Source organism: Acinetobacter sp. ABJ_C4_1 (genome assembly GCF_044538495.1).
In the GTDB taxonomy this organism is placed as follows: Bacteria; Pseudomonadota; Gammaproteobacteria; order Pseudomonadales; family Moraxellaceae; genus Acinetobacter; species Acinetobacter nosocomialis_A.
The window spans coordinates 57672-115342 of record NZ_JBIUCQ010000011.1 but is presented as its reverse complement, the minus strand read 5'-3'; the positions used below and the strand labels follow the sequence as shown (position 1 = coordinate 115342).

Here is a 57671-nt window from a genome sequence, read left to right as displayed (position 1 = left end):
AATAAAAGAATAAGGATGCACGGCGTCCTTATTTTTAAACCAATTAATGAGTGAGTAAATACTCATTTAATTAAATCAAAATAAGTACTTAGCCCAAGTTCTTATTTGCACATATAGGTTTGTTCCAATAAGGAAAAACAAGATGACTATTTCAAACACAACAGACTTGCCTTCTCCCTTAATGCCATCTCAGCAGCACAATGGCAAATTTAGAAATACGCGTCCGAACCAACACAAGCCTTCTTTTGGTAAAACACTTCAACTTATGTGGAAGTTTCTATTTAACAAACCAAAAGACACAGTACCTAACAAAGAAATTCCTGTTTTAAGTTTGTCAAAAGAACAGCTTTTAAGTGCGCCTGACCGCTCTCTATTTCGTTTGGGCCACTCAACCATTTTGTTAAAACTGCGTAATGAGTTTTGGTTAACCGACCCTGTTTTTTCTGAGCGCGCTTCACCTTTTCAGTGGATTGGCCCAAAACGTTTCCACCAGCCACCGATTAGCATTGCCGACTTACCACCGATTAAAGGCGTGATTTTGTCGCATAACCACTACGACCACCTCGACTACCATGCGGTCATGCAACTTAACGATAAAGTTGAGCACTTCTTAACACCGCTTGGTGTGGGCGATACACTCATTAAATGGGGAATTCCAGCAGAAAAAGTACAACAACTTGATTGGTGGGATACTACCCATGTGGATGGACTAAAATTGGTGGCTACCCCTGCTCATCATTTTTCAGGCCGTGGTATGGGCGATAGCAATGCGACGCTTTGGGCTTCGTGGGTGATTATTGATAACGACTTACGTGTGTTTTTTAGCGGTGACACAGGCTATTTTGATGGGTTTAAAGAGATTGGACACCGTTATGGTCCGTTTGATTTGACCATGTTAGAAACGGGTGCTTACGACCCTGAGTGGCCCGATGTTCACATGCAACCAGAGCAAACTTTGCAAGCACATATCGATTTAAAAGGTCGCCATTTGTTACCTGTGCACAATGGTACTTTTGACTTGGCACTTCATGCTTGGGATGATCCGTTTGAACGTATTGTTGGTTTGGCACATGAAAATAATTTAGCCATTAGCACACCGCAAATGGGTCAAATACTCAATTTAAATGAACCAAATGCCGAAAATTATTGGTGGCGTTCGTAGTCTAATATGAGTAAGGCGAACACTCATTTTAAGTGTTCGCCTTATCTTGTTTATAACTTTGAGTGATTTTTACGAAGCACTCTTTTCAAGCTCTTCTATAATCGCTAAAGCTGTTCTTCTAGCAGAAAATGGGTTTTGACCAGTAATCAAGTTGCCGTCTTGAACTACATACGGCACAAAAGGAATAAAAGCCTTTTCATAACGAGCACCATATTCTTTCGCTAACTCTTCAGCATTGTACGGCACTTTTTTCGCTACCCCTGCCCACACTTCTTCACTCCATGCAAAGCCAGTTAACTTTTTGCCTTCTATGAGTCGTTTACCATTTGAAAGTCTGACATTGAGCAAGCCGCAATATCCGTGACAAACACTCGAAACAATGCCGCCTTTTTCATAAATATTTTTGGTGATTTCTTGCAGTTCAGGGTTATCTAAAAAATCCCACATCACACCGTGACCACCCGTATAGTAAATCACGTCATAATCTTCCCAATGAATATCGGAAGGCTTAAATGTATTTGCCAGTAGCGTAATAAAAGCCTGATCTTTTTCTCTGTCTTTAACAGATTTATCTGCAATTAAAGGCACAAGTGACTTAGGTTCAATTGGAGTTTTTCCGCCATTTGGACTGACGATATCTTGCACATAGCCTTGCTTTTCAAACTCGTCATAGGCATGGGTGAGCTCACCTAACCACAGTCCTGTTTGTTGATCTACATCCTTATAGCGTGAAACATTGGTCACGATGTGTAATATGCGTTTAGACATTTTCTCACCTCATTCTTCATATTTATAATTCTATTCTTTCGTCTATCAAAGCATAGAAAGTTGTTACTGAAAATGCGTGCTTGGTAAAGTTATGAACCTTGCTTTTATGCTACTATAAGTTTAAAGTTAGCTTGAATGTCAAGAGAGTATGTGGCTATGAATATTAGCGAGTTATCGAAACTAAGTGGTTTAAGCACCCCTACAATTCGTTATTACGAACAGATCAAACTCTTGCCTAAAGCAAAAAGAAAATCGAATGGTTATCGTGAATATACCGATAACGATTTGAAGCAACTTTCTTTAATCCAGCAAGCCCAGCAAGTCGGGTTTTCTTTAGCAGAAATTAAAGCATTTTTGCCATCGAAAGTTGTCGCTTGGGATCATGATGCACTTATTCAAACGATTGAAACCAAAATTCAGGAAATAGAACTTTTAGAACAGAAGCTAAAAGTCAGTAAGCAAAACTTACGTACCATGATTGATGCGATCAACAACAAACCCGATGAAATTACATGCGAGCAAAATGCAGAACGTCTTATGAATCTCTATTTTGATAAAGTAAAAGCACCGTAATGTTTAACTTTAAATAGAGTTAACTGCTCTCGCGTTGAATAGATGGGTACTGGTATCGACTAAGTAATCAAAGCGTTTAAGTAGCACTCTATAAATCTAAAAAAAACGAATTACAGACCAATGCTGTAATTCGTTTTTTTCATACAGATATTATAGAAAAAATCAGTCAATCTTTTGATAGTGAAGACCAATGGCGCCAGAAGCAAAAGTTTTATTTTCAATAAGTTTAAGATTGGTCTTTTCTTTAATACCGTGGAATAGTGGCAAGCCACTACCAATTAAGACGGGCGAAACTGTAATCTTATATTCATCAATTAAATCAAGTTGCATCAGATAGTGTGCGAACCGTGGACTCCCCAAAATCACCATATCCTTACCCGCTTGCTGTTTAAGCTTATTAATTTCTTCTTCAACATGGTCTTTTACAAGATGGGAATTATTCCATTCAACTGTATCTAAGGTGGTTGAAAAAACGATTTTTTCAGTCTTTTCAATCCACTCCGCGTGATTTCGTTCGTGCTCCGAAGCTTCTGGATTTGAAAGCATGGTTGGCCAGTAATTATGCATCATCTGGTAGGTCGCACGTCCCCAAATCACCGTATCGGCAGTGCTCAAAATTTCTTTGGCATGGTTTGCTAAATCGGCATCGTAAGCAATCCAACCTATGTCCATTGCCCCATTTGGTCCTTCGACAAAACTGTCTAGCGATGCATGTAGAAATAGTATGAGTTTTCTCATTATTTTCATTCCTTTGTTATAAAAAAAATTTTATCGCTTCTTAGTATATTCAATTTAAATTATTTCTTATGGAGTGTTTTGTTTTTGTTTTTCTTTTTATCTATATAAGGCCGTATTTACTTGAAATATTTAAAAATAACCCGAACAAGAATGACTCCTTGTTCGGGACTATCTATAAACATGCTGTTTTAATAAAAGCTTTTAATTAATGACCAGCGGACCAGAACCCGGCAGCTCGGTCACTAATTTATAGCCCATCAGTTTTGCTGGTGTATATGTACCACCTTTAACAGTATTTTTGAGTAAATAATTCACCACAGTCAGTGAACCATTTACGGTAAGGCTATAAGCATTTTCCGTTTGAATGCGAGCAGTTTTGATTTCCCCACGCGTATTTCTTGCCTCCCCCCAAACATAGGTAGGCACTTTCGCACGAAGCTCTTCATTTGGACCCACAACCGTTTTTTCAATACGTGACTTAATAAACTTCTGCACAGCATTGATTTTTAATATTGGGCGTAAATAGTTCATCATTTTCGCGCCAAAAATCATTTTGGGAAATGCTGGAACAAATACTTCAATGTTTGGAATACCTGTTGTATAGAACGCTGTAGATACGTCTCCCCACGGAACACTCATGGCACTTTTTTTACCGTCACCAAAATCAATGGTCCGAACATAATGTGCTAATGGAACGGTAGTAATTTTTCCGTTTTTACGAATTTTTCCGCCTTCGGCCATGCCTTCTGTACTTGTTTTAGCTGTACCCGGCGAAAACCCTGTTCTAGAGTCAAAACCAAGCGCTAAATGGGTCGCATCTGGCAATGCTTCTTTCAGTGCAGCGGCAACACAATCTGTCGGAATCACATCGAAACCAACACCCGGACAAAGCACAATATCGGCTTTTTCAGCTTGGCTGTTAAGTGACTGTGCCAACTCAAATACAGCGATTTCACCCGTAATATCTAGATAGTGAGCACCTGCATTTATACACGCTTCCATCATGGGTTTTGATGTTGCTGAAAATGGCCCCGCACAGTGCATGACCAATTTAAAGCCTTGCAGTTGCTCACTGACCGCATTTACGTTATCAAGCCCAAAAGCTTTATAATCGAGTCCCAACTCTTGAGCTAATGTTTCAACCTTAGCTTTGTTACGACCAGCCAAAGTTGGTTTTAGACCTTGGCGTACAGCTTCACGAGCGATTAACTCGCCCGTATAGCCATTTGCTCCATAAATTATCCAGTTTGAATCATTCGGATTTGTCATAACACAACTCACTTATGAAGACGCAAATGTATAGTCACGCATGCCTTTCTTGTATTGGCGGGTACGGCATGACATCGCTGATTGTTGCAAAATTAAAGCCCAAGCTGGTGAAACATTTGGTTTTGTTTTTTTACCAGCGCTTAAATTACGTAACTGGAATTTCACTACAGCCATATTGGCAAGTGAAGCAAGTGTTTTGTTTTTCCAAGTAATTGGTTTTAACTCTGGTGTAACATTGTGCCCTTGTTTCCAAGCATTTGGCAAATTAGGTTCAATTGCTAAAGCTGTGGCAATACCAACCATATCTACACCGCTTTCAATTACTTTTTCTGCCACTTGTCTACGGCGTATACCACCTGTCACCATAACAGGCATTTTGGCTACTTTACGAATTTCTTGTGCAAATTCTAAAAAGTAAGCTTCGCGAGCAAGTGTGCGACCATCACGTGCTTGACCTTGCATGGCTGGCGCTTCATAGCTACCGCCTGAAAGTTCAACCAAATCGACTGCATGCTCATTTAACATTTTAACCACTTGTTGAGCATCTTCAGCGCTAAACCCACCACGTTGGAAGTCGGCTGAATTTAGTTTTACTGCCACAGTAAACTGAGGTGAAACCACTTTACGAACTGCTTCCACAATCTCAATTAAAATACGAGCACGGTTTTCTAAAGAACCACCCCATTGATCTTGGCGTTTATTGCTCAGTGGAGAAAGAAACTGACTTAATAAATAACCATGCGCTGCATGAATTTCTACACCGGTAAACCCTGCTTTTTCACCTAAACGTGCTGTGTTTGCAAAACGCTGAATCACTTCTGCAATCATAGATTCAGTCATTTCAATTGGCGTATTAAAACGATTTGACATTTTTCCTAAATCTAAAGCAACAGCAGAAGGCGCCCATGTTTGTTGCCCTAAATTTGACTGCATTTGACGCCCCGGATGGTTAATTTGAAGCCAAATCTGAGCACCTTTTGAGCGACCAATTTGTGCCCATTTTTTAAAAGTATCCAGATGCTTTTCATCTTCAAGCACTACGCCGCCCGGTCCGGTCATCGCTCGGCGATCTACCATCACATTTCCGGTAATGATTAGACCTACGCCACCATTTGCCCAAGCTTGATATAAACGCATTAATTCTTCTGATGGTGCATGGTTTAAATCAGCCATGTTTTCTTCCATTGCTGCTTTAGCAATACGGTTCGGAACATATGAGCCATTTGGGAATACTAATTTTTCGAACACTTTCATTGGAATGACCTCATTCAGTATGGTTTTACTTTAAGGTTAAAGCCAACTTTAATGTCAATACCTTTTATTACTTCTATATTTAATCAATTGAATTTATTGTTTTTTATATAGAAAAGAGGCCTTAAAATGCCTCTTTTTTTTAAAGTTTAAAGCTTCAAATTATTTGCAGATAAAAATTATTTTCAGTTAAAGAAAACTTTATAAATCTTCCAATAATTTCAAAGAAAGCTTTCTCAGCATAGTCAGCTCCTCATCATTCATATGCATTGAACATCGCAACTGATTGGGTAGATCAATCACTTTTTCTTTTATCTCTAAAGCTTTGTCCGTCAATATTACTTTTTTTACCCGCTCATCTTCTTTGATTGATACCCTCTTCAAAAACTCTTTTGCTTCAAGTTTTTGAACCAACGGCGTTAAGGTGCCTGAGTCAAATAAAGTCTTTTCACCGAGTTCTTTTAGAGAAATGTCATCTTCTTCGTACAAAGCTAAAAGAACGATGAACTGAGGGTAAGTTAAATCGAAATCTTTAAGTAATGGACGATACTGACGCGTAAGTGCATTCGCCACTGAATAAAGCGAAAAACAGAGTTGATCACCTAATATCTTGTTTTCTTTCATATTTAAACCAAAAATTAAAATTATCTAAAAATTATTATAAATAATTCTTGATCATAAGTATCTTGTGTGCAAGTATTATATATGCAAGATAAATATTGAACTGAGCTTTCAATAGAACCAACTTCATATTGGACACAAAGCCTTGGTTCAAAGTTGTATTTAAAATTTCTAACTTAAAGTGAGTTTTCACCATGAAAATCGCAACAGCTTTATTAACATCTGCTCTTTTCACTACAGCTGTTTCAGCTGAAGCTATTAATACTCCTGCTCCGACTGCGGGTGTACAAGCATTCCTAGACGTACTCAATTCGGGTAACGGTAAACCAATGGAATTGATGACTCCAAACGAAGCTCGTCAAGTTTTAATCGGCGCACAAAAAGGAGCAAAACTTCCGCCAGCACAAGTTTCAGAGAAAACAATTCAAATAAATGGTCAAAGCATTCAACTAAAAATTGTTAAACCAGAAAATGCTAAAGGCGTTCTTCCTGTATTTATGTTCTTCCATGGTGGCGGTTGGGTGTTAGGCGACTTTGCTACTCATGAACGCTTAATTCGTGATTTAGTTCGCGAGTCTGGTGCAGCGGCTGTATACGTTAACTATACGCCTTCTCCAGAAGCTCACTTCCCTGTAGCAATTAATCAGTCATATGAAGCAACCAAATGGGTCGCTAAACATGGTAAAGAAATTGGTGTTGATGGTAGCCGTTTAGCTTTAGTAGGTAATAGCGTTGGTGGTAACATGGTTGCTGCTGTTGCCCTTCAGATTAAACAATCTGGTGGTCCAAAAGTACGTTACAACGTAATGTTGTGGCCTGTTACCAATGCTGGTTTTGACGATGCGTCTTACAATCAGTATGAAAAAGGATACTTCCTAACTAAGAACATGATGAAATGGTTCTGGGACAACTACACAACCAATGCCAATGATCGCAACAATATTTTGGCATCACCACTTCGTGCTACAAGCGAACAGTTAAAAGACTTCCCACCAACATTAATTCAAACAGCTGAATTAGATGTATTGCGTGATGAAGGTGAAGCTTTTGGCCGTAACTTAGATAAAGCGGGTGTACCAGTGACTGTAACTCGTTATAACGGTTTGATTCATGACTATGGCCTGTTAAATCCGTTAAGCAACGAACCATCTGTCAAAACTGCATTATCACAAGCTGGATCTGAACTTCAAAAGCATTTGAAATAATGCTTTAAGGCAGTACTAATAATGTAAGTTTAATAAAGAAAGCATGATTTTTTAATCATGCTTTCTTACTTTTGGGTTCTTGAACAAACTTAATGCAAAGGCATTTTTTCAAACGAACCTTGTTGAGCACCAAGCTCGGAACGTACCACCTGTAATTCAAAGCCTTGTCTGTCTAACTCGGCTCTTTTACTTTTATCAGTCAAAGAAACAACGATACTCACCAAAAATGCGAGTGGCATAGAAAACAAAGCTGGATTATCAAATGGGAATATTGCTTTTTCATGGCCTAATACGCCAACCCAAACAGTTGGTGATAAAACCACAAAGGTAATTGCCGAAATGATTCCGACAAACCCACCAAATATGGCACCGCGGGTGGTTAAATCTTTCCAGTACATAGAAAGAATAAGTACAGGAAAGTTAGCGGAAGCAGCAATACCAAATGTAAGCCCCATCAAAAAAGCAATGTTCATTTTTTCAAATAAGATTCCACATGCTATGGCAATCACACCTAGAATCACCACAGAAAGTCGAGATACAACCATTTCCTGCTTTTCTGTTGCCTTACCTTTCTTAATGACTTTTTGAAATAAATCATGGGAAATTGCTGAAGCTCCAGCAAGTGCCAAGCCAGCCACTACGGCTAAAATCGTTGCAAATGCTACAGCAGATAAGAAACCGAGCAACAAATTTCCACCAAGAGCTTTTGCTAGGTGCATAGCAACCATGTTACTGCCGCCAATTAAATCTCCACCGAGTTGCCCATCTACAAAATATTGAGGATTAGTACCTACTATGGCGATGGAAGCTAAACCTAAAATACAAACCACAAGAAAGAAGTAACCAATATAACCAGAAGCATAAAAGACTGAACGGCGTGCTTCAGCAGCATTTGGAACTGTAAAAAAGCGCATCAGAATATGTGGCAAACCTGCTAAACCAAAGATCAATCCAATAGACATAGAGAGTGTATTAATCGGGTTGGATAGCATTGGACCCGGTTCTAACACCTTTTGTCCTAATTTATGTGCATTTACGGCGGCCTCAGCCATATTATTTAAACTAAAACCAAATGCTTTAAATGCCAGAAATACTAGAACTGTTCCACCAAAGAGCAAAAGAATAGCTTTAACTATTTGTATCCATGTGGTTGCAAGCATTCCTCCAAAAATGACATATACCAGCATTAGACAACCGACTAGCATAACGGCAATTTTATAATCTAGACCAAACAACAATTTAATGAGCTGACCAGCACCCACCATTTGCAAAATTAAGTAGCAACATACAACAATAAGTGAACCACACGTTGCCAAAATACGGGTGCGCTGCGGATCTAATCGGTACGAAACAATATCTGCAAAAGTATATTTACCAAGGTTTCTCAGTCTTTCAGCCATTAAGAAAGTTAAAATCGGCCAGCAAACAAAGAAGCCCGTCACATAGATAAAACCATCATAACCTTTGAAGAAAACCATACTGGAAATACCGAGTAAGGTTGAGGCAGACATATAGTCTCCCGCAATCGCCAAACCATTTTGCTTAGCTGAAATAGCATTACCCGCTGTATAAAAATCTTCTTTCGATACTGTTTTCTTTGCAGCTTTAAAAGTAATAAGTAGTGAAATACCAACTACACATGCAAACATGATAATAGCGGTCCAATTCCTTGGCTCGCTTTGTGAAGCCCAAGCACCGGAGCTAAATAAGGTCAAAATAGTAAAAGCAAAATATTTATTCATAACGATATTCCTTTCTTAGTTTTTCTTTTTGTCTGTCAAAATATTGATTTGTAATAAATATATATAAGCCCGTTATGACCCAGCTCGATACAATGACTATTGCAGCAATCGGTAAACCAATTGTGATTTTGCTTGCCTCTAGTGGCATTGCAAGCAATTCAGGGCGAAAGGTGGCGGTTCCTATAAAAATAAAGTAAATGCTGAGTACAATTAAACTTAGAAAAACGGCGAATCGATTTCTCTGCTTTACCATCTTTTTAAATTTCGCATCTAAAACGATATTTGCTTCCTGAGGGTTGTTCATATAAAAAATCCTTTTTTATGTTGATCATTATTTACATTCAGCAAAAGCACTATTGGTGAAATAGTCGTGATAACGTTCTCTCAATATTTTTTTACTGATTTTTCCAGTGGGCGTATGCGGTATTTCTTCAACCAATATGGTTGCTGACGGAATGGCCCATTTATGTAATTTGGATGATAGAAAAATGACAATTTCTGAATGTTCAATTTTTTCTTGTGGAGACTTTGGCACCAATATTAAAAGTGGGCGTTCTCCCCATTTAGGATGATTGGCAGCAATAACAGCAGCTTCTGCAACTTTTTCATATCCCATCGCTGCATTTTCAACTTCAACACTGCTGACCCACTCTCCTCCCGACTTAATCATATCTTTGGCACGGTCCGTAATATGCATATATCCATATTCATCTATGCAGGCGATATCTCCCGTATCGAACCATTTGCCCTCTTCTTCTCCTGCTTTTGGTTGATTGATATATTGTTTAGCAATTGTATGACCACGTACTTCTAAAATGCCTTCATGCACACCATCATGAGGAAGTAATTGATGATTCTCATCACGCAATCTCATTTGAATACCGAAGATAGGTTTACCGCATTTAATCGATTGGGTTTCGACATTATTTTTGATTTGATCTACTCGATTACAGACTGCCATTGAACTGGTTTCAGTCATTCCCCAAGCATTTTCAACAGAAACCCCATAATGGCTCAAAGACTCAATCAGCGAATATGGTGCAGCTGAACCACCAGATATTGCCCGTTTTAAACTGACTGACGAAATATGGTGGTCTTCAAGATAATTTTTAAAAGCATTCCAGATGGTCGGAACAGCCATAGAAATATCGACGTGTTCTGATTGGATCAAATTAAAAATTTTCTCGGTTTGACCCGCAAATGAATGAGGCCAAACGATTTTTGCCCCCGATAAAACCGCATTAAATGGCATTCCCCATGCACTAATATGATAAAGCGGAACCAAAGGCATAATGCAGCTATCATGCGTTAAGCCAATCGCATTTGGCATAGCGAGTATTAATGCATGCAATACGGTACTACGATGTGAGTAAAGAACACCTTTAGGATCACCTGTTGTCCCCGATGTATAGCAAAGACCACTTGCACTCTCTTCAGGGATATCTGGCCAATCATAATAAGACTGCTCTGGAGCAATGAGTTCTTCATAAAAGACAAAATCGAATTGTGCTTTTAAATTTTTATTGGGGTCACCGAGCACAATAAAATGCTTTATGACTGGCTTTATATTGTCATAAATAGAATCAACTAATGCCAAACAATCTGGCTCAATAATGAGCACTTCATCTTGAGCAGAATTGATAATTTGAATGAGCTGTTCAGCTGCCAATTTAGGGTTAATTGTATGGTAAATTCTTCCCGTACATGGAATGGCATAGTGCAATTCAAAATGCTGATACGAGTTCCATGCCATCGTTCCGACTTTAGCATCAGAACTTATATTTAATCGGTCTAATACATTGGCAAACTGAGAAACACGTTCGAAAGCATCTTTATATGTATATCGGTGTTTAGTTATCCCATCTGCTTTCAAAGTCACAATTTCTTGATCTGCGTAAACTGTCAAAGCATGCTGCATTATTGAAGTAATGTTTAAATTACAATGCATCATTAATCCATTCGTCATTCTTATTTCCTCACACAATTTAGCAACTGATTCAGATGCTTATATGAGTCAATGCAACTATGATGCCAGATTATTTTATTATTATTTTCAATAACTTACTTGATTTTATTATTTTTCTTTTTTGAAAAAATTTCAATTTTGAAATTAGTGATTTATGAGTTTCATTCTACGCCATAAAGTGGTTCGACTAATCCCGAGTTTTTGCGCAGCAAGGTCTAAATCACCATCTACTTCTGCAAGTGTCTGTTCAATCAAACTCAACTCTTGATTAACTTTTACTTCTTTTAATAAAGGTTGCGCCGTGTGGTGATTTTGAGATTGAAATAGCTCGGGTAACTGTTGCTTTAAAAACTCTGGAGTTAAAATTTCATGATCAAGCTGTAACAGCACATTGATTCTTTCCACAATATTTTCAAGTTCGCGGATATTGCCCGGCCAAGAATAGTGTAAAAAAGCCTTCTGTAAAATATTTGGCAAATCATCCAATGATTTTCTATATTTCTCTAGAAAGGAATTTGCTAAATACAAGATATCTTCTTTTCGTTCTTTTAAAGACGGCGTATACACTCTTAAAATATTTAAACGATAGTAGAGATCTGCCCGAAAGCTTCCATTTCGTACTAATTCTTCTAAGTCCGCATGAGTTGCAGCAATCACACGTATATCTAAATGATGACTTACCACTGAGCCCAAGCGGTTAATTTGTCTTTCTTGTAAGACCCGTAAAAATCTAGTTTGTAGATGTAATGGCATATCTCCAATTTCATCTAAAAAAAGCGTACCCGTATGTGCCGCTTCAATGAGACCAATACGCCCATTTTTTTTCGCTCCAGTAAAGGCACCTTCTTCATAACCAAATAATTCGCTTTCTAACAAGCTTTCTGGAAAAGATGCACAGTTGATTGCAACAAATGGTGCTTTATAACGACTGCTATGATTATGAATACTTTGTGCTAAAACTTCTTTACCTGTACCACTTTCACCAGTAATGAGAATGGTACTATCGGTTTTTGCATATGCTTTGGATAACTTGATGATTTGTTGAAAATTAGCGCTTTGTGTCAAGATCTGATCAAAGGTATATCTTGTATTAAAGTTCTTTGATGAAACCTTTCTAAACTGACTATTAGACTGCTCTAATGCATTTAGTTCCTGCACTCTTAAGATATAGCCATCTATATAGTCATTTTTTAGTTTGGAAATATATACAGCCAGTTTTAAATTTTTAAATTGGACGAGTTGATGACTGTTTTCTTGGTCTATATCAAAGTTTAAACCTTCAAAAATTTCTAATGCTGATTTGTTTAAAACGTCTGAAGAGTCTTTTTCAAGTAACGAACTCATTGAGTTATTTATTAAAGAAATCTTTTTTTGCTTAGTGATAAAACAAATACCTTCATTTAAGTGATTAAAAATCTCAGTCAAACGTAAGGTTGAATATTGTTCTCTGCGAATCTTTTCAAGGGTACGTAAGGCATTTTGCAGCAGGTCTTTTAAAGACGGCACACTAATCGCCAAATGCCCGACTAGGTTTTCATTCAGAGCTAACTCTACTGCAACAGGTGAACCAATAATGGCATCAAAACCTTGATTTTTAATTAAATGAATTGTTTTTTTAGCATCTAAATATGAGTCATAGTTAAACTGTTGTATATCTAAAGCAAAAATATCTGAGTAGTTCTCAAGATCGACTGTGGATGTATTACCCACCAAAGCAATTCGCTTATATTGTTTTAAGTTTGATATGGCTTGAATAACGTCAAAAGTACCAGTTCGAATGACCTGAATATCAATATTTAATTTTTTTTGTAGAAAACTCGCGGTCGCTCCCGTACATAGGAGAATCTGACAACCATTTTCTACCAAGCTTTGAGCAACATCTTGCACATCAGAAATATGGCATTCCACCAAATCGATTTCGTTCGACTCTACTTCACTAATCGCCTGCTCAACCAAAGATCGAAAACCATTAATATTAGGTTTTTTAATATAGGTGACCAAAATATTAATTGGTTTTCGATTAAGCATTTTTTACTCCATTAAAAAACGTTTTATATAGGCGCAGCGCTATGACCGCCATCGACTTTAATTTCGATACCTGTTATGCCTTGACCTGCTTGCGAAGCAAGTAAAAGTAAAGGTCCATTTAAGTCATCAAATTCTACAAACTTCCTTGTTGGAATTTTCTTTAAAAGCTGTTGTCCAGATTCGCCAGTTAAATATTCTTCATTAATTTCAGTAATCATATAGCCTGGCGCGATGGCATTTACATTTATACCAAATCTAGCCAACTCTACTGCCATAACTTCTGTTAAATGACGTAAGCCAGCCTTCGATGCACAGTATGGGCTAACGCCTAGGTTGGTAGACTGAGACAGAATTGATGTAATGTTGATAATAGACCCTTTACGTTCAGCTTTAATCATATGCTGCACAACTTCTTGTGCACATTGCCAAGGGGCTTTAAGGTTAGTATCTACAATCTTATCCCAATCTTCATCGTTATAGTCTAAGAAACGCTTGGTATCACTCACCCCAGCATTATTAATTAGCACATCTACTGTGACTCCTTCTGCTTCTAAAGAACTAAGCATATCTTTCACAGCGGAACGATCATTTACATCTAACGCAAAGGTATAAACTTTCACTCCAAATTCATTTTTTATATGCGATTCTAATTCTTTCAATCGCTCTAACCGTCTGGCACAAATAACAATATTCGCACCTTCTTTTGCAAATAATTCAGCTATGTGATGCCCCAAACCACTTGAAGCACCCGTAATTAAAATATATTTATCTTTTACATCAAAAATATTCATTCTCTTATCCCTACTATTACAACTGCTTCCCTAATAGTTTTTTGGCTATGCTCATGCGGTGAACTTCATTCGCGCCATCATAAATTCTAAAACCACGTGCATCTTTAAAAATCTTGCAAACCACTGATTCATCCGTCATGACCTGTCCACCTAAAATCTGAACTGATCGGTCCACCACACGCCAGATACCTTCAGAGCTGATCACTTTAACTAGGCTCGACTCATAATTTCCTTTCTCACCTAAATCTAAAACCTGTGCACAATAGTGAACGGCTAATCGAGTTGTTAAAATATCCATTTCATTGTCGGCAAGCATAAAACCAACGCCTTGATGGTCTCCTAATCTCTTGCCAAAAGATTGGCGTTCTCGCGCATATTGAGTAGCAATATCATGTGCTCTCCTTGCTTGCCCCAACCATCTCATACAATGTGTTAAACGTGCTGGTGCAAGGCGAACTTGAGCATATTTAAAGCCTTTACCAATTTCACCCAACACATTTTCTTTAGGTATACGTAAATTCTCAAAGCGTAAAATGCCGTGGCCACCTGAAAAGCATGAGTCCATAGCATTCATATTTTTTTCTAATATAAAGCCTTCAACATTGGTGTCTGTTAGAAACATTGAAGCGGAACCATCTTCCATTTTTGCCATAATAATCGCAACGCTAGCTCCATCGGCTCCTGTAATTAACCATTTACGGCCATTAATAATATAGTCATCGCCATCTTCAATTGCTGTTGTTTGAAGCATGGATGGATCTGAGCCAGCACCCGGTGCCGGTTCCGTCATGGCAAAGCACGATCTAATTTCTCCAGCTACCAATTTTTTTAGCCATCTTTCTTTTTGTGCATCGTTTGCGACAGCATCTAAAAGATGAATATTTCCTTCATCTGGTGCATGAATATTTAAAGCGATTGGACCTAAAGCAGAATATCCTGCTTCTTCGAAAGCCACAGCCTTTTGAAGATGCGACCATCCAAGCCCTCCCATTTCTTGACTTGCATGGGGAGTTAGCAACCCCCAACGACGCGCGCGACTCACTAACTCTTGGCGTAAAGCTTCGCTAGGCCCGTGGCTATCTTGACGAGGATCACTTTCTAATGGAATCACCTCTTGTTGAATAAATTCTCTAACTTTCTGTTGTAGTTCTAATAATTCATTAGATAGTGTAATCATAAGCTGAGTTCCTTTAATTTAAAGCCTTGAGTCGCGATATAAGTTTCATACACATCATCCATAGCGCTATTAAATAGCTCATTTTTAATCAGATTGTACGGCGTGAAATTTTGAAGCTTGATTCGTTTGCTTATTACCTTTTGATTTTCAATCGTTAGATCAAGAATATTTAAGCAGCCATAATCTTGTTCCTGCGAATAGACATCTTTGAAGTCATGTCCATATACCCAATTAATGAGTATTCGATTTACAATATCGTGTGAAGAAATCAGGATATTTTGGTCTTTGTCTACTGTTAAAATCATGTTTTCGAACCATGTCAGTACACGAGTAATAAAGAGCGACCAACTTTCGCCTTGTACAAATAATTCAAGATTATTTTTATGGAACTGATAGGCCTTTTTAATTTCCAGTTCAGCACGATCCAATGAAATTTCTCTTAAACGTCCTGCTCTTATTTCTCGAATATCATCGAATGAGTGAATTTCTTTATGCTCATTTTGATAGCGCTTCAAAATTTCGGCTGTCTGAATCGAACGTGGCATGGTAGATGAGTAAATTTTTTCAAAATTAACATCTTGTAATTGATGAGCCAGTTGTTGTATTTGCTCTATTCCTCGTTCGGATAACTGTGCAAACTTAGGGTTAATCGGGTTCTTATCTGCATCAAAATATGAAACGTGCCCATGCCGAACTAAATAAATTCGTAGTCGATATTTATCCATGTTGAGCTGCCTTTGGTTCAGTAATTTTTAAGTCTTCCGAATTAAGAGCTTTTAATATCTCAAATGTTTGATCCGATTGTTTACCTTCACGAATATCGCTAATAAGCAATTGAATTGCCTCATCAACATCTTTGATTGGGAAAGAAAAATAATCTTGCACAATGCCTGAACGATGCAATGTAGAAATATCCTTTTGCAAAATATAAGCCTGCAAAATTTCCAAGCTTCTCATGAGCATTAACAAGTTATATTTCTGACTGTCCGATTGCGGTAAAAGCTCATTCTTAATGACGGCTTGGCTGGCTTTAATCAGGTCAATTATCTTTTGCTCACTCATTCTTTTTCTCCCAATATTTCCAAGATATTTTTTTCAAGTCGGGGAACTAAAAATTCCGTTAGGGCTAATTCGAGTGATGGAGTATCCATTTCGTTATTTCGGTCAGACTGCTGCATCGCAATAATTGCCCATCGAACATGAGACAGCACATGCCAAAACTTCATTTCAAATTCAGGGATATAAATATCGGAAATCTCAGCGTAAGCTTTCGCAAAGTCCTTATATGAACCGATTCCCCCCGCTATATTTTCATCTTGACCAAAACGCCAACATTTAGAGGTAAACCATCCTAAGTCTTCTCTTCGATCGCCCCATTGAGTAAATTCCCAATCTAAAATTCCTGAAATTTGATCGCCATTAATCATGATGTTACCAATGCGGTAATCACCATGGACTAAGACCAAATCATCGACTTTTGGAAGATTGTTAAACATCCATTGAATAGCGTACTCAAGGATTGGACGTTGTCTTTTTAAGTGATCCAGTTGTTCTAGAAAAACTGTAAGCTTTTTTTCTAAATATTGATCTTTATCTGGCTTAGGAAGTAGTTTCTCTAATACTTCATCTGATTGAATGGCATGAATTAAAGCAAGTTGCCTACCAATGTCTTGAGTAATCTTTTTACGTTTTTCTTCTTCTGTAATTCGAACTAATTTATGGCCTTCTGTAACACCATCAATTTTTTTCATAATGAAGAAATCACTGTTTAAAAAGTTAGGTGACTTCTCGAAATAAAGTGGCTCTGGCACTTTAATGCCAAAGTGATATAACCGATCTAAAAGTAAAAATTCCTGCTCCCGATCTGAACTAGCCTCTACACTAGATTCAGCATTTTTACGCAGTACTAATGCAAAATCTTCAGATTGAACTAGCCAATTTTCTTGGATAGCTCCGCCACTCATTTTTTTTAACTGAATTTCATGAGGGATTAGCCCTAGATTCTGCTGCAATATTCCGCTCAATTGCAGTATATGATTCGCATTCATTATTTACTCCTTGTAGCTAATCCGATTGGAGCAAATTACATGCCATTATTTTTATATTTAAATTCAATAACTTAAAAATCAGCTATCGTTTCAAATATGAAATTTATTTCATATTTGAAATTTCTTATTCTGGAACTCATCATCTTGCCATTTATCGGCGATTTTTGAAAAAACCTTGACCTTAAACCTTACTTTAAGCATAGGATGCTCAATAGGTAAACATGAGGAGCCTACAATGCCTAAAGTTTGGAGTTTTCAGCGTTGGTTCATTGCCATTTTTATGGCTTTTTTAACAGTAAGCTATGCAAATGCATCTGATCAAGTACAAAATCAAGAAACGGCTAAAAGCAAAGGTAAAATTTTAGTCGTCATGACAAATCATTCAGCCTATCCGACTCGTTCAGATAAAACTGGCTTATGGCTTACTGAATTAACTCATTTTTATGATGTCGCTAAAGCTGCTGGCTATGACATGGATTTTGTCAGTCCTCAAGGTGGAGTTGTACCACTTGATGAACGTAGTATGAAGCCTATTTACGTTGATAAATCAGCTCGAAAACTTTTAGCTGATCGTCAGTTTATGTATCGCTTAAACCACACTTTGGCACCAAGCAGTATCGATCCAACACGCTATAAAGCAATTTATTATACGGGTGGACATGGAACAATGTGGGACTTCCCAGATAATAAAGAACTAAAAAATATTAGTGAAAGCATTTATCGCCAAGGTGGTATCGTTTCAGCGGTTTGTCATGGTGTGGGAGGCTTATTACCGTTGGTAGGTGAAGATGGTAAACCACTCATTTCAGGTAGAACTGTTACTGGGTTCGCGAATAAAGAAGAAACTTTATCTGGAATAAAATCTCAAGTTCCATTTTCCTTACAAAATAGCTTAATTAACCATGGCGCTAAATATAAGCAAGGCTTTCTTCCATTTACTTCATATGTAGTATCGGATGACAGAATCATTACTGGACAAAACCCTCAATCTAGTAAAGAAATTGCCGAAGCTGTTGTTAAACGCTTAAGTACTCTTAAATAATTATTAAAATAGTTTGAAAAAAGAGAACCAGAATTTTATATTCTGGCTCTCTTTTTTAATGCATAAAAAATCATATATTTTATTTTTTTAATATTCTAATTTTATTTTTAATAAAATTTAAAATAATGATAAAAATGCTTGACCTTAAACCTTACTTTAATCTTAGCATTAATACATGGTCTATAGGAGGAACATATCAATGTTCAACAAGCTTAATCTCCCTCAAACAGTTACTGCGTTATCCGTAAGTTTATTATTGAGTTTTTCAGCTCAAGCGGTTGAGACTAACTCAAGTTCTGTACAACAACCATCAAACTCAAGCACTTCACAGGAAACAACTGTTGTAGAGTTTGGGCCTTATAAAGTTAATGTTCCAAAAGGTGGCTATTACGATCGTTTTCGTATGAACCCGAATCTAGACGAAGTTGCAAAAGATCCTGCAGCTGGAAATATTGATTATTTCCGTACCATCCCCAAAAAACTTGTAGATACTAGAGTGGGTAAAGTATGGTCTCCGAATTTTTATTACCGTACTAGCAATATCCAACTCTTGATGCTTGCTCCGATTTCTAAAGTAAAAGCAAAACTCCCTGCTCCACTTGAACCATTACAACCTATCCCAGGCTATGGTTTGGTTTCATTAACATTCTTCTCTTATGCAGTCGGTGATGTCGACCCATATGATGAAGTTTCGGTTGCTGTGGTTGTACGCCAACCTGGTGCTCATCACTTCAATACCACAGAATTATTGAGCTCAATGCGTAACCATAAATATTATGGGCATGTACTCGCATTACCAGTAAATACAGAAATTGCTCGTGTTCGCGGTGTGTATGGTTACCAATTACCAAAATGGTTAACACCTATTGATATGAAAATTGGTGATAAATCAGTTCAAGCTCATATTTATAATACTGATGGTAAACCTGATTTAAGTGTAGCTGCACCATTGCCAGAAATTAAAACTGTTAAACCACAATCTCATATTGAAACAAAAACCATGTATCAATTGGTAGATGGGAAATGGCACAGCACTTCAGTAGAGTCTAATACTTTGGCATTTGGACAAAAGCTTTTTCCAAAGAACGTTCAAGTTGTAAAAAGTGGTGGACCGCTGAGTAAATTACTTGATGAACTAGGAGCTAATAAAGTTCTACGTTTTGATGTAGTGAAAGATGCACAATTGGCATTAAATATGCCTGTTCCATATCCATCACTTGATAAATCGTCAGCTAAAAAATAATTTTAAAGAGCCCTTTCTACTTATTATGAGAAGAAAGGGCTACGATTATTTCTGCCATATATAATAATTTTTTATATTTCAGTTTATTTATAAAAATTCTTTTTAATAAAATATAAAACTCTAGTTACTTTAAATATATTATCTGGAAACAATAAAGTTCTATTCTCTTTAAAAAAATGTTAGTTAAACCGAATTTTTGAAGATGAATTTTGAGTTAATGTACCAAAATCTAAATCTAATAAAGGTATGGCTGTTTCAGGTAAAGCTAAAGCCTCTTTATAAGCGGTCTTTGCTTGAGGTGTTAAATATAAATGATTAAGTTTCTCATCGCTTTTAAAACCAATTGGAAATTGATAATGAAATTTCAAAGGTTTTTCAATATTAAAAGTAAAAATTGGTAATTGTAAGTTACTCTTATCTTTACCATATGTTGCATCTGCTAAAACATATTGATGAACATAATCAATTGCAAAATTAGAAAGCGTTAAACTCTTCAAACTTCCATCTTCTGCAATACGTGAATATACCATCACCGTACCTTTTGCTCGTCCCAGTAAAATTTTCATCTTGGAGCCAATCACAATACTGCTCACAGGATAGTTAAATTTAGTTGGGTTTCCACCAATATTCGGTTCATCAATAGCTGTAGCAGTACCTTTGGCCTCAGCTTTAATCCCTAATCGCTCCCAAAAATCTCGTCTTAGCGTTTCTGGAAATGTATGTATTGAATCTGATTTGGTAAGACCCACAGGAATGGTCAGCCCTGCTTGTACATTACTTGTGAAGAATAATGATTGAATACCAAGGCTGAGTGCAAATATTAATTTTTTCATTCAATGCTACAAAATAGTGAAGTACATAAAGCTATTATTTACATAGCCTTATGTACTGTTTTAAAGATTTAAATAAAACTTGGTAAACCACGTGCAGGGTCAGTTTCTCTAGCTGCTTGAGCATTTTCAACTGTCAAACCAAGCGCCTTAGCCACACCTTCGCCATAAGCTGGATGACATGCGTAACAGTTACGAATGTGGCGATATTTAATGAAATCAAGAGCATCGCCCATTGCGCGTGCAGTATTATCAAATAAAGCCTGTTGTTGCTCAGGAGTCATAAGTTCAAACAAAGCACGAGGTTGACTGAAATAATCGTTGTCATCTTCACGATAGTTCCAGAAATCAGCATCCCCATTAATTTTTAACGGTGGTTCTTTGTACTGAGGCTGCTCTTGCCATTGTCCAAAACTATTTGGCTCGTAATGTGGAAGACCACCATAATTGGCATCGATGCGTCCTTGACCGTCACGGTGATTACTATGAACTGGGCAACGCGCTGCATTTACAGGTATTTGCTGATAGTTCACACCTAAACGATAACGCTGAGCATCAGCATAGTTAAATAAACGGGCTTGCAGCATGCGGTCTGGTGAAGCGCTAATGCCTGGAACCAGATTACTTGGTGCAAAAGCAGATTGTTCAACATCTAAGAAGAAATTTTCAGGGTTTCGATTCAGCTCGAACTCACCAACCTCAATTAATGGATAATCTCCATGAGGCCAGACTTTTGTTAAATCAAATGGATGATATGGAACCTTTTCAGCATCTTGCTCAGGCATTACCTGTACATACAAAGTCCACTTAGGGAAATCTTTTCTTTCAATCGCATCGAATAAGTCACGTTGATGACTTTCGCGATCATGACCCACTAATTCACCAGCTTCAGCATCTGTTAAGTTTTTAATTCCCTGTTGGGTCCGGAAGTGAAATTTCACCCAGAAACGTTCATTTGCACTATTGATGAAACTATAAGTATGGCTACTAAAACCGTGCATATGACGATAAGAAGCAGGAATACCACGATCAGACATGACAATAGTGACCTGATGTAAAGCTTCAGGTAATAAAGTCCAGAAATCCCAGTTATTCGTTGCGCTACGTAAGTTAGTTTTAGGATCACGTTTTACTGCTTTATTTAAATCTGGAAATTTACGTGGATCACGTAAGAAGAACACTGGTGTATTGTTACCCACCATGTCCCAGTTACCTTCCTCTGTATAAAACTTTAAAGCAAAACCGCGTATATCTCGTTCTGCATCTGCTGCTCCACGCTCACCAGCTACTGTGGTAAATCGGGCAAACATTTCCGTTTTTTTACCAATTTTGCTAAAGATTTTAGCGCGAGTATATTGAGTAATATCATGAGTAACAGTGAAAGTACCAAATGCACCTGAACCTTTTGCATGCATACGACGTTCTGGAATTACTTCACGAACAAAGTTAGCTAATTTCTCGTTTAGCCATAGGTCTTGAGCAAGTAGAGGCCCTCTTGCACCTGCCGTCATACTATTTTGGTTGTCTACAACTGGAGCCCCAAAATCAGTAGTAAGTTGGGAAAAAGGACATTTTTTAGTATCGTCATTCATTAATATGCACCCGAAAAAAGAATCAATCGAATCAATATAAAAAGGGCAGTCAATTTTGGCTGCCCTTTTTTTAAACTTAACTTCTAATAAATGCTAAAAGATCTTTATTAATTGTTTCTGCTTCTGTAGTTGGCATTCCGTGAGGGAATCCTGGATAACTAATCAAAGTACCGTTTTTAACGAGTTCGGCAGATTTTTTACCAGAAATTTCAAAAGGTACCACCTGATCATCTTCACCATGCAAAATAAGAACTGGAACTTCGATCTTTTTGAGAGCTTCAGTAAAATCTGTTTGAGAGAAAGCAACAATTCCGTCGTAATGAGCTTTTGCTCCGCCCATCATGCCCTGACGCCACCAATTTAACACCACAGGCTCTGATACTTTCGCTCCTGGGCGGTTATATCCATAGAATGGACCTGCTGGTACGTCATGATAAAATTGTGAACGATTTTTAAAAAGTTGATTTTGAAGGTCATCAAAAACTTCTTTTGGTAAACCATCTGGATTACTTTCCGTTTTTACCATGAGTGGAGGAACGGCACTAATTAAAACAGCTTTAGCTACAGGGTCATTAGGATAACGAGCAACATAATGCGCTACTTCACCACCACCTGTTGAATGCCCTACATGTACCGCGCCTTGTACACCTAAATGCTCAACCACAGCAGCAACGTCATCTGCATAATGGTCCATATCATGACCATCCCAGACTTGAGTTGAACGACCATGACCACGGCGGTCGTGAGCAACTACACGAAAACCTTCTTTAAGGAAAAAAAGCATCTGCGCATCCCAGTCATCTGAACTGAGCGGCCAACCATGGTGGAAGAAAATTACAGGAGCATCGCGAGGGCCCCAATCTTTATAAAAAATATCTACGCCGTCTTTTGTTGTGACATATCCCATTTTTGTTTCTCCTGTGTAAAAGTTACACTATCGATTTACTGTATATGCTCTAATTAATTCGTAATAAGTACATATAAAATTTTCAATCCTACCCTCATGGATAGTCATAACATAGTAAGGTTAAAGTTCACTTGAAGGTCAATAGATTTTAGTAAAAACAACGTTTAAAAAGTGTAAAAAAATAATTTCTACAATACTAAAAACTAAGGATTTTCTTTAGATCATTTAGAAGTTAATCGGCTCTATCTATTCTTATCAAAAGTTATTTTAAATTCGTTACAACCAGTTTTTAATTCTTAGAAAAATAGCATATTGACATTCAAGTGAACTTTAAACTTATAGTAAACCTACAGGCAGAAAGTTGATATTTGCTTTTAAAGATTATCAGCTACTCAGTCGATCAATTTAAAGGTTAACCAATTATGAATACAAATAAAGCGTTCACTGAAGTTGAATTTGGACAACAGAAAGTTAAAGTTCCAAAAGGTGGTTATTATGACCGCTTTAGAATGAATCCTGATTTAGATGAAGTTGCAAAAGATCCTGCAGCTGGAAATATTGATTTTTTCCGTAGCATTCCTAAAAAATTAGTTGAATCAAGAGTTGGACCTGTCTGGGCTCCCAACTTTTATTATCGTAGCGGCAATGTGCAAGTTTTGATGCTTGCTCCAATTAAGCTGTTAAAGAAAAAATTACCTTCACCTCTAGTACCCTTGGAAGCTTTCCCAGGTTATGGACTAGTTGCGCTCACCTTTTTCACTTATACAGTTTGTGATAATGATCCATACAATGAATCGTCTGTCGCTATTGTCGTGCGTAAACCTAAAGCTCATGGTCCGCATGCTTTAGAGCTGATTAACTCGATTCGTAAACGTCACTTTTATGCGCATGTATTAGCTTTACCTGTCGACACTGAAATAGCACGTGTACGTGGCGTATATGGTTATCAACTTCCAAAATGGCTAGCTGAAATTGATGTAAAGATTGATAAGAAAAAAGTTGAAGCAACACTTTCAACTTACAACAAATTAGATATCAGCCTAACAACCGCAACTCCGTCATTAAAAAGAGTTAAGTCTGAATCCCGCATGGGTAAAGCCACGATGTTGCATTTAGTCGATAACGAGTGGCATCAAACTCTAGTGCAAACCAATGTTCTCTCGTTTGGTGAAAAACTTTTCCCGCGCAAGATACAAGTGACACGCCATGGCGGCCATGTGAGCCAGCTTCTAGATCAGTTGGGCGCATCTACTATTCTTCGTCTCGATGTTATTGAAGATGCTCAGGTCGTATTAAATCTACCGACTAAACTTTAATCATCAGTCAGTTAGCTTAGGATCGTTAAGCTATGTTTTGAGGTTTAAGATGAATACTCTCAATGAAGTAAGCAGCACTTTAAATGCATCAGAGATACTCTCTCTACAACGCAAAGCTTTTTTGAAAGCTGAACCACCAACACTTCAACAGCGTAAAGCAAATCTTGCAAAGCTTCGTGCTGCTGTCATTGAATATCGTAGTGAATTACAAGTTGCTGCAAGTGAAGATTTTGGACACCGTTCATATCATGAAACAGATGTCATGGAACTTGTGGGTATTGTTCAGTCCATCGATTATTTAACGCGTAATTTACGCCGTTTCATGAAGCCAGAAAAGCGTCATGTCAGCTTATTTTATCGCTCGGCTAGTGCTCATATAGAATATCAGCCTAAAGGGGTTATTGGGGTCATGGCTCCTTGGAACTACCCTATTTCTCTTACGCTTATTCCTCTTGCTACAGCGATTGCTGCCGGTAACAGAGCAATGCTTAAACCATCGGAACTCACCCCTCGAACAAGTGAAGTGATCTCACGCATGCTTGCGGCGAACTTTTCTATAGAAGAAGTTGCGGTTGTTTTAGGTGGACCTGAAGTTGGTGCTGAATTTAGTGCACTGCCTTTCGACCATCTATTGTTTACAGGAAGCACACCTGTAGGCCGTAAAGTCATGAAAGCAGCAAGTGATAACCTCGTTCCGCTCACTCTTGAATTAGGTGGTAAAAGTCCAGCTATTGTAGGTCGAGGCCACGTAAATTCGAGAACCATGACCAGTATTGCCTATGGAAAATTATCCAATGGTGGGCAAACATGTGTTGCTCCAGATTATGCTCTTGTTCATGAAGATGATTTAGAAGCATTTATTGAAGAATACAATGCCACAGTCTCTCGGTTCTATCCAAACGGGCCAGATTGTGATGATTACACTTCAATTGTCAATGAACGTCATTATGCTCGTTTACAAGGCTTACTTGATAATGCAGAACAAAATGGCGCACGAATCATTGAACTAGGAATCAAACCTGAATCGGCAAAGAATCGCACTCGTACTCTTGTTCCAACACTTGTTGTAGGAGCAAAAGATGATGATGCAATTATGAGAGAAGAAATCTTTGGCCCAATTCTACCCGTTCGTACCTACCGTGATATTGATGAAGTGATTAACTACATCAATGAACGAGACCGCCCACTCGCCTTATATTATTTTGGTGAAAAAGATGCTAATTGCAAAAAACTGCTACGCCGTACCACTTCAGGTAACGTTGGTATTAACAATACTTTAATTCATGTGGCACAAGACGATCTACCGTTTGGTGGCATCGGCCCAAGTGGTATGGGTGCTTATCACGGAATTGAAGGTTTTCGTTCTATGAGCCATGCAAAAGGTGTCTTTGATCAGGGCCGCTGGAATTTTCCAAGCTTCTTACATGCTCCTTTTGGAAAATTCATGGAATTAGCACTTGCCATTACTTTGGGTAAGAAAAAAGCTAAATCTTAATTATTTCTCATCCTAAGCGGGATTGAGCATTAAGTCTAAATTCCGCTTATTTAACAAACAATACCGAATAAGGAAACAACTTTATGAAATGTATCACTTTTAATGGTGCTGGCGGCCCTGAAGTTATTACAGTTAGTGAAAGACCTATGCCTGAATTAACAGATGATGGGATATTAATTGAAGTTGTTGCAGCAGGTATTAACGGTCCAGATGTAATGCAACGAAAAGGTTTGTATGCACCACCGCCTGGTGTGACAGACATTCCTGGATTAGAAGTTTCCGGAGTTGTTAAACAAGTAGGCAAGCAAGTCACTAAGTTTAAAGCTGGAGATGAAGTCTGTGCGCTAGTTCCGGGTGGTGGCTATGCTGAATATGTAGTTGCCCATCAAGACAATGTACTCTTTATTCCTGAAGGTCTGACATTAATTGAAGGTGGAATTTTACTAGAAACCTTCATGACAGTTTGGTCACACCTTTTCCAACATGCAAAATTCCGCCCAAACAGTTCAATTTTAATACATGGTGGTACTTCAGGAATTGGTACTACCGCAACGATGTTAACTCGAGCTTTTGGAGCAACCCAAATTTTTACAACAGTTTCGAGCAAAGACCATCAAGAAGCGAGTTTAAAAATTGGTGCTGATGTAGCCATAAATTATAATGAAGATGACTTTGTTGAAGTTGTAAAAAAACATACTGATGGTAAAGGTGTGGATTTTGTCTTGGATATTATTGCCGGAGATTACATCCAGCGAAATTATGAAGTCGCGGCAATGAACGGCACAATATTGCAAATAGGTGTGCTTAAAGGGCTAGCTGACAAAGTCAATATTTTTCCGATGCTTGCTAAACGCCTAACTCATACAGGCGCTACCCTACGCTCTCAATCTGCAGAAGCTAAAGCTGAAGTCATGGCAGCACTGCAAGAAAAGGTATGGCCTTTAATTTCAAAAGGACAGATAAAACCGTTATTGTATAAAACATTCGATCTTGAAGAAGCACGCCAAGCTCATGAGTTCCTTGATCAAGGGCAACATGTAGGTAAATTAGCTTTAATCATCAAGAAATAAAAACTGAAAATAAAAGTAAGACCGGTATTAACTGGTCTTATTTTTACTTAATCAATTTAACTTAGAACACCTTTTTTACAGACACTGTAAAAGTCGAATCGATCGGATTTGAAACAGGTGCGCCTGCTTCACCATTGCTATACTTTTTATAATAAGCATTTTTATCCCATGCCTTGGTATAGGCTAGTCCTGTACTCCAACCATCACCTAAATCTTTTATGAGTTCGGCTTTAACATCCTGAAAGTTCGACTCTGAAAAGTTTTTGATTCTTTCATAGCCATAATGGGCACCAAAAGTCCATGTGTCATTAATAGGCTGGGTAAAGTTAAGATCTAAATAACTTGAACCTCTCGACCTTTTACCAGCAGGTCCACCCATGGTTTTGGAGTTATAACCGGCATAGTCTGGTGTGTAAGTCACAAAGTATTTGAGGCTTAAAGGACCATAGCCAATTTGGGGTACGATTTCACCATAGTTATAACTGCTACTCCCTGTTTCTGGTGTACTTTTCGCGCCTGGGTAATAGTAGTAAAAAACCGACATCCCAATTGAAAATTTATCGATTGTTTTTAAATAACCTGTATAAAAATCCCATTCAACTGAAGCATCCCGCAGATATTTGGAACTTACACTTGATGCCCAAGTCCCTACAAAAAAACCATTAGGATTAATATAATCTAGGCCACCTTGTAAGGCTGGTTTACCCCATGTTTGTTGGAAACCACGTGAAATATATTGACTAGCAAAAGTAACATTTGCGCTATATGGAGAAGTTTTTTCTTGTTCTTTTAATTGTTCTGCATGTACAACACTAGTAGACATAATAAGTGAAGCTAAACCTAAAATTTTTCTCATTCAATAATTCCTTTTACATATTACCTATAGGTTTAAAGTTTTAAAATAACATGAAATATCCAGTTTAAGAACCTTAAAAGTTTATAAATTCAAGTTTCTAGACACATCTTCTTCGCTATAAATCTCTTCAATACAATCTAAAATTTTGGGAATATAAGAACTTTGATCCATGTTTCGCATGGATAGAGAAATAGGACTATAGGCTTCTAAGTCCAAGATATTTAAGTAAGTTAGATTCTTCATACCAATATCACAGGCACTTTCCGGAATAATACATATTCCTTCCCCAGATGCCACTAATCCCAGTGCCATATGAATTTCTCGGACTTCTGTCAGTTTGGCTGGAACTAGACCTAATTTGGTAAATAAAGCTTGAATAGTGGTCGAGAAATTCGGTTTAGGTGTGGTTGGATAAGAAAAAATGGTCTCATTAATAATTTGAGATAAATAAATTCCTGAATCTTGAAATTCACTTAATGGATGCTTTTTATGAATCGCGAGTTTTAATTTTTCTTTGCGAAGTAAAAGCCTTTTAATGGCAGGGTCACTGATTGGTAATCGGCCAAAACCTAAATCGATTTTACCTAACTTTAAAGCCTCGACCTGATCACGTGTACCACACTCAATAAGTTCGACATGAATGTCAGGATTTTTCTGCCTAAATAGATAAATGACTTGTGGTAAACGCCCATACAGAAGTGAGCTGACGTAACCAACTTTGACAATGTTCTCTACCAGCTTCATTTTTTTAGCCATGGAAGCAGCTTGAGCCGTATGCGTCAAAATTTGAACGGCATGTTGGTAAAAAAACAGCCCTGCTTCTGTGGCTTTTAATGGACGAGAGCCTTTTTCGAATAAATCGATCCCTAATTCTTCTTCTAGTTTTTTGATTTGGCGTGTTAAAGGTGGCTGAGCAATAAAAAGCTTTTCTGCGGCTTTCGTCAGACTCTGTTCTTCAACAACGGTAACAAAATAACGTAGATGTCTTAATTCCATTAATATACCTTTTTAGTATCTTAAAATACCGTTCTATATCTATTTTAGGCTATTACATTCTTCTATGGTATACAAACAAGTTCGTAATAGTTGAAACTTCATGTATAGAACCATAGAAACCATACTTGTGGATATTCCAACTATCCGTCCTCACCAGTTGTCTGTGACTACTATGCGTACCCAGACTTTGGTACTCGTTAAAATTACGACCACGGATGGTATTGTCGGTTGGGGTGAAGCCACCACCATTGGTGGGCTGAACTATGGTGAAGAAAGTCCTGAGAGTGTCAAAGCCAATATTGATACCTACTTTGCACCATTACTGACATCAGTTAAAGATTTAAATGTTGCACAAACACTAAAACTGATTCGTAAAAATATTAATGGTAACCGCTTTGCCAAGTGTGCCATTCAGACTGCCCTACTTGATATTCAGGCCAAACGTTTAGGTGTGCCATTAAGCGAAGTTTTAGGTGGACGTCTGCGTAATAGTTTACCTGTGCTTTGGACGCTTGCGTCTGGTGACACGGAAAAAGATATTACTGAAGCTCGCAAAATGATTGAGCTAAAGCGCCACAATACGTTCAAACTTAAAATTGGTGCGCGTCCTTTACAGCAAGATGTTGACCATGTGATTGCGATTAAAAAAGCATTAGGTGGTGATGTGAGTGTACGTGTAGATGTAAACCGTGCATGGTCAGAACTTGAATGTATTCATGGTATTCAACAGCTACAAGATGGTGGAATCGATTTAATTGAGCAGCCATGTGCAATTCAAAATACCGAAGCACTTGCTCGCCTCACCCATCGTTTTGATGTAGCCATTATGGCGGATGAAGCTTTAACTGGACCTGACAGTGCGTACCGTATTGCAAAAAATCATGGTGCAGATGTATTTGCCGTCAAGATTGAACAATCTGGTGGCCTGATTGAAGCATGTGAAGTTGGCAAAATTGCTGGGTTAGCTGGTATCGACCTATATGGCGGCACTATGCTTGAAGGACCTGTAGGTAGCATTGCTTCTGCTCATGCATTTGCAACTTTTGAAACGTTAGCATTCGGTACTGAATTATTTGGTCCGTTATTACTGACCGAAGAAATTTTGAAAGAGCCGCTACGTTACGAAAACTTTGAATTGCATTTGCCAACGGCTCCAGGCTTAGGCATTGAAATTGATGAAGATAAAGTCGAGAAATTACGTCGTTAAGGCAACAGGATAAGGAGTTTCCCATGTTATTTCATGTACGTATGGATGTGCATATTCCACTTGATATGCCAACCGACAAAGCAAATGAAATTAAGGCCGTTGAAAAAGCTTATTCGCAAGAATTACAGCGTCAAGGTAAATGGCGTCATATCTGGCGAGTTACAGGCCAGTACTCAAACATCAGTATTTTTGATGTCGAGAGCAATGAAGAGTTACACAATATTTTACAGGGTTTACCTCTCTATCCTTACATGGACATCGAAGTGATGGCGCTTAATCGTCACCCGTCTTCTGTTCGTGATGATGATTCGTAAACCAAAAGAATTTTTTAAATGTGATCTCTGAAGTCCATTTAACCAAGCAGATTATTCAGAAGGTAACAAGGAACGTGGCGGCACTTATTCGCTAGCAAAACAGAATGCCCGCAGCGCTGCCACCCAAAACCGTATTGCATACTTAAGGAGTTTTAGTATGAACCGTCAACAAATTGATGCGCTTGTAAAACAAATGAATGTCGACACTGCAAAAGGCGAAGTTGATGCACGTGTTCAACAAATTGTAGTGCGCCTTCTCGGGGATTTATTTCAAGCCATCGAAGACTTAGACATCCAACCTTCAGAAGTATGGAAAGGTCTGGAATATTTCACAGACGCAGGCCAAGCAAACGAACTTGGACTTTTAGCAGCTGGCTTAGGTTTAGAGCACTATCTTGATTTACGCGCAGATGAAGCTGATGCAAAAGCTGGCGTTACTGGTGGCACACCTCGTACCATTGAAGGCCCACTTTATGTAGCTGGCGCGCCTGAATCTGTTGGTTTTGCGCGTATGGATGATGGTACTGAATCTGGCAAAATCGATACCTTAATTATTGAAGGTACGGTGACTGATACTGATGGCAATATCATTGAAAATGCCAAAGTTGAAGTATGGCATGCCAACAGTTTGGGTAACTACTCATTCTTTGATAAGTCTCAATCTGACTTCAACTTACGCCGTAGTATTTTGACTGATGCTGATGGTAAATATGTTGCATTAACCACGATGCCTGTAGGTTATGGTTGCCCTCCTGAAGGTACAACTCAAGCCCTTCTTAACAAGTTAGGCCGTCATGGTAACCGTCCATCTCACGTTCACTACTTCGTTTCTGCACCGGGTTACCGCAAGCTGACTACTCAATTCAACATTGAGGGTGATGAGTATTTATGGGACGACTTTGCCTTCGCAACTCGTGACGGTTTAGTGGCAACAGCAGTTGATGTAACTGACCCTGCTGAAATTCAACGCCGTGGTTTAGATCACGCTTTCAAACACATCACATTTAACATTGAACTTGTTAAAGATGCCGCTGCTGCTCCTTCAACTGAAGTTGAACGTCGTCGCGCTAGCGCTTAATTGAAAGTGTATGTGAGTTAAAAGTTCGCTTTTGACTCACAAAATTTATTCCATTTATTACTACCCTTAAGAATTTCAATAAATTTTTAGCGGTAGTAATACATCACGTTACCTCATGCTCTAAGGTTTCTCACATGATTGACAAAAGTAAGTCCTCTCTAAGCGAGGTACTATCGCAGATTAAAGATGGTGCAACCATTCTGATTGGTGGTTTTGGTACCGCAGGACAACCCGCTGAACTCATTGACGGTCTTATTGAACTCGGTGTTAAAGGTTTAACCATTGTGAGTAATAACGCCGGTAATGGCGATTATGGTCTGGCGAAACTGCTTAAAGCTGGTTCTGTTAAAAAAGTGATTTGCTCTTTCCCACGTCAAGCAGACTCTTATGTGTTTGATGAATTGTACCGTGCCGGAAAGGTCGAGCTTGAAGTGGTTCCACAAGGTAATCTGGCTTGTCGTATTCAGGCAGCTGGTATGGGACTTGGAGCCGTGTTTACACCAACAGGCTTTGGAACACTTTTAGCTGAAGGCAAAGAAACCCGCCAGATCGATGGTAAAGACTATGTACTTGAGTATCCGATTAAGGCTGACTTTGCCTTGATTAAAGCTTACAAGGGCGATCGCTGGGGCAATCTGGTTTACCGTAAATCTGCACGTAACTTTGGTCCGATTATGGCTATGGCTGCTGATGTCACCATAGCTCAGGTTTCTGAAGTGGTTGAGCTAGGTGGATTAGATCCAGAGCACATCATTACCCCAGGTATCTTTGTACAGCACGTTGTACAAGTAGCGCCAGCACAGTAAGCAATAAGGAGAAATAACATGAGCTACCAGAAACTCAGCCGTGACCAGATTGCAAAACGTGTGGCACAAGACATTCCAGATGGTGCCTATGTGAACTTGGGTATTGGTTTACCAACCAAGATTGCAAGCTATTTACCTAACGACAAAGATATTTTTCTTCATTCTGAAAATGGCCTGTTGGCATTTGGCCCACCACCAGCGGCAGGTGAAGAAGACCCTGAACTGATCAATGCAGGTAAAGAGTTTGTGACCATGCTTGAAGGCGGCAGCTTTTTCCACCATGGTGACTCATTTGCGATGATGCGTGGTGGTCACCTGGATATTGCTGTACTTGGAGCCTTTCAGGTGGCTGCGAATGGTGACTTGGCGAACTGGCACACGGGTGCACCGGATGCGATTCCTGCGGTTGGTGGTGCGATGGATTTGGCTGTAGGTGCTAAAAAAGTATTTATCACCACAGATCATGTGACCAAGCAAGGTGAGCCGAAGATTGTGGCTGAGCTGACTTATCCGGTAACGGGTAAACACTGTGTTGACCGTATTTACACTGACCTGTGTGTGATTGATGTGACCAAAGATGGTTTGAAGGTGATTGAGAAAGTGGAAGGTCTCAGCTTTGATGAGTTACAGGCTTTGACTGGTGCAACTTTGATTGATGCGACTCAAGGGTAAGGTTTACGCAACTTCAGATTACGAGTTAAAGCAAAAGTTTTGAATGAAGCGGTTACGAAAATGTATTCGCTATCGTGACAGGCGACATGGATGTCGCCCGTTGGACAGGGAGGCAAGGAAGCCTCCTCTGTTCAACAAAGGTTTTTGTTACTTTTGACCTTTCAAAAGTAAGGTATCGCTTATGCAACAGACCTACGGATATCACAGTAGATTACAGCCGTGATGTTATCCGTTGATATGAAAATTTATAAATCATCACAACGGGGTCTTATCTGTTTAAGCCAGATGTCACCAGCTAATTCGTGTCACTTTTTTAAAAAAGTAACCAAAAACCTTTGTTACTCAGACACAACTTCCCTGTTGTGCTGAGCAACGAGGCGACATCCATGTCGCCATCGCGAAATACTTACGGAGAATGGCTAAAAAGGCCTGAAGTAAAGGACAAAAGTTAGAATGAAAAACGCTTATATCATCGATGCCATCCGTACTCCATTCGGCCGTTATGCCGGTGGCCTTGCACCTATCCGTGCCGATGACCTTGGCGCTGTGCCGATTAAAGCCCTCATGCAGCGTAACCCAAATGTAGATTGGGAACACGTCGATGATGTGATCTATGGCTGTGCCAACCAAGCCGGTGAAGATAACCGTAATGTCGGTCGTATGTCGGCACTACTTGCTGGTTTACCGTATCAGGTGCCGGCAACCACCATTAACCGTTTGTGCGGTTCTTCACTCGATGCCATTGCCATTGCTGCCCGTGCCATTAAAGCCGGTGAAGCAAACTTGGTGATTGCAGGTGGTGTAGAAAGCATGAGCCGTGCACCCTATGTGATGGGTAAGTCTGACAGTGCTTTTGGCCGTAGCCAGAAGATTGAAGACACTACCATGGGATGGCGTTTCATTAACCCTAAACTTAAAGAATTGTATGGTGTAGACACCATGCCTCAGACTGCCGAAAACGTGGCTGAACAGTTTAACGTTAATCGTGCAGATCAGGACCAGTTTGCCTTGGTGAGCCAACAACGCACCGCAAGCGCGCAAGCCAAAGGCTTTTTTTCTAAAGAAATCGTGGCAGTTGAAATCCCTCAACGTAAGGGTGATGCTGTTGTGATTGATACCGATGAACATCCACGTGCATCAACCACGCTTGAAGCTTTAAGCAAACTTAAACCTGTTGTCAAAGCAGATGGTTCTGTGACTGCAGGCAATGCTTCAGGCATTAACGATGGTGCAGCAGCTCTACTGATTGCTTCTGATGAGGCACTTCAAGCTTATAACCTCAAACCGCGTGCCAAGATCATTGCTTCAACAGCAGTCGGTGTAGAACCACGCATTATGGGTTTTGCTCCTGCACCAGCGATTAAAAAACTACTTAAACAAGCCAATCTGACTTTAGATCAGATGGATGTGATTGAGCTCAATGAAGCCTTTGCTGCACAGGCTTTGGCAGTGACCCGTGATTTAGGTTTACCAGACAACTCTGACAAGGTAAATCCAAACGGTGGTGCCATTGCTTTGGGTCATCCACTTGGTGCATCAGGCGCACGTCTTGTGACCACAGCCCTAAACCAGCTTGAGCAAACAGGTGGTCGTTATGCCTTGTGTTCAATGTGTATTGGTGTCGGCCAAGGTATTGCATTGATTATTGAACGTGTTGAAGCACTTTAAGGAGAAAAAATGCCATCTTTTCAATCTGCCGATGCACAAATTAACTATCAAACCTTTGGTGAGCCATCTTCCCCTGCTCTGGTGTTTTCCAACTCTTTGGGCACCAATTATGGTATGTGGCAAAAACAGTTTAATGAGCTAAAAGATCAATTTTTTGTGATCTGCTATGACACGCGTGGTCACGGTTCATCTTCTACACCTAATGGTCCATACACTGTAGAGCAATTAGGCGAAGATGTTGTCCGTTTACTGGATCAGTTGAATATTAGTAAAGCTGCTTTTTGCGGTATTTCAATGGGTGGTTTAACAGGTCAATGGCTGGCGATTCACTACCCTAACCGTTTTAGTCATGTCATTGTGGCAAATACTGCTGCTAAAATTGGACAAGAACAAGCATGGCTTGACCGTGCAAAATTAGTACGTGAGCAAGGTTTACAGCCAATCGCAGCCACAGCAGCTTCGCGATGGTTTACAGATCCCTTTATCCAAAGTCATGCTTCAATTGTCAACAACCTGTGTAACGACTTAAGTGCTGGCAGCGCAATGGGTTATGCCAATTGTTGTGAGGCTTTGGCTAAAGCGGATGTCCGTGAGCAGTTAAACGACATCAAAATACCTGTATTGGTGATTGCTGGAACTCAAGACCCAGTAACGACTGTTGCAGATGGTGAATTTATGCAGCAACGCATTCCACAATCAAAACTTGCAGAAATAGATGCCTCTCATATTTCTAATGTCGAGCAACCAGAAGCTTTTAATAAAATCCTAAAGGATTTTTTATTAGGTTAATTTAATGATTCAAAAAAATGGCCTATAGAGGCCATTTTTTTATATCTCGTAGAATCTTAATACCGAATCATGACCGATTTTAATTCGGTGTAATCTTCAATAAATGCATCTGAAAACTCTCTGCCAATTCCTGAAGCTTTCACCCCACCAAATGGAACTGATGGGTCTAAGAACGTATGCATATTGACCCACAAGGTCCCTGCTTCAATCTTAGGAATTAATCGCAAAGCTTTAGATAAGTCATTTGTCCAAATACTTGCGGTTAAACCAAAGCGGGACTGATTCATCAGTTGAACGAGTTCTTCATCAGTTTCGAATGGCATTACCCCGACCACTGGACCAAAAGTTTCCTCTGAAAATAAAGGATCATCCGTATTTTTAAAGGAAATTAAAGTTGGCTGTACAAAATATCCTATCTGATCTAGAGCCTCACCCCCAGCAATAATCTGGTTGTTGGCTTTAGCCATATCTAAATAATGTTTCACTTTATTAAAATGTGGCTGATTAGAGAGTGGACCAAACATACTTCCCTCATCCATAGCCGATCCAATTTTGAACTGCGAGAGTGCTTTAGAGAGTTTCTCGACAAGTTCATCATATTTTGTATGGTGTACAAAAAACCGCTCTGGCGATGCACAAACTTGACCTTGATGTACAAAAGTTGCTTGCAGCAAAGTCGGTAAAATCTCATCAATATTTGCATCGGCCAAAACAGCTATGGCATTTTTACCGCCCAGCTCTAGACTTACACGGGTTAAATCACTGCTCATCGCGAGTTTACCAATCGCAATACCTGTTGGTACCGAACCCGTAAACGAGACTTTCTTAACCAGCGGCGACTCAATTAGATATTGCCCTGTATCGCCCTTACCTGTAACCACATTAATTACACCAGCCGGAATACCTGCCTCAATGGCAAGTTCGGCTAAACGTAATAAAGATAAGCTGGCAAACTCACTTGGTTTAAGCACAATGGTACAGCCAGTGGTTAAAGCTGAACCGATTTTCCAAACACCAATCATGAGTGAGAAATTCCAAGGCACAATTCCTGCAACCACACCAATCGGTTGTCTTAAAGTAAAGGCCGTATATTTCTCACCTTGCATAGAAGGAATAGAGGGTTGCATGGTTTGGCCATTAATTTTTGTTGCCCAACCCGCAAAGTATCTTAAGAAAATAACGGATTGTGCAACTTCAAGATGACGGGAAATATTGATAAGCTTTCCTGTAGACAACGTCTCGAGCTGTGCAAGTTCTTCACCATATTGCTCAATTAAATCGGCTAGCTTGTTCAGTTTAACGCCACGTTCATACGGCGTCGTTTCAGCCCAAGCATTTTGAAAAGCATGTTCAGCACTTTTTACCGCACTATCTACATCTTGTTGACTACCAATACTAATTTGAGCAACAACTTGTTCAGTCGATGGATTCACAATATCCACTTTATCTAAATGCTCGGCAGCAACTAATTTTCCATCAATAAAATGTCCATGTTGACGTGCCATAAATTGCTGTACGCTTTCTAAAATCTGAACTTCACTCATTTTCTTTTCCTCTTTTCATTTCTAAACTTTTGTTATGACAGCAACTACGCGACCTGATTCAAAATAAAGTCTGCACCGCGTTCACCAATCATGATTGCAATTGCATTGGTATTACCGCTTGGAACTTGTGGGCAAATAGAACAATCCACCACACGTAAGTTTTTAAAACCATGAACTTTAAGGGTCTGATCTATGACCGAATCTTGCGGGGCATTACCCATTTTGCAGCTACCTGCGGGGTGATAAACTGTTTTAATGTTCTGACGCATCCATTGATCAATCGCTTCAATATCATCAGGATCGATATTTGCAGGCTCAATCACTTCTTTGACAATCGCTTTCAATGCTGGTTGTTGTAATAGGCGAAGTCCTGCCTGTACGGCACGGATATTTGCGTCAATATCTTCTTGATGACCTAGATAATTAGGGTCAATGACAGGCAAATCTTTTGGATCTTTACTGCTTAAACGTAAAGTCCCTCGTGCTTTTGGCTGTACATGTCCGACTTTAATGGTAAGGCCATGTGCCTGAGCCGCTGCTTTTTCACCAGGAGTATTATCGAAATTATCCAGCACAGGTAAAAAATGAAATTGGACATCAGGTCGACCATTGTTATTGGTGTCAATAAAACCACCACCTTCTAGAATATTGGTGGTTAGCAATCCTGAACGTGTAAAACACCACTGTAAAAAGTGTCGTACAGCGGTTAAACCTTGGTCTTCACCGAGCAGACTATTATTGGTTGTTACAGTTGCATTAACCGACATATGCAAATGATCATGAAAATTTTCACCTACAGGTAAATCACGAATGCATTCTATTCCGAGTTCATCTAAATGCTGTTTTGGGCCAATTCCCGAAAGTAATAAAACCTTAGGACTACCAATTGCACCAGCACTCAGAATGACTTCTTTTTGAGCCTGTACCGTAATCGGTGATTTTCCCCCAACGCTATAAGTCACCCCAGTAACCTGATCACCTTGAGTTTCAATTTTATGGACTAAAGCATCAGTAATCACAGTAAGATATGGGTGGTTTTCGACTGACTTTAAATAAGTTTTTGAGGTACTCGCCCGAGAACCATTTTGAGTAGTAGTTTGATAAAACCCTACCCCCGCCTGATCCCAACCATTAATATCATTGACATAATTCATCCCCATTTGTTGACCTGCTTTAATACAAGCAAGTGTTAAAGGATGACGATAGCGGTTTTCACTGACAGGTAAAATGCCATCTTGTCCATGATATTCATCAGCAAGACTTTCATTTTTTTCTGCTTTCTTAAAAAAAGGCAGCACATGTTGATAAGACCAATGATTACATCCCCATTCCGAGGCCCATAAATCATAATCTTGACGCTGGCCTCGGCAATAGATCATTCCGTTGACCGAGCTTCCACCTCCTAATACTTTTCCTTGTGCAAGGATCATTTCACGATGATTACAATATTTCTGCGGAACAGTCATGTATTGCCATGATTTTTGCTGGAATACTTTAACTACCGTCGCAGGTATAGTATGAAACATACTGCTATCTCGGCTTCCTGCCTCTAGAACAAGAACACGCCCTGCCTTGGCTTCTAATAGTCTTGCTGCGACCACACAACCTGCTGAGCCAGCACCAATCACGATATAGTCATATTGTTGATTCATCTGATTTCATCCTAATTTTATTTCTATGAATGTACCGCCAATAAACACGGTCTCCTTCACTCTGATTTAATAGATGTATTGCAAAATTAACTGCGCATATACATTGGTCTTGTCATCGTAGTTTTGAGTACCGCCGCTATGGATATCGTGTTTTGGTTTATAGAGTCCCACTAAAGGAATAACATTGAATTTTTTATTAACCGACCAGACCGAGAAAACATCCAGCTCATGTCCGTCTACATTGGTTAAAGACTTATTTACTGTTTTGAACTTATAGGCCAAAGCACCCAAAATAAAATTTTCTTTCAAGTTCATCATGTAAGAAACTTGATGAATATCTGCATTTTTATTGAATGGACCTGCATAGTTTCCAGCAACTTCGCCCTGAAACCATGTACCAAAGCCGACTGTATTTCCATAAAACATAGGGTCGTATTGGTCTGAAAAATGACTAAAACGGTAGCCTAATGAGGGCGTATATTTTGAAGATAAAAAGTTATAGTTCAACGCTATGTAGCCAGCATTTTCGTGGCTATCTTTTTTATCTTGAACTACAAACTCAGTTTTAATTTGTAGTTCTGGTAAAGGCTGATAATTTAAACGTAAAGCATAATTTTTAAGATCTTCGCGCCCTGAAACGTGTTCAGCATCTTCAAGGTCTAATACATTTAAGTAAGTGAACCCAACGCCTTTATCTTTAAGCTGATACATCAGATCAGTCACAAACAGTTCAGGTGAAAATTGTGCTTTGTTATTTGATTTTAAATAAGCCAACTTTAGGGTTGTATTCTCTTGGGGTTTGTATTGAAGCAAACTTGTAAAATCAAAGCTTCGACGAGCTGCTAGATAATATGCCCCGCCTCGATCTAATGTGCCATCCGCAGGCGCTTTACCGAGGTTTAACGCATCACCCGCAATAAAGAACCCATCACCAATCATGATATTTTGTCGACCAATACTTAAATCATAGGTCGTTAATTCATCTTTATTGGTGCCATCTTTAAAACCAATGATCCATTCATTCACATCTGTTTTACGTTCTTTGCCATTACTATTTTGGCCGGCATCGCCATCACCAAATGTTGCCGAGCTAATACCGCTCAGGCTTGCATAGAGCTGATTGTTTTTAAAGGTGTATTGTCCTTTCGCTCCATATTTAAGATGACCTTCTTGCCAATTTATTCTTTCGTCATCTAGGTTTTCGCCGTTATAGCTTTTACCGCTACTAAAAGCCCCAAAAGTTGCTTCAAAAGTTGGCTTAATTTCAAGCTCACCAGCATGCACAGTTGAAAAAAATGAGACAAAGAGAGTCCCTCTCACAACCTGAGAAAATAAATTTTTCATTGAGAAATTCCTTTTTTGCGAACGGCCTAACCGTGCTCAGGTGTGGGTAACCGATTCGTTACCCACCCTAGATCATGCATCTGTTTAATGATGGTCGTGCTGCGTGCTTTGCTCGTCTTCACCCAAGTTTAAAGTCGGGGTGTTGTCAAAGAAGTTCCAAGGTTTGATTAGGGTATAAACCCATTCTGTCGGCATAATTGGCCATTCTTCAGCACGTGCCACATGGGTTGTGCCTGTTGTCATCCAGACCACAAGGTCTTTATTTTCAATATTTTCATTGTTGCCAATAAACTGTCCTAAGCCTGTGTCATGAGTTGAACGGTTTGAATATTTCCCTTCAGGATAACGTTCATCCGGATTGTACTGAGTCACCCAAATTTGCTTATCCATAAAGTTCAAACGTTTAAATAACCATTCATCTTTAGAAAAATTGGCACCCTTCGCCACAGGATGTGTTCCACCTGCAAATGGAATGAGTTGGTAAGAAACCGGATTGCCTAATTTATTTTCCTTGTTGAAATTCGTGAGTAAGCGGATGGTAGATGGATCAAATTTTTCAGCGGCATTTTGCTCATTGGTAATGACTTTACTGTCAATTTGCATTGAGCTTGTACGAACACCACCTTTGTCATTGGCTTTCACCACAGGGTCCATATGCATAAAGCTGTTATTTTCACCATCGACATCCATGTCTAAACGGAAGTTATAGATGTGCTGATGCGTTGTACCCACAATATTATGGTCAATTAAAGTTCCATATTTGGTGTCTTCTTTAGCTGTACTGTCATGCATGGTGCGTGATTTAACGCCTTTAACCGCCTCAATACCCGTTGCACCCGCATTAATTCCAATTACACCATTTTGAGCAAATACCCAGTCAAACATGTAATCGTAGTTTCCAACCGTACTAATCCAGCGCACAACAAGTTCACGGCGGGCTTCACTCGCATCTTGGTTACCAAAAATTTCGTGATGTTTATATTCAGGTCCTGCATAACGTTCAAACACGGCAATGGCATTTGGAATCACTTGTGGCTGGCCTTTATAATCTGCAATCACAGCATCAAGTAAAACAGCGTTGTCGGGTGCATCTGTTCCCGGAAGAATAGATGATGTGAGTGTACCCATACCATATTCGCCAGAGTCTAAATAAGATTTGAAGTACCAACCGATATCAGGGTCTCCGTATGGAACTACCATTCCACCCAAGTTCCCTTCATACATGACTTTACGCTTAACGCCTTTATCTTTATAAGTCACGGTTGAAAGCTGCAAGCCAACACGAGAATCTAAGGCCACATGCAAACACCAGTTCCCCCAATGTATGGTTTGGCCAGTAATGCTAAAGTTTTTGCCCTCAGGCTCAGTAATATTAAGTGGTTTTAGCTTACTTGCTACTGGCTTATTCGACATATAAGGTCGATTTGCCATTGGCACAGGAATGATCGCACCTTCTTCAATCTTGATAATTTTTTCTTTATCTAAATCGACTACAGCAACTAAATTTTCAATTGGATGCGCCCAATAATTACCATCGCCTACATCGAGGTAAGCGACGACTTTTAATATATTGAGTTGTTTGTCCAGACCATCTTTACCGCCAAAATATCCAACAGTTAGCGGTGTAGCAATCACTTTCTTCACATCACTAATGCCACGTTTGCGTAACGCGTCTTGATATTCTTTACTCGTTTCAATTACACGTTGTACGGCTTCAAAATTATCGAGCAACACCATTCCATGAGTGTCTTTAAGTACATTCCATTTGGTGACTTGTTGAGTGTTAAGGTTAACTTCACCTTCAATCGCTTGACTCCCCTTTAACAAAATAAATGAGGCAATACGATCTTCTTTAAATTCTTTGTGATTAATAAAGTAATCCCAAACTTTTGCTTTTTCAGGTTCTTTAAGCTTTAACTCGGCAAAACGCATATTTTTATAGGCGTATTTCGAGCGGTTAATCACATCAAACGTCTTTTTGATTTCATCAGAATTTAAGCTATTGAGCGGGTGAAACGTATTTTCAACTTTAAAAGTTTGATCTAACCCAGACTGGAATACTTCATTAAAAAAATCTTTTCCAATAACAGGCTTACCATCCTTAATTAATAAAGGCACACTGAGCTTAAAAGGTTTTCCGTTCACCAAAACCTGATCTGAATGAGGTTTAGCTCGAACCACCATAGAGCCTTTGGTGATCATATAAGTATTAGTAAAATCATCTTTGACAACTTTAGCCCCTTGCTCACTCATGTTTTGATAAAGTGAGACCATTTCGGCATGTCCACCATGAGCAAACGCTTGAGTATTGAGTCCCCAAAAGCTTGCAGCGATTGATAAGTTAAGTGCCAGTATTTTTTGTATGTCATTCAATAATCGTTGTTTACGCATTGGTTTCATCCTTTTCATCTATCCCTGAACTATCTGAATCAGACAGTTAAAATGCACTTCCTGTGAGTGAAATTCATTAGACTAACTTAATAGTTTTATGGTTATTAAGCTTATCTAACCTGCTCTAATGAATTTAATTTCAACACAGTTACATAGGGCTAGCTTGTTCAAGAATGACGTCGAATTTGTCTAAAAATGACATTGAGAGATGAAAGATTTAAACCGACATACCCTCTCTAAATTCTTTAGGAGAAATACCATAAGTCTTTTTAAAGATTTTTGAGAAATGAGCGCCATCCCAAAAACCCCACTTCAAGGCAATTTGGGTAATCGAGCTTTGTTTGTTCTTTTTATCAAGCAAATCCGCTTTGACTTTTTCTAGGCGTTTGAGCTGTATGTATTTGTTAATAGATAGGTTTTCTTGAAGAAATAAACGGTAAAGATGACGCAGCGACACCCCAATATGCTCTGCAATTAATTTAGGGGTTAAGTCAGGTTTTGCTAAGTTTTCTATAATATAACGCTCAGCTTTTTCCATTAGATTATTTGAGCTATTAATATTTTTATAATTAATTGTCGGTTTGATTAAAGCAATTAAAGCATCTTCAAAAGCATTACCATCTTCAGTTGCATACCAAAGTTTGATGTTTTCAGCAGACATGTTTTTCAAAATATTTTTGAGTAAAAAACCACTCATATTTTGCGTAATCAGTTTTCCAAAATATTCGGTACTAATATTTTCTTTAAGTAATTTTTCACGCGACAGATGAACTGAAATCTGGCTTACTAATCCTTGCGGATACATCGAAATGGTTTCGACTGGGTCGACCAACACAATATCGCCTTCGTTTAGGCTGAGAGTCTCATTTTTATATTCGAGCAGCATTTTTCCCGAATACTGCAAAATCAAAAAACAAAAACGATTATTCACTCGATCGATTTCATCGGCTTTTCGGACAATTTTATTTGCATTGTTTTTGATAAAAGCAATTTCGGTATCACCCAATAAAAAGCACTGAACTTCACCAATGAATAAATTACGAGTTCCGTCAAAATCGGTTTCAAAATTGCCGCACACACTTTTAATATGGTGCGTCCATGTGAGTAATGCATCACTTACATATTGGTTCATCCCTTACCTCTCTATACATGTGCAACCGCTCAAAATTTTGCGTTTGTGGTGGTGCACTGTCTTGGCTTATTTGCAATCTTGTTTTATTGATAAACAAATTGTGTGCCAAAAATTCCTTATCCTTGGAATTGTTTTGATGATAGTCAGCTAGATGTGAAGAAGCTGATAAATCAATTCAATTTATCAGCTTAATGGGACTTATACTACTCCTGCAAAATCTCGCAGCATGGTAATAAAAATATCCTTTTGTTCCTCAGAATACTTTTTAAATACTTCGTTTTGGTGGCTATCGGCAATATCAAACAAATACTGTGCTGTTTGTTTACCCTTTTCCGTCAGTGCGTATAAATTATCATGATCAACCAATAACCCTTCAAATTTTAGAATTTCAGCTGATCTTTCAACTTCTTGCATTGGCATAGCAATATCACGCGGTAAATCTTCCTTACTTGAAGCAGTACCACTGGCCAAAACGAGTAAAAGACGTGATTCACTGGTCCGGAAACCAGAAGCCATTTGCTTAGGAATATAGTCGGTTTGATAAGCTTTAAAAGCACGGCTCATTAAGTAGCAGACATTATTATATAAGTGCCCATAATGTGTTTGGTCTACGCCGTTCTCTTCAGTTTGCTTAACTTGAAGGCTCTGATGCGGCATGACACAAGAATATGCGCCTTGATGGTAAACCAGCGGGCTTCGGCCTTGGTCATGGAAACGAACGACTTTACCAACAATAATCCAGTGGTCACCACCTTCTATCACTTGATAACGTTCGCACTCAAACACCGCAGAACAATTTTCTAAAATGGGTGCACGTCCTGCACCGAGTTGAAAATTGGTGTCTGCAAATTTATCAATATTGCGTCTTGAAAACTTATTAGACAGCTCAATTTGCGTTCCTGATAAAATATTGACTGCAAAATGTGTCGCTTCTTCAAATACTGAAAAACTTGAAGATTTTTTATCAATGCTCCACAAAATAAGTGGTGGGTCAAGCGATACCGAGTTAAAACTATTTGCGGTTACACCGACTTTCTCACCTTGTGCATTTTGTGCAGTAACAATGGTAACGCCTGTTGCAAAATTTCCTAATGCTCGTCGGAACTGTAGTGGATCGACCGTAAACTCATCTATTTGTTGTAATACATTCATCATCTTTCTCCTAAACCTTCTCTTACATCCATATAAATCGCGAGAGCATTAGATATCTAAAACTAATCTCGGTGTTTTAGAGCGCGAACAGCACACCAATATTTGTTCATTGCTGGCTTTTTCTTCATCAGTAAAATAAACATCTCGATGATCAGGTTCGCCTTCAATTACATCACACATACAGGTTCCGCATACGCCTTGCTCGCAAGACATTTCAATGTCGATGCCTTCTTTAGCTAAAGCCTGCAAAATGGTTTCGCCAGCTTCAACCATAATGATTTTTCCGCTACGCTCAGCCACTACCTCAAATGAATCTCCAGAAGTATCAGTTTCAACTTGGAAATATTCTTTGTGAATTTGCTGCTCAGGAAAATCGTGAGTCGTGGCAAGGTTAATCACCCAGTCCATGAAACCGACTGGACCACACGTGTAAATATGGCTTTCCGAGTCAATATTTTTAATGGCAGATTCAAAAAATGCTCGGTGGCTTGCACCTTCGGATTTAAAATGGAAGGTTGTGTATTTTGCTAACTCACCATTTTTAATTTCATCAACAAAAGCACAGTTTTCAGGGCTAGCCCCACAGTAGTGAAGCTCAAATGATTCACCTTCATGTGCAAGTTGATACGCCATCGTGATTAACGGCGTAATTCCAATTCCACCGCCAATCAATACGCTGTGTTTAGCTTTTAAAAGTGGAAATAAATTTTTTGGCTCGCTCACCTGAATTTGCATGCCATCTTTAATTTCATCAAAAGCCGAGACTGAGCCACCTCGTGATTCAGGGTCACGTAAAATTCCAAGGCGGAACTTACCTTCGTCATTTGGATTTTGACAAAGTGAATATTGGCGTACCATGCCATTCGGTAAGTGCACATCAATATGCGCACCCGCTTCAACTTTTGGCAATGTTGCAGAAGTTGCAGATTCAAATTCCATGACTGCAATATTTCCACCTTCCACATGGCGATTTTTAACGACAACATCATAAAGTGTAGTCATGATTTAACTCCCTTTTCATGGTTAAGCAATTGGCTTAACGCATGAATAAACCACCGTTAATATCCCATGTTGCACCAGTCACAAACCCCGCATTTGGACTCGCAAGCAACCCACAAGTTTCAGCAATGAAATGCATACTACCTAAGGCTTTAACTGGAATATTTTGGATGAACTGTTCCATTTTTTCGTCTGGCACCACGCTATGAACGATTGGAGATTCCATTGGTCCCGGTGCAACTGCATTGACCGTTACCCCTTTTGCCGCAAACTCTTTGGCAAAAATTTTGGTTAACGTCACAATCGCACCTTTGGTTGCCGCATAGTGTGCACCTGTTGCAGTACCACCGTTTTGTCCTGCTAACGACGCCATATTAATGATACGTCCATAGCCTTTTTTAGCCATATATTGGCCAATAATTTGGCAAGCCTGAAAGGTGCCGCGTTGGTTGACTTGGGTCACCCAATCAAACTCAGCTGCGGTAATTTCTAATACTGGCGTTGCTTTGGTGACGGTGGCATTGTTAATCAACACATCAAGTTTAGAAAATTTCTCTTCAATCCATTGCACCGCTGCATGAAAATCTACTTCAACCGAAATATCCAGCTTTAAAGGAAACATATTTTGTGCATATTGACTTTGTGCCTTGGCATTTTCGGCTTTTTCAAGTGTACTGGCTGACAAAATCACTTGATGGCCTTGGCTCGCAAAATATTCAGCAATGACATTACCGAGTCCAGAAGCAGCACCTGTCACTAAAACAACCTGTTTCATGTTACCGCTCCTAAAGAATGTAGCTAATACCAGCTAAGGTATCGGTAGAATTAACCAAGTTAATGATTTTACGGTTAATCTTAAAGCCTGTAGCCGCATCACGGGTTAGATGGTATGTAATATCGGCCGTGTAATGCTTGAGGTTTTCTTTACGAAATTCACGTAAGTTTTGAGCACAACGTAAAACGATTTCATCATCCTGATCTTGAATCACTCGTACACGAGAAATGCTACGCACAGTATTGGCTTTAGGTGCTGTAGAAATCGCTTCACCATTTTCCAGACGCTCTACACGTAAAGTACGCATATGATTATCGTCATAGGCATAATTTAAGTTGTTTTCGTAGTCAGTGAGATTTGGGTCAATCGGAATGATATAAACCCCTTTTTCATTCCATAAATTAAGCCATTCACGATATTCACTGTGGTCTAACATATCTGCTTCGGCCCAGATGAAAGCAGTGACTTCATTTAATAATTGTAGATTCATATTCATTGCTCTCTCCTTAAGCCGTCATCATCTTTTTCCACTGCTGATATGCTGCACGCATACCTGTTTCAGCACTGACATCACTTTTTAAGCCATCTTCAGTTTTGACTTCGCCCGGCAAACCGCGGTTCAACATGATCCATAAATCATTACCCGCATTGGCGCCGTGTTGTACGCGTTCCCAAGCTTCTGAGTCATCTGGCGTACCAAAACCAAATGGGCCTTGGAAATGTTCATGCAAACGTAGGCGATATTGGTTGGCAATTTGCGGGCCACCGTCCATGGTAATTACCGAGTGATGAATTTCTGTTTCAGCAACTGAAATTGGCTGCAACACACGGAAGAACGCCATCGAACATGCAATATTCGGGAATAAATTTAAGTTAAAGCCAGAACCACCGACGGCACGAACAATACGGCGTACCTCTAATTCTTCATGTCCTTCGTCGCGCAAAGCTTGAGCCAAGTCTTCAAAACGCTCTTGAATTGGACGCTCCATGAGTTCTTCGTCTAAATCGACAAGATCAGGAATCATCACCATCACACTGTGACCGTTTCCTAAGTCTTCAACAAAACCCGGTTGATTTTCGAAGTTAAAGAGTTCTTCGGTTTTTTCATCGACAGAACTTAAGAATGACTTGTGTACCAACGGGAAGTGATATGCATCAGTAGTATTTTCAAGCTGGATTTTCCAGTTACCCGGAAAACGGAAACGGTGTTCACCTAACACTTTAATTGGATAACCTGCACCTTGTTTCATAAACAGGTCAATCCATTTTTTTGCTGGCCCAAGGAACTCTTCAAGCGGTTGAATATCTTCTTTAAATGAAGCGAAGATCATGCCGTTATATTCTTCTACACGTAGACTCACCAGTGGTAATTCAGACTTATCTAAACAATCACCGTAACTTTCCGGAGATGGCACACCACGTAAACTACCATCAAGTGCATAACTCCAACCGTGATATGGGCATACAAAACTATTGGTTTTTCCTTTTTTATGTTCACATACGGTTGCTGCACGGTGACGGCAACGGTTTAAAAGTACATGGACTTTCTTTTTACGGTCCCGCACCGCTACAACTGGTTGTTTACCAATGTTAATAGTTTTATAGCTTCCACCTTCTGGAATTTCACTCGCATGTGCAACCCACACCCAAGTGCTATAAAAGATTTTTTCCATTTCTTCATCAAAAATGCGTTCATCTTTATAAAGAGAAGTATGGGCACGGTCACTTTGAACCAAAGTATCGTAATCAGTGCCAATGTTATGCGTCGGGATAATACTGTTCATATCAATAGTCCTTTTAAATATGTCCTGGGTCAATCCTGGGAAGGTACTGGCAACTCGGCTTCACTGTGCCAATGCGATACGGGACGACTGAAAATATTCTGTGTTTGGAAATGTTTAATTTTCCATGTTCCATCTGCTTGCTTTTGAAACTTCACGTTGAGCTTTGCTGCATTTAAATGACTACGGCCATCTTTAAACGTTGAAGTTTGCAACATTAGCCATGAAGCATTTGCATCATTTTGATTTACATAAATTTGTTCTGAATTTACAAAGTGTGCATTCATAACAAAGTGAGATTCTTTTTGGGTATAACTTTTAAACATGTCGTAAATCGACTGCCAAGAATCATAACGGCCAAAGGATTTGGCATATTTCTCGCCAACACCTTCCCAAATACAGTCTTGATCAAAAAGATTCATCAGCTCGTCAAGGTCTGTATTTGCATTGAGCTCGTCGCAGATTTCCATATAACGGTTCAAACAATTACGAATGGCGTTGTGCGCTTCTAACTGTTCTAGTCGCTCTATGATTTCTGCAAAATTCACTTTGTCATTCATTGCCATCGCCTTAACGTTGGATAATCAATTCACGCCCAACACGAGCTTCAACTTTGCAATATTTCCAAAGTTTGTATGGACCTTCACCCACTACCGTCGTTCTAAACAAATTACAAGCTGCATGTACTGTTTCAATATCTGGAACATCTGCAAGCAAGTACGTGGTCCAAGGCCAGCCAGCACTTGGGCCAACCATGCTTTGGTCATCATCAAGATTTCCAAAAACATGTACGCCTGGTAAGTCATGAATGCCATTCCACATTTCACCAAATGCTGCCCAAACCGCTTTTGCTTCAGCTGGCTCTGCGTCAAAAAAGTTTTGGTTAATGCCCATGCAGAACAAAACGCGTAATGATTTTTTAGCTTCCATCTCAATATCCTTTTAAAAATTAAACTTATAAATAACCTGGGGTTGGCTTTAACCCGAAACTGATTGAGCCTGCATTTTGTAAAGTCGCATCACCCATAAAGGCATGCTGGGTCACCACGTTGGTGTCATTCACAAAACGGCTAAATGGATTGTTGGTATAGATTGCTGTCATGCCCGCGAGCATTTGCATTTTTCGGGTCACTTTGGCGCAAACTCGAGCCGCATGAGTACATGCCAGACGCATATCGCTAATTTGTTCAGCAGTTGCTTCACGACCAGCAATAATTTCATTCCAGACAATATCCATGGTTTGATAAAACCAAGACTTTGCCGCCTGAAACTCAGCATCAGCTTGAGCGAACTCATATTGAGTCACTGGGCGGTTGGCAATTTCTGACCCGCCTGTAATCGATGCTTTACCCGGTGCTAATTTTTCAAATTCTTCTAATGCGGCAGCTGCAACCCCAATACCCACCACGGTTAATACTTGAGTCGCTAAAGACAGGGACGGATATTTAAAAAATGGCTCGCTGAGTTTCGAAGGCTCACCACGTACAAAGGTCCATTTCTTTTCGACCAATACATCTTCAACGACTAAGTCATGGCTTCCTGTACCTTTTAGGCCAACGGTGTCCCAAGTCATTTCGATTTTGGCTTTTTTGGCAGGCATCACTGCCATGCGTGGTAAGCCTTGCATTTCATTATTTTTAAGGGGTGAAATCCCCACGCCAACAATGTCAGCACCCATACAGCCGCTGGAAAATTTCCAACGTCCACGAACTACTACACCTTCATCCGTAATCTCAGCTGGTTGCGGTGGGAAAATACCTCCGGCAAACACTACATCTGGCCCGTTTTGGTACAATTCTTTAAGCGTTTCTTCTGGCAAACTTCCTAAATACGCAGGGCTCATACCGAAACTTGCCACCCAACCGACTGAACCATCAGCTTTAGATAACGTTTCGATCAATTCACAAAACTGTCGTGGTGAACATTCGTCACCGCCAAAACGTTTCGGAACCAAAGCACGGTAAACACCGATTTGCTTAAGCTTTTCAATAACGTCTTGGCTCACATATGCCTGATTATCAAATTCACCTGTACAGGCACGTTCACGAATTTCTTGGCACAAAGCATCTAAGTCAACTGCTTTGTCTTGAGAAGCAAACTCCATTTTAGACAACTTATTCATCATCTAACTCCTTGTAATTTATTGCATTGCATCAACACAAAATTTAGCTATAGCGCATAATTGCTCATCTTTTTGATGCTTCGATACGATCTGTAAGCCCACTGGTAAACCTTTACTGGTTTCAAGTGGCACTGAAATAGCTGGATGTCCTGATAAATTAAATGGTCGAACTAAACCGGTAAGATTCAAAAAAGCGACCGTGTTTTCAGCTTCAGAAACTTTTGGTGGAATTTGCGGAAGTGTCGGTAGAACCAATGCATCATATTTGTCTAATAAGGCATCGAGTTCCTTTGTCAGCTGCGCTTTCACAACTTCTGCTTGCTTTACTTGCTCTAAAGTGGTGTGGGCTGCTTTTAATAAACGATTATTTACATCAGAACCAATTAAGCCTGTTTGGGTTAACTCACCAAAAGCTTGCCAGTTTTCATAGTTAATAATCTGCATGCCTGCATCATAAGCTGCTTCAAAATGTTCAACTTTTTCTAAAACGGTCTCTAAATTTGCTTTTTGAAGTGCTTGATATATACAGTTCCAAACAACCTCATCTGCTTTGACATCGAGCACTGCAAGTTTTGGTGTAAGAGTGCATTCAGCCGGCTTAAAAGTTGGATCAATAATTTGCATGGCTTTTTCAATCATTTCGACTGAATTTGCAAAAGGACCAACGCAATCTAAAGAACTTGACGGCGGGTATACGCCTTCGCGACTTACCCGACCGAAAGTCGGTTTTAAACCATAAACTCCACAGCATGCAGCGGGCATACGGATAGAGCCACCGGTGTCTGTCCCTAAAGTAAAGTCAGCTTGTTTAGCTGCAACTGCTGCGGCTGAACCACTTGAAGAGCCGCCCGGAATAAGTTCAGGATATTTAGGGTTAATAGGTGTACCAAAAGCGTGGTTAATGCCTGTAATTCCAAAAGCCAATTCGTGCAAATTTGTCTTGCCAATAATTTCGCAATCAGCTTTTAAGATGTTTTTAACTACCTCAGCATCATCATGTGCGGGTTCGACTTCTAATAAAGCTCTACTGCCAGCAATGGTTTTTAGACCTTGAATATCTATAGTGTCCTTCACCATCACCTTAAGTTTGCCGTTTCCTTTTTGCACACTTTGGCTAATAATATTCATTCACTTTTCCATGTATTTTTATCCATTAATTAAAATATCAGAAAATTTAATGGAATTGTCAAGTAATTTTTCTAATGTGTGTTCAAGGAAATATGCAAAATTTTGTTTATAATAGAATTACCCTTTTTTTACTAAGTTATTGCTTAGCTATGCTTGATCATTTAGAACAATTTCTTCCCAATAAAGAACCGTCGAGTATTCAAAACTTCCCCTTTTTCTGGATTTCCCAAGTTAATGGTAAATATTCACAACTTATTGAAAAATCTATAAAAAAACTTGGAATTGATAATACTCGCCGCAAAATTATTTTAAGTACCAATGCGCTTGGGGAAGCCAGTATCACTGACATTGCCAATCTTTCTACTTTAAAACTCACAACAGCAACAAAGGCTGTATATCGTTTGGTAGAAGATGGCATTGTGGAAGTCTACTCTTCTACCGCTGATGAACGGATTTCGATGGTGAAATTAACGGCCAAAGGTGTTGAGCTTGTTGAGCAGATTAACCAAATTAGTGTGGTTACCTTAGCGGGGATCCTCAATGCTTTTTCAGAAGATGAACTGCATAATCTAAATCATCAGTTAAAAAAATTATTTGATCTCATGCCATCAAGTTAATTATTTCCATCGACATTAAATTAACTGGGCTCTAGAGCAGTTAAAGCTAGTCTTTCTTTAGCTGCTCACTATAAAAAATCTGCCACAAATAATAAAATTTATTAAATTCAAATACTTAAAACAATTAAACCCTCCCGGCAGCTCACTTAACATACTTTTTAGGTATCTAAACATACTCAACAAGTAATGGAATTTTACATATAAAAAGAAAATAATAATTCAATAATCTAGTCAGCATTACTATTTCCGTTTGTGTTAAGTCACCTTCTTCAAGGCCCCTTACCAAACCAAATTCAATCATTTCTAGCCGTTTCATTATTCATTTCAAATGGGGACGTATCAAAAATTTTGAGGATGAATAGAAGCTAGAGATCAATTTCTTTAAAGCGTTTTATACATAAGGATTAAGTGTATGAACCAAAGTAATATCGCTGTTGAAAGGATACAAAAGAAAACCAATGCATATGCATGGTATGTGGTCATACTTTGTATGTTGGCCTATATTTTTTCATTTATTGACCGTCAAATTCTGGCGTTGATGATTGAACCCATCAAAGCAGACCTTCAACTTTCAGATACTCAATTTAGCTTGTTACATGGCCTTGCCTTTTCACTATTCTACGCTGTGATGGGCTTACCATTAGCCTATATTGCCGACCGTTTTTCCCGACCAAAACTGATTTCAATCGGGATTATTGTCTGGAGCTTAGCAACAGCAACTTGCGGTTTAAGTAAAAACTTTATTCAACTATTCCTAAGCCGTATGGCTGTGGGCGTTGGTGAAGCAGCTTTATCTCCTGCGGCCTATTCAATGTTTAGTGACATGTTTAGCAAAGACAAACTAGGCCGCGCGGTCGGGATCTATTCAATTGGTGCTTTTTTAGGTGGAGGTATCGCCTTTTTAGTTGGCGGTTATGTGATTAACCTGCTTAAAGGCGTGACACTCATTGAAGTTCCTTTATTAGGTGCACTCAAGGCATGGCAAATTGCCTTTTTAGTGGTGGGGTTGCCCGGCATTATTATTGGTTTGCTATTTATTTTGACAGTTAAGGATCCTGCACGTAAAGGACAGCAGCTCAACCAAAGCGGACAAGTTGACCAAGTTAAATTCACGCAGTGCCTTCAGTTTATCAAGAAACATGCAAAAACTTTTGCTTGTCACTATTTAGGTTTTACCTTTTATGCAATGGCACTCTATAGCCTAACTAGCTGGACACCTGCATTTTATATTCGTAAGTTTCAACTCGCGCCGACTGAAACAGGCTATATGCTCGGCACTATATTGCTAGTTGCAAATACTTTAGGCGTGTTTTGTGCTGGATGGCTAAACGACTGGTTTATTAAAAAAGGACGCCAAGATGCACCGATGTTCACGGGTGTGATTGGTATTGTTGGCCTGATTATTCCAATTGCATTTTTTACCCAAACAGATCAACTCTGGCTTTCAGTTAGCTTACTGATTCCTGCAATGTTCTTTGCATCTTTCCCTTTAGTGATTTCAGCAACTGCTTTGCAGATGTTAGCACCTAACCAATTTAGAGCACGTCTTTCTGCCCTATTCCTTTTGGTGAGCAACTTAATTGGACTCGGTATTGGTACAACATTGGTAGCAATTATTACAGATAAAGTTTTTGGTAGTCCGTTAATGGTGGGTTCTTCTTTATCTATTGTGGGTGGTCTGTCGTGTGTACTGGCCCTAATTCTGCTTTTTAAAGGCTGCAAATTCTTTAGTGAAAGTATGAAGCTTGAAAAATTAAATTAATAGGTCTCACCAATTGCAAAAATGTACTCTCTAATTAAACGCTTAGAGAGTACCGAAATATTCAAAATTACGTAGTGCCGAGGACTGGCATACATCTGGGAAATGGATTATGGAATTATTTCACCGTTTTAAACCACACACTCTAGCCGTTGCCACTTTATTACTGATGTGCAGCAACTCATGGGCCGCAAATCCAAATCAGCAAACTGCAGATGAATGGAAATTCACTTTAAAGAATGCCTATATCAACCGTGATTTTGATAATGATGCACTCAAAGATACCGGCAGTTGGTCTCAAGCAGCATCATTATTTTATAAATCGAAAATGCATGACACTCCACTAGTTATAGCAGATAAGCCGATTACGATTGGGGCTGATGCATCTGTTCAATATGCTGTACGCTTAAGTTCAGACAAACATGTCGCAGATACTGTTCTGCCTTTTAATAAAGAAACGCAATCTCAGGCTTCAGACTATTTAAAATACGGCGCGACCTTAAAGCTGGGCTATGACAAAACACTTTTAAGTGTCGGTGAACTCTGGCTAGATTTACCTGTAACGGCAGTCGATGCTAGCCGTCAGTTACTCACTTCATATTGGGGAACCAATCTTAAATCACAACTTTCAGATCAGCTTTATGCTGAAATTGGCCGAGTGGAAAAAGTGTCTCCACGAAATGAAGAAGACTTTAAAAAGTTTTCTTTCACGTCAAATGGGATTACTAAAGAATCTGATGGATTGAACTATATTGATCTGCGATATCAATTCACGCCGTCTTTAAAGGGTGAATATTATTTTGGTAATTTAGAAGATCTGTATAACAAGCATTATGTTGGGCTTGAACATACGTGGAAACAGCCAACTTTTGCCCTCACCTCTAAGTTTAAATACTTCAATGCAAAAGATGACGGCAATACTTTTGATATTGATGCGCAGAACATTGGTTTACTTGAAACCGTCAAAGTAAAAAACCATACCTTTGGTTTGGGTTATCAACAGATTATGGGTGAATCAGCTTATCCATTACCAGATGGTTTCTTACCAGAAACTTATTTTATTAACTGGAATGCAACAGGTTTCTTTAAAGAAGATGAAAAGTCTTACCATGTGATGTATGGCTACGACTTTAAAGACTATGTACCGGGCCTAAACGCGATGGTGAAATATGTTTATGGCCATGACTTTAAAGCAGCAAATGGTGAGAAAAACCATGAAACCGAGTCAAACGTTATTCTAAACTATGCATTTCAGCAACCTTTCCTAAAAGGCGTGGCCCTGCAATATATTCGTATTGATTACAACGTTAAGCACGGTAATGACTTTGGTGAAGACCGTTTATTCGTCAATTACACTAAAAAATTCTAAGTAAAAATTACCCCCTAAACTTTAGGGGGTAATTTTTTATCCTAATTTATTGACCAACTTTAATGGTAAAACCTTCATAGCAATACTCATTGGTAACCATGGCCACTGCGGCACATAAGCTTTTACAGGTTGTTTTTCGATAGCTTTGACCAAAGCTTTACATCCTGTTTTGGCATCTACCTCAAAAGGTAGATGTTTAGCATCTTCATTCATTTCAGTTCGGATGTAGCCTGGGAAAATGGTTGAGACTTTAATTGGGGTATCCAATAATTCAGCACGAATACCTTCCGCCAAGTGAGCAACTGCAGCTTTACTTGCCGCATAAGTCGATAAATGTTTCGGTAATCCGCGCATCGCACTCATGGATGACATCACCACCAAATGACCAGCGTTTTGCTCTCTAAAAATTTCAGTTGCTGCCTCACACTGCGCTAAAGCAGAAATAAAGTTTGTTTCAGCTGTGGCTCTGTTAATTTCAAAATTACCTTTACCAATACGACGGCCATTTCCGACTCCCGCATTTACAATAATTCGGTCTAAATAGCCAAACTCTTGTTTAAAGGCGCGAAATACTTCAAAAACCTGATCATAATTGGTAACGTCCAGACTTTTTGCAATGACTTTTATACCGTACTGATTTTCAAGTTCAGTTTTTAAAGTTTCTAATCTGTCTAAACGGCGTGCACAAATCGCCAAGTTATAACCTTTTGCTGCAAATTCATGCGCCATACCCGCGCCCAATCCAGAACTTGCACCTGTAATTAAAATCGTCTTTGCCATGCTTTTATCCTTATTTTAAATCCATGTCAGTAAATCTGGACGCTCAGCTTTTATAAAATGATGTTCATTTAAACTTAAAACCTGAGCTTCGTTTCCAACCAAACGCAAAGTCGTGAGGCTTGTATTAGCAATTGCCCAATTCAACGCAAAAGTTCGATTAGGACTGAGTTCAAGCAGTTTTCCAATAGCTACAGAAATCACTCCACCAGAGGTAAAAACAATTGCATAGCGAGGTTTGGTTTTTGCTAACTCATCACAAAGTTGCTGCAATGCTGTTTCGACTCTTTCTTTAAAGTGTGGCCAAGACTCATCATATTCATGATGAAAGTCACCATCTGTCCATCGTCCAATGGCACCTTCAAATATTTTGGCAAGATATGCGCGTGGGTTCTGTTCTTGCGCCACGTCAGCTTTTAATAGTTCAGGCTGTTCAAAACGCGGCTCATAACGAGCAAAAACCTGTTGATGGTTAAACTCATTCCATAAATTATTATGATGAATTACTGCATCTGGAAAACATTCATTTAGTGCAAGCTTTGCAGTCTGCTCATGGCGCTGCATAGTTCCTGCAACCACATAAGGTGGTTCTTTCAATATTTGCTTAAAATAACGACCTAACAAAGTCGCCTGAGCCTCACCATTTTCAGACAGCTCATCATAGTTACTTTTACCAAACGATGCCTGACCATGTCTTACAAGATAAATTGTGGTCATCTTCTTAAAATACCCTGTATTTTCTGTAGAGATTGCTGAGCAAATTCCGATTCTTGCAATTTTTGCTGTGCGATAAGTTTTAAAGCTCTGATATGTAGCGCATGAATCACGATCCAGAAATCTTTAAATGCAGGATTTCGGGTTTGCTTGTGGTAATAACGGTAATAGATTTGCTGGGCAATCACTGCTAAACGAAATACACCAAACACTTCATAAAAAGCCCAGTTTTGAGGCTCCAATCCTGTTTTTTGTAAATAATACTCAACGACTTCTTTACGAGAGAACATTCCCTTTAAGTGAGTCGGCTGACGGCGCGTCGACCTAAAAATCATGTTATCCGTTGGCTCAACCCAATAGGCCAAAGCACTGCCCAAATCCATTAATGGATCACCTAAGGTCGCCATTTCCCAATCCAGCACGCCAATCACTTCTGTTGGATGTTCTGGATCTAAAATCACATTATCAAAACGCCAATCATTGTGAATAATACAAGTCGTAGAATCTTGAGGGATATTATCGTTTAGCCATTTTCGAACATATTTAAATGAAGGAACGTTGATTGTGCGGACTTTTTCATAGCGCTTATCCCAACCTTCAACTTGTCTACGGCAATATCCCGCACCTTTGCCTAGTTCAGCTAAAGGCGTGTTCTCATAAGGAACTTGATGTAGCTCAATCAGCTTATCAATAACATTTACACAAAGCTCATGAACATCTTCTTCATTAAAGCCAAGCTCAGGCGGTAACTTTGCACGAGGAATAATGCCTTCAATGCGTTCCATGACATAAAAATCACAGCCAATGACCGATTCATCCTGACAAAGTGCGACCATTTTAGGAAGCACTGGATAATAAGGCGCCAGATTTTTCTGCACCATATATTCACGGGCCATATCGTGGGCCGACTTCGCTTTTGTTCCTTTTGGAGGACGACGTAAAATTAAATCGGTATTTTCATACTTTAAACGATAAGTCCAATTCGACGCCCCGCCCGTATATTGAGTAACGACTGCTGGGCCAACCAAATCAACATCTTGGCTTTTTAACCAGTTTTCCACTGCCCCAATATCAAGCTCTTCACCTTCACGTACTTCACCGCCTATATCAATTACCGACATCTTAACTTCCTTTAAACTTATACTTTCTTATGACGACCGAAATAACCACGTTTGGCCAACTCTAATTTGGCAAT

Annotated in this window: 56 protein-coding genes (2 of these 56 cut by a window edge); 19 read left to right on the top strand and 37 right to left on the bottom strand. The window is 39.2% G+C overall.

From position 1 onward, the window contains the following. Together ACIF8R_RS13700 and ACIF8R_RS13695 are read left to right on the top strand one after the other, a co-directional pair. Position 1, top strand: a 1-nt sliver of a protein-coding gene (locus ACIF8R_RS13700; RefSeq protein ID WP_246980223.1) for a TetR/AcrR family transcriptional regulator. 569 nt of this gene lie to the left of the window's left edge; a 1-nt sliver of its 570-nt coding sequence is all that appears in the window; its start codon lies off the left edge, out of view; only part of the stop codon is in view: it crosses the left edge, with 1 base visible at position 1. Between the two features lie 141 nt (positions 2–142). Further along, the gene (locus ACIF8R_RS13695) at positions 143–1162 is read left to right on the top strand and encodes an MBL fold metallo-hydrolase (protein WP_396481347.1); all 1020 of its coding nucleotides are present in this window, start codon (positions 143–145) and stop codon (positions 1160–1162) included. Positions 1163–1231: 69 nt separating this feature from the next. Here ACIF8R_RS13695 and ACIF8R_RS13690 read toward each other — a convergent pair whose 3' ends face one another. Then, positions 1232–1930 carry a type 1 glutamine amidotransferase domain-containing protein gene (locus ACIF8R_RS13690; RefSeq protein ID WP_396481345.1) on the bottom strand — a complete coding sequence of 233 codons (699 nt, stop codon included), beginning with the start codon at positions 1928–1930 and terminating at the stop codon, positions 1232–1234. A 156-nt stretch (positions 1931–2086) separates the two neighbouring features. On the opposite strand from ACIF8R_RS13690, the gene ACIF8R_RS13685 reads away from it, so the two are divergent. Next, complete coding sequence (locus ACIF8R_RS13685; protein ID WP_396481359.1) at positions 2087–2503, top strand: MerR family transcriptional regulator; 417 nt, start codon at positions 2087–2089, stop codon at positions 2501–2503. Positions 2504–2665: 162 nt separating this feature from the next. Here ACIF8R_RS13685 and ACIF8R_RS13680 read toward each other — a convergent pair whose 3' ends face one another. The 4 genes from ACIF8R_RS13680 to ACIF8R_RS13665 all read right to left on the bottom strand — a co-directional run bounded on the left by ACIF8R_RS13680 (position 2666) and on the right by ACIF8R_RS13665 (position 6385). Continuing rightward, positions 2666–3241, bottom strand: a complete 576-nt coding sequence (locus tag ACIF8R_RS13680; protein WP_396481343.1) for a dihydrofolate reductase family protein — start codon at positions 3239–3241, stop codon at positions 2666–2668. A gap of 201 nt (positions 3242–3442) precedes the next feature. After that, the gene (locus ACIF8R_RS13675) at positions 3443–4510 is read right to left on the bottom strand and encodes a saccharopine dehydrogenase family protein (RefSeq protein ID WP_396481341.1); all 1068 of its coding nucleotides are present in this window, start codon (positions 4508–4510) and stop codon (positions 3443–3445) included. A gap of 12 nt (positions 4511–4522) precedes the next feature. After that, positions 4523–5764, bottom strand: a complete 1242-nt coding sequence (locus ACIF8R_RS13670; RefSeq protein ID WP_396481339.1) for an NADH:flavin oxidoreductase/NADH oxidase family protein — start codon at positions 5762–5764, stop codon at positions 4523–4525. Positions 5765–5962: 198 nt separating this feature from the next. Beyond that, positions 5963–6385, bottom strand: coding sequence for a MarR family winged helix-turn-helix transcriptional regulator (locus ACIF8R_RS13665; protein ID WP_024437916.1), 423 nt, complete (start codon positions 6383–6385; stop codon positions 5963–5965). A 191-nt stretch (positions 6386–6576) separates the two neighbouring features. On the opposite strand from ACIF8R_RS13665, the gene ACIF8R_RS13660 reads away from it, so the two are divergent. Continuing rightward, positions 6577–7587, top strand: coding sequence for an alpha/beta hydrolase (locus tag ACIF8R_RS13660; RefSeq protein WP_005131685.1), 1011 nt, complete (start codon positions 6577–6579; stop codon positions 7585–7587). 89 nt (positions 7588–7676) lie between these two features. Here ACIF8R_RS13660 and actP read toward each other — a convergent pair whose 3' ends face one another. From actP to ACIF8R_RS13615, 9 genes are all read right to left on the bottom strand, one after another. After that, positions 7677–9329 carry a cation/acetate symporter ActP gene (actP, locus tag ACIF8R_RS13655; RefSeq protein ID WP_396481336.1) on the bottom strand — a complete coding sequence of 551 codons (1653 nt, stop codon included), beginning with the start codon at positions 9327–9329 and terminating at the stop codon, positions 7677–7679. Next, on the bottom strand, positions 9322–9633 hold the full coding sequence (locus tag ACIF8R_RS13650) for a DUF485 domain-containing protein (protein WP_396481334.1): 312 nt from the start codon (positions 9631–9633) through the stop codon (positions 9322–9324). Before ACIF8R_RS13650 ends, actP begins: the two co-directional genes overlap by 8 nt. Before the next feature lie 27 nt (positions 9634–9660). Then, positions 9661–11295 (bottom strand): long-chain-fatty-acid--CoA ligase, encoded by a 1635-nt coding sequence (locus ACIF8R_RS13645; protein ID WP_396481332.1) that lies wholly within the window; start codon positions 11293–11295, stop codon positions 9661–9663. 144 nt (positions 11296–11439) lie between these two features. Further along, positions 11440–13323 carry a sigma 54-interacting transcriptional regulator gene (locus ACIF8R_RS13640; protein ID WP_396481330.1) on the bottom strand — a complete coding sequence of 628 codons (1884 nt, stop codon included), beginning with the start codon at positions 13321–13323 and terminating at the stop codon, positions 11440–11442. A gap of 23 nt (positions 13324–13346) precedes the next feature. Continuing rightward, positions 13347–14114: an SDR family NAD(P)-dependent oxidoreductase gene (locus tag ACIF8R_RS13635; RefSeq protein WP_396481328.1), complete on the bottom strand. Its 768-nt coding sequence runs from the start codon at positions 14112–14114 to the stop codon at positions 13347–13349. 16 nt (positions 14115–14130) lie between these two features. After that, complete coding sequence (locus ACIF8R_RS13630; RefSeq protein ID WP_396481326.1) at positions 14131–15291, bottom strand: acyl-CoA dehydrogenase family protein; 1161 nt, start codon at positions 15289–15291, stop codon at positions 14131–14133. Beyond that, positions 15288–16016 carry a histidine phosphatase family protein gene (locus tag ACIF8R_RS13625; protein ID WP_396481324.1) on the bottom strand — a complete coding sequence of 243 codons (729 nt, stop codon included), beginning with the start codon at positions 16014–16016 and terminating at the stop codon, positions 15288–15290. Before ACIF8R_RS13625 ends, ACIF8R_RS13630 begins: the two co-directional genes overlap by 4 nt. Beyond that, entirely contained in the window at positions 16009–16353 is a 345-nt protein-coding gene (locus ACIF8R_RS13620) for a hypothetical protein (protein ID WP_396481322.1), read from the bottom strand. The genes ACIF8R_RS13625 and ACIF8R_RS13620 overlap by 8 nt, the downstream gene beginning before the upstream one ends. Then, positions 16350–17339: a phosphotransferase family protein gene (locus ACIF8R_RS13615; RefSeq protein ID WP_000993273.1), complete on the bottom strand. Its 990-nt coding sequence runs from the start codon at positions 17337–17339 to the stop codon at positions 16350–16352. Before ACIF8R_RS13615 ends, ACIF8R_RS13620 begins: the two co-directional genes overlap by 4 nt. Positions 17340–17574: 235 nt before the next feature. Here ACIF8R_RS13615 and ACIF8R_RS13610 point away from each other — a divergent pair, with 235 nt between their 5' ends. After that, the gene (locus ACIF8R_RS13610; RefSeq protein WP_396481320.1) at positions 17575–18381 is read left to right on the top strand and encodes a type 1 glutamine amidotransferase domain-containing protein; all 807 of its coding nucleotides are present in this window, start codon (positions 17575–17577) and stop codon (positions 18379–18381) included. A gap of 199 nt (positions 18382–18580) precedes the next feature. Beyond that, positions 18581–19624: an acetoacetate decarboxylase gene (locus ACIF8R_RS13605; RefSeq protein WP_396481318.1), complete on the top strand. Its 1044-nt coding sequence runs from the start codon at positions 18581–18583 to the stop codon at positions 19622–19624. Between the two features lie 179 nt (positions 19625–19803). On the opposite strand, the gene ACIF8R_RS13600 is transcribed toward ACIF8R_RS13605, so the two are convergent. The 3 genes from ACIF8R_RS13600 to ACIF8R_RS13590 all read right to left on the bottom strand — a co-directional run bounded on the left by ACIF8R_RS13600 (position 19804) and on the right by ACIF8R_RS13590 (position 22953). Further along, positions 19804–20457 carry a hypothetical protein gene (locus ACIF8R_RS13600; protein WP_396481316.1) on the bottom strand — a complete coding sequence of 218 codons (654 nt, stop codon included), beginning with the start codon at positions 20455–20457 and terminating at the stop codon, positions 19804–19806. 68 nt (positions 20458–20525) lie between these two features. Further along, the gene (locus ACIF8R_RS13595; protein WP_396481314.1) at positions 20526–22046 is read right to left on the bottom strand and encodes a catalase; all 1521 of its coding nucleotides are present in this window, start codon (positions 22044–22046) and stop codon (positions 20526–20528) included. A 76-nt stretch (positions 22047–22122) separates the two neighbouring features. Then, positions 22123–22953, bottom strand: coding sequence for an alpha/beta fold hydrolase (locus ACIF8R_RS13590; RefSeq protein WP_396481312.1), 831 nt, complete (start codon positions 22951–22953; stop codon positions 22123–22125). Between the two features lie 422 nt (positions 22954–23375). Between ACIF8R_RS13590 and ACIF8R_RS13585 the strand changes: the two genes are divergently transcribed. The 3 genes from ACIF8R_RS13585 (at position 23376) to ACIF8R_RS13575 (ending at position 26834) form a co-directional block, all read left to right on the top strand. Then, positions 23376–24269 carry an acetoacetate decarboxylase family protein gene (locus ACIF8R_RS13585; RefSeq protein WP_396481310.1) on the top strand — a complete coding sequence of 298 codons (894 nt, stop codon included), beginning with the start codon at positions 23376–23378 and terminating at the stop codon, positions 24267–24269. A 49-nt stretch (positions 24270–24318) separates the two neighbouring features. Then, positions 24319–25764, top strand: coding sequence for a coniferyl aldehyde dehydrogenase (locus ACIF8R_RS13580; protein ID WP_396481308.1), 1446 nt, complete (start codon positions 24319–24321; stop codon positions 25762–25764). Positions 25765–25847: 83 nt separating this feature from the next. Next, entirely contained in the window at positions 25848–26834 is a 987-nt protein-coding gene (locus ACIF8R_RS13575) for an NAD(P)H-quinone oxidoreductase (RefSeq protein WP_396481307.1), read from the top strand. Between the two features lie 61 nt (positions 26835–26895). On the opposite strand, the gene ACIF8R_RS13570 is transcribed toward ACIF8R_RS13575, so the two are convergent. Next, complete coding sequence (locus tag ACIF8R_RS13570; RefSeq protein ID WP_396481305.1) at positions 26896–27690, bottom strand: TorF family putative porin; 795 nt, start codon at positions 27688–27690, stop codon at positions 26896–26898. Between the two features lie 81 nt (positions 27691–27771). Next, entirely contained in the window at positions 27772–28686 is a 915-nt protein-coding gene (locus ACIF8R_RS13565; protein ID WP_396481303.1) for a LysR substrate-binding domain-containing protein, read from the bottom strand. Between the two features lie 100 nt (positions 28687–28786). Here ACIF8R_RS13565 and ACIF8R_RS13560 point away from each other — a divergent pair, with 100 nt between their 5' ends. The 7 genes from ACIF8R_RS13560 (at position 28787) to pcaD (ending at position 35220) form a co-directional block, all read left to right on the top strand. Then, the gene (locus ACIF8R_RS13560; protein WP_396481301.1) at positions 28787–29893 is read left to right on the top strand and encodes a muconate/chloromuconate family cycloisomerase; all 1107 of its coding nucleotides are present in this window, start codon (positions 28787–28789) and stop codon (positions 29891–29893) included. Between the two features lie 23 nt (positions 29894–29916). Then, a complete protein-coding gene (gene catC, locus ACIF8R_RS13555; protein ID WP_396481299.1) occupies positions 29917–30207 on the top strand; it encodes a muconolactone Delta-isomerase in 291 nt (96 codons plus the stop codon). A gap of 157 nt (positions 30208–30364) precedes the next feature. Continuing rightward, a complete protein-coding gene (catA, locus tag ACIF8R_RS13550; RefSeq protein ID WP_001081620.1) occupies positions 30365–31285 on the top strand; it encodes a catechol 1,2-dioxygenase in 921 nt (306 codons plus the stop codon). A gap of 134 nt (positions 31286–31419) precedes the next feature. Beyond that, positions 31420–32091: a 3-oxoacid CoA-transferase subunit A gene (locus ACIF8R_RS13545; RefSeq protein ID WP_396481297.1), complete on the top strand. Its 672-nt coding sequence runs from the start codon at positions 31420–31422 to the stop codon at positions 32089–32091. 18 nt (positions 32092–32109) lie between these two features. Continuing rightward, positions 32110–32763: a 3-oxoacid CoA-transferase subunit B gene (locus tag ACIF8R_RS13540; RefSeq protein ID WP_004792076.1), complete on the top strand. Its 654-nt coding sequence runs from the start codon at positions 32110–32112 to the stop codon at positions 32761–32763. Between the two features lie 453 nt (positions 32764–33216). Then, the gene (gene pcaF, locus ACIF8R_RS13535; protein ID WP_396481295.1) at positions 33217–34431 is read left to right on the top strand and encodes a 3-oxoadipyl-CoA thiolase; all 1215 of its coding nucleotides are present in this window, start codon (positions 33217–33219) and stop codon (positions 34429–34431) included. A 9-nt stretch (positions 34432–34440) separates the two neighbouring features. Then, positions 34441–35220 (top strand): 3-oxoadipate enol-lactonase, encoded by a 780-nt coding sequence (gene pcaD, locus ACIF8R_RS13530; protein WP_396481293.1) that lies wholly within the window; start codon positions 34441–34443, stop codon positions 35218–35220. 56 nt (positions 35221–35276) lie between these two features. Here pcaD and ACIF8R_RS13525 read toward each other — a convergent pair whose 3' ends face one another. From ACIF8R_RS13525 to ACIF8R_RS13460, 14 genes are all read right to left on the bottom strand, one after another. Then, entirely contained in the window at positions 35277–36764 is a 1488-nt protein-coding gene (locus ACIF8R_RS13525) for an NAD-dependent phenylacetaldehyde dehydrogenase (protein ID WP_396481291.1), read from the bottom strand. 44 nt (positions 36765–36808) lie between these two features. Next, positions 36809–38416, bottom strand: coding sequence for a GMC family oxidoreductase (locus ACIF8R_RS13520; protein ID WP_396481289.1), 1608 nt, complete (start codon positions 38414–38416; stop codon positions 36809–36811). 66 nt (positions 38417–38482) lie between these two features. Beyond that, the gene (locus ACIF8R_RS13515) at positions 38483–39700 is read right to left on the bottom strand and encodes a hypothetical protein (protein WP_396481357.1); all 1218 of its coding nucleotides are present in this window, start codon (positions 39698–39700) and stop codon (positions 38483–38485) included. Positions 39701–39844: 144 nt separating this feature from the next. Further along, positions 39845–42160, bottom strand: coding sequence for a primary-amine oxidase (gene tynA / locus ACIF8R_RS13510; RefSeq protein WP_396481287.1), 2316 nt, complete (start codon positions 42158–42160; stop codon positions 39845–39847). A 208-nt stretch (positions 42161–42368) separates the two neighbouring features. Continuing rightward, complete coding sequence (gene feaR, locus ACIF8R_RS13505) at positions 42369–43283, bottom strand: transcriptional regulator FeaR (protein ID WP_001077876.1); 915 nt, start codon at positions 43281–43283, stop codon at positions 42369–42371. A gap of 198 nt (positions 43284–43481) precedes the next feature. After that, entirely contained in the window at positions 43482–44438 is a 957-nt protein-coding gene (locus ACIF8R_RS13500; RefSeq protein WP_396481285.1) for a p-hydroxyphenylacetate 3-hydroxylase reductase component, read from the bottom strand. A gap of 45 nt (positions 44439–44483) precedes the next feature. Beyond that, positions 44484–45437 carry a PDR/VanB family oxidoreductase gene (locus tag ACIF8R_RS13495; RefSeq protein WP_396481283.1) on the bottom strand — a complete coding sequence of 318 codons (954 nt, stop codon included), beginning with the start codon at positions 45435–45437 and terminating at the stop codon, positions 44484–44486. A gap of 34 nt (positions 45438–45471) precedes the next feature. Next, positions 45472–46209: an SDR family NAD(P)-dependent oxidoreductase gene (locus ACIF8R_RS13490; protein WP_396481281.1), complete on the bottom strand. Its 738-nt coding sequence runs from the start codon at positions 46207–46209 to the stop codon at positions 45472–45474. Between the two features lie 10 nt (positions 46210–46219). Beyond that, a complete protein-coding gene (locus tag ACIF8R_RS13485; RefSeq protein WP_004701406.1) occupies positions 46220–46705 on the bottom strand; it encodes an aromatic-ring-hydroxylating dioxygenase subunit beta in 486 nt (161 codons plus the stop codon). Positions 46706–46715: 10 nt separating this feature from the next. Then, complete coding sequence (locus ACIF8R_RS13480) at positions 46716–47993, bottom strand: Rieske 2Fe-2S domain-containing protein (RefSeq protein ID WP_396481279.1); 1278 nt, start codon at positions 47991–47993, stop codon at positions 46716–46718. Between the two features lie 29 nt (positions 47994–48022). Next, positions 48023–48556, bottom strand: a complete 534-nt coding sequence (locus ACIF8R_RS13475) for a nuclear transport factor 2 family protein (RefSeq protein WP_396481277.1) — start codon at positions 48554–48556, stop codon at positions 48023–48025. Positions 48557–48560: 4 nt separating this feature from the next. Then, positions 48561–48920, bottom strand: coding sequence for a hypothetical protein (locus ACIF8R_RS13470; protein ID WP_000387554.1), 360 nt, complete (start codon positions 48918–48920; stop codon positions 48561–48563). A gap of 25 nt (positions 48921–48945) precedes the next feature. Beyond that, complete coding sequence (locus ACIF8R_RS13465; RefSeq protein ID WP_077163447.1) at positions 48946–50094, bottom strand: acyl-CoA dehydrogenase family protein; 1149 nt, start codon at positions 50092–50094, stop codon at positions 48946–48948. A gap of 36 nt (positions 50095–50130) precedes the next feature. Next, positions 50131–51240 (bottom strand): amidase, encoded by a 1110-nt coding sequence (locus ACIF8R_RS13460; RefSeq protein WP_396481275.1) that lies wholly within the window; start codon positions 51238–51240, stop codon positions 50131–50133. A gap of 149 nt (positions 51241–51389) precedes the next feature. Here ACIF8R_RS13460 and ACIF8R_RS13455 point away from each other — a divergent pair, with 149 nt between their 5' ends. From ACIF8R_RS13455 to ACIF8R_RS13445, 3 genes are all read left to right on the top strand, one after another. Further along, positions 51390–51857, top strand: coding sequence for a MarR family winged helix-turn-helix transcriptional regulator (locus tag ACIF8R_RS13455; protein ID WP_000884019.1), 468 nt, complete (start codon positions 51390–51392; stop codon positions 51855–51857). 412 nt (positions 51858–52269) lie between these two features. Further along, positions 52270–53619 (top strand): spinster family MFS transporter, encoded by a 1350-nt coding sequence (locus tag ACIF8R_RS13450; RefSeq protein ID WP_396481273.1) that lies wholly within the window; start codon positions 52270–52272, stop codon positions 53617–53619. A gap of 109 nt (positions 53620–53728) precedes the next feature. After that, the gene (locus ACIF8R_RS13445; RefSeq protein ID WP_396481271.1) at positions 53729–54985 is read left to right on the top strand and encodes an OprD family outer membrane porin; all 1257 of its coding nucleotides are present in this window, start codon (positions 53729–53731) and stop codon (positions 54983–54985) included. A 36-nt stretch (positions 54986–55021) separates the two neighbouring features. Here the strand turns inward: ACIF8R_RS13445 and ACIF8R_RS13440 are convergent, their stop codons facing one another. The 4 genes in view from ACIF8R_RS13440 to ACIF8R_RS13425 are tightly spaced (at most 17 nt apart) and all read right to left on the bottom strand, a layout consistent with a single transcriptional unit that may run on beyond the window. Next, on the bottom strand, positions 55022–55765 hold the full coding sequence (locus ACIF8R_RS13440; RefSeq protein WP_396481269.1) for an SDR family oxidoreductase: 744 nt from the start codon (positions 55763–55765) through the stop codon (positions 55022–55024). A 15-nt stretch (positions 55766–55780) separates the two neighbouring features. Continuing rightward, positions 55781–56479 carry a histidine phosphatase family protein gene (locus ACIF8R_RS13435; RefSeq protein WP_224970914.1) on the bottom strand — a complete coding sequence of 233 codons (699 nt, stop codon included), beginning with the start codon at positions 56477–56479 and terminating at the stop codon, positions 55781–55783. Continuing rightward, positions 56476–57597 carry a phosphotransferase family protein gene (locus tag ACIF8R_RS13430; protein ID WP_396481267.1) on the bottom strand — a complete coding sequence of 374 codons (1122 nt, stop codon included), beginning with the start codon at positions 57595–57597 and terminating at the stop codon, positions 56476–56478. Before ACIF8R_RS13430 ends, ACIF8R_RS13435 begins: the two co-directional genes overlap by 4 nt. 17 nt (positions 57598–57614) lie before the next feature. After that, positions 57615–57671, bottom strand: partial view of an acyl-CoA dehydrogenase family protein gene (locus ACIF8R_RS13425; protein ID WP_396481265.1) — the end only. 1188 nt of this gene lie beyond the right edge of the window; only the last 57 of its 1245 coding nucleotides appear in the window; its start codon lies beyond the right edge, outside the window — the gene reads right to left on this strand; its stop codon occupies positions 57615–57617.

Excerpts from the sequence above, each read along its gene's own strand:
- ACIF8R_RS13460 (WP_396481275.1), bottom strand. The coding sequence starts at position 51,240 with ATGAATATTATTAGCCAAAGTGTGCAAAAAGGAAACGGCAAACTTAAG.
- ACIF8R_RS13685 (WP_396481359.1), top strand. The coding sequence starts at position 2,087 with ATGAATATTAGCGAGTTATCGAAACTAAGTGGTTTAAGCACCCCTACA.
- ACIF8R_RS13640 (WP_396481330.1), bottom strand. The coding sequence starts at position 13,323 with ATGCTTAATCGAAAACCAATTAATATTTTGGTCACCTATATTAAAAAA.
- ACIF8R_RS13585 (WP_396481310.1), top strand. The coding sequence starts at position 23,376 with ATGAATACAAATAAAGCGTTCACTGAAGTTGAATTTGGACAACAGAAA.
- ACIF8R_RS13635 (WP_396481328.1), bottom strand. The coding sequence starts at position 14,114 with ATGAATATTTTTGATGTAAAAGATAAATATATTTTAATTACGGGTGCT.
- ACIF8R_RS13525 (WP_396481291.1), bottom strand. The coding sequence starts at position 36,764 with ATGAGTGAAGTTCAGATTTTAGAAAGCGTACAGCAATTTATGGCACGT.
- ACIF8R_RS13590 (WP_396481312.1), bottom strand. The coding sequence starts at position 22,953 with ATGGGATATGTCACAACAAAAGACGGCGTAGATATTTTTTATAAAGAT.
- ACIF8R_RS13625 (WP_396481324.1), bottom strand. The coding sequence starts at position 16,016 with ATGGATAAATATCGACTACGAATTTATTTAGTTCGGCATGGGCACGTT.
- tynA (WP_396481287.1), bottom strand. The coding sequence starts at position 42,160 with ATGAAACCAATGCGTAAACAACGATTATTGAATGACATACAAAAAATA.
- ACIF8R_RS13455 (WP_000884019.1), top strand. The coding sequence starts at position 51,390 with ATGCTTGATCATTTAGAACAATTTCTTCCCAATAAAGAACCGTCGAGT.
- ACIF8R_RS13560 (WP_396481301.1), top strand. The coding sequence starts at position 28,787 with ATGTATAGAACCATAGAAACCATACTTGTGGATATTCCAACTATCCGT.
- ACIF8R_RS13580 (WP_396481308.1), top strand. The coding sequence starts at position 24,319 with ATGAATACTCTCAATGAAGTAAGCAGCACTTTAAATGCATCAGAGATA.
- ACIF8R_RS13665 (WP_024437916.1), bottom strand. The coding sequence starts at position 6,385 with ATGAAAGAAAACAAGATATTAGGTGATCAACTCTGTTTTTCGCTTTAT.
- actP (WP_396481336.1), bottom strand. The coding sequence starts at position 9,329 with ATGAATAAATATTTTGCTTTTACTATTTTGACCTTATTTAGCTCCGGT.
- catA (WP_001081620.1), top strand. The coding sequence starts at position 30,365 with ATGAACCGTCAACAAATTGATGCGCTTGTAAAACAAATGAATGTCGAC.
- ACIF8R_RS13650 (WP_396481334.1), bottom strand. The coding sequence starts at position 9,633 with ATGAACAACCCTCAGGAAGCAAATATCGTTTTAGATGCGAAATTTAAA.
- ACIF8R_RS13695 (WP_396481347.1), top strand. The coding sequence starts at position 143 with ATGACTATTTCAAACACAACAGACTTGCCTTCTCCCTTAATGCCATCT.
- ACIF8R_RS13675 (WP_396481341.1), bottom strand. The coding sequence starts at position 4,510 with ATGACAAATCCGAATGATTCAAACTGGATAATTTATGGAGCAAATGGC.
- ACIF8R_RS13680 (WP_396481343.1), bottom strand. The coding sequence starts at position 3,241 with ATGAGAAAACTCATACTATTTCTACATGCATCGCTAGACAGTTTTGTC.
- ACIF8R_RS13600 (WP_396481316.1), bottom strand. The coding sequence starts at position 20,457 with ATGAAAAAATTAATATTTGCACTCAGCCTTGGTATTCAATCATTATTC.
- ACIF8R_RS13480 (WP_396481279.1), bottom strand. The coding sequence starts at position 47,993 with ATGAACAGTATTATCCCGACGCATAACATTGGCACTGATTACGATACT.
- ACIF8R_RS13595 (WP_396481314.1), bottom strand. The coding sequence starts at position 22,046 with ATGAATGACGATACTAAAAAATGTCCTTTTTCCCAACTTACTACTGAT.
- ACIF8R_RS13435 (WP_224970914.1), bottom strand. The coding sequence starts at position 56,479 with ATGACCACAATTTATCTTGTAAGACATGGTCAGGCATCGTTTGGTAAA.
- ACIF8R_RS13520 (WP_396481289.1), bottom strand. The coding sequence starts at position 38,416 with ATGAATCAACAATATGACTATATCGTGATTGGTGCTGGCTCAGCAGGT.
- ACIF8R_RS13615 (WP_000993273.1), bottom strand. The coding sequence starts at position 17,339 with ATGAATGCGAATCATATACTGCAATTGAGCGGAATATTGCAGCAGAAT.
- ACIF8R_RS13570 (WP_396481305.1), bottom strand. The coding sequence starts at position 27,690 with ATGAGAAAAATTTTAGGTTTAGCTTCACTTATTATGTCTACTAGTGTT.
- ACIF8R_RS13610 (WP_396481320.1), top strand. The coding sequence starts at position 17,575 with ATGCCTAAAGTTTGGAGTTTTCAGCGTTGGTTCATTGCCATTTTTATG.
- ACIF8R_RS13450 (WP_396481273.1), top strand. The coding sequence starts at position 52,270 with ATGAACCAAAGTAATATCGCTGTTGAAAGGATACAAAAGAAAACCAAT.
- ACIF8R_RS13465 (WP_077163447.1), bottom strand. The coding sequence starts at position 50,094 with ATGGAGTTTGCTTCTCAAGACAAAGCAGTTGACTTAGATGCTTTGTGC.
- ACIF8R_RS13475 (WP_396481277.1), bottom strand. The coding sequence starts at position 48,556 with ATGGCAATGAATGACAAAGTGAATTTTGCAGAAATCATAGAGCGACTA.
- ACIF8R_RS13545 (WP_396481297.1), top strand. The coding sequence starts at position 31,420 with ATGATTGACAAAAGTAAGTCCTCTCTAAGCGAGGTACTATCGCAGATT.
- ACIF8R_RS13540 (WP_004792076.1), top strand. The coding sequence starts at position 32,110 with ATGAGCTACCAGAAACTCAGCCGTGACCAGATTGCAAAACGTGTGGCA.
- ACIF8R_RS13485 (WP_004701406.1), bottom strand. The coding sequence starts at position 46,705 with ATGAATATGAATCTACAATTATTAAATGAAGTCACTGCTTTCATCTGG.
- pcaF (WP_396481295.1), top strand. The coding sequence starts at position 33,217 with ATGAAAAACGCTTATATCATCGATGCCATCCGTACTCCATTCGGCCGT.
- ACIF8R_RS13645 (WP_396481332.1), bottom strand. The coding sequence starts at position 11,295 with ATGACGAATGGATTAATGATGCATTGTAATTTAAACATTACTTCAATA.
- ACIF8R_RS13660 (WP_005131685.1), top strand. The coding sequence starts at position 6,577 with ATGAAAATCGCAACAGCTTTATTAACATCTGCTCTTTTCACTACAGCT.
- ACIF8R_RS13670 (WP_396481339.1), bottom strand. The coding sequence starts at position 5,764 with ATGAAAGTGTTCGAAAAATTAGTATTCCCAAATGGCTCATATGTTCCG.
- ACIF8R_RS13440 (WP_396481269.1), bottom strand. The coding sequence starts at position 55,765 with ATGGCAAAGACGATTTTAATTACAGGTGCAAGTTCTGGATTGGGCGCG.
- ACIF8R_RS13690 (WP_396481345.1), bottom strand. The coding sequence starts at position 1,930 with ATGTCTAAACGCATATTACACATCGTGACCAATGTTTCACGCTATAAG.
- ACIF8R_RS13495 (WP_396481283.1), bottom strand. The coding sequence starts at position 45,437 with ATGACTACACTTTATGATGTTGTCGTTAAAAATCGCCATGTGGAAGGT.
- catC (WP_396481299.1), top strand. The coding sequence starts at position 29,917 with ATGTTATTTCATGTACGTATGGATGTGCATATTCCACTTGATATGCCA.
- ACIF8R_RS13565 (WP_396481303.1), bottom strand. The coding sequence starts at position 28,686 with ATGGAATTAAGACATCTACGTTATTTTGTTACCGTTGTTGAAGAACAG.
- feaR (WP_001077876.1), bottom strand. The coding sequence starts at position 43,283 with ATGAACCAATATGTAAGTGATGCATTACTCACATGGACGCACCATATT.
- ACIF8R_RS13605 (WP_396481318.1), top strand. The coding sequence starts at position 18,581 with ATGTTCAACAAGCTTAATCTCCCTCAAACAGTTACTGCGTTATCCGTA.
- ACIF8R_RS13620 (WP_396481322.1), bottom strand. The coding sequence starts at position 16,353 with ATGAGTGAGCAAAAGATAATTGACCTGATTAAAGCCAGCCAAGCCGTC.
- ACIF8R_RS13470 (WP_000387554.1), bottom strand. The coding sequence starts at position 48,920 with ATGGAAGCTAAAAAATCATTACGCGTTTTGTTCTGCATGGGCATTAAC.
- ACIF8R_RS13575 (WP_396481307.1), top strand. The coding sequence starts at position 25,848 with ATGAAATGTATCACTTTTAATGGTGCTGGCGGCCCTGAAGTTATTACA.
- ACIF8R_RS13445 (WP_396481271.1), top strand. The coding sequence starts at position 53,729 with ATGGAATTATTTCACCGTTTTAAACCACACACTCTAGCCGTTGCCACT.
- ACIF8R_RS13630 (WP_396481326.1), bottom strand. The coding sequence starts at position 15,291 with ATGATTACACTATCTAATGAATTATTAGAACTACAACAGAAAGTTAGA.
- ACIF8R_RS13430 (WP_396481267.1), bottom strand. The coding sequence starts at position 57,597 with ATGTCGGTAATTGATATAGGCGGTGAAGTACGTGAAGGTGAAGAGCTT.
- ACIF8R_RS13500 (WP_396481285.1), bottom strand. The coding sequence starts at position 44,438 with ATGATGAATGTATTACAACAAATAGATGAGTTTACGGTCGATCCACTA.
- pcaD (WP_396481293.1), top strand. The coding sequence starts at position 34,441 with ATGCCATCTTTTCAATCTGCCGATGCACAAATTAACTATCAAACCTTT.
- ACIF8R_RS13490 (WP_396481281.1), bottom strand. The coding sequence starts at position 46,209 with ATGAAACAGGTTGTTTTAGTGACAGGTGCTGCTTCTGGACTCGGTAAT.